Source organism: Nocardia sp. NPDC003999 (assembly GCF_053604885.1).
In genome coordinates, this window is the sequence record NZ_JBSGIB010000007.1 from 171,694 (window position 1) to 229,364 (window position 57,671).

General features: G+C 66.0%; 44 protein-coding genes and 3 pseudogenes (2 of these 47 only partly in view). 23 read left to right on the forward strand and 24 right to left on the reverse strand.

What is annotated here, in order from left to right:
* Positions 1–359, forward strand: partial view of a hypothetical protein gene (locus ACWESM_RS16895; RefSeq protein ID WP_452492486.1) — the 3' portion only. It extends 214 nt beyond the left edge of the window; only the last 359 of its 573 coding nucleotides appear in the window; the start codon falls outside the window, past its left edge; it ends in the stop codon at positions 357–359.
* 514 nt (positions 360–873) lie between these two features.
* Here ACWESM_RS16895 and ACWESM_RS16900 read toward each other — a convergent pair.
* Positions 874–1,329 carry a DUF6802 family protein gene (locus ACWESM_RS16900; protein ID WP_355078090.1) on the reverse strand — a complete coding sequence of 152 codons (456 nt, stop codon included), beginning with the start codon at positions 1,327–1,329 and terminating at the stop codon, positions 874–876.
* A gap of 363 nt (positions 1,330–1,692) precedes the next feature.
* Positions 1,693–2,334, reverse strand: a complete 642-nt coding sequence (locus ACWESM_RS16905) for a maleylpyruvate isomerase family mycothiol-dependent enzyme (RefSeq protein ID WP_452492488.1) — start codon at positions 2,332–2,334, stop codon at positions 1,693–1,695.
* 71 nt (positions 2,335–2,405) lie between these two features.
* Between ACWESM_RS16905 and ACWESM_RS16910 the strand changes: the two genes are divergently transcribed.
* Positions 2,406–3,332 (forward strand): MerR family transcriptional regulator, encoded by a 927-nt coding sequence (locus tag ACWESM_RS16910; protein ID WP_452492490.1) that lies wholly within the window; start codon positions 2,406–2,408, stop codon positions 3,330–3,332.
* Positions 3,333–3,869: 537 nt separating this feature from the next.
* Entirely contained in the window at positions 3,870–5,462 is a 1,593-nt protein-coding gene (locus ACWESM_RS16915; RefSeq protein WP_355078093.1) for an HD domain-containing phosphohydrolase, read from the forward strand.
* Positions 5,463–5,671: 209 nt separating this feature from the next.
* On the opposite strand, the gene ACWESM_RS16920 is transcribed toward ACWESM_RS16915, so the two are convergent.
* The 3 genes from ACWESM_RS16920 to ACWESM_RS16930 form a co-directional block, all read right to left on the reverse strand.
* Positions 5,672–7,450, reverse strand: a complete 1,779-nt coding sequence (locus tag ACWESM_RS16920) for an ATP-binding cassette domain-containing protein (RefSeq protein WP_452492492.1) — start codon at positions 7,448–7,450, stop codon at positions 5,672–5,674.
* Between the two features lie 293 nt (positions 7,451–7,743).
* A complete protein-coding gene (locus ACWESM_RS16925; protein ID WP_355078095.1) occupies positions 7,744–7,971 on the reverse strand; it encodes a hypothetical protein in 228 nt (75 codons plus the stop codon).
* 414 nt (positions 7,972–8,385) lie between these two features.
* Positions 8,386–8,583, reverse strand: coding sequence for a hypothetical protein (locus ACWESM_RS16930; protein WP_364425440.1), 198 nt, complete (start codon positions 8,581–8,583; stop codon positions 8,386–8,388).
* A 389-nt stretch (positions 8,584–8,972) separates the two neighbouring features.
* Here ACWESM_RS16930 and ACWESM_RS16935 point away from each other — a divergent pair, with 389 nt between their 5' ends.
* Positions 8,973–9,458, forward strand: a complete 486-nt coding sequence (locus ACWESM_RS16935) for a hypothetical protein (protein ID WP_355078097.1) — start codon at positions 8,973–8,975, stop codon at positions 9,456–9,458.
* Positions 9,459–9,477: 19 nt separating this feature from the next.
* Positions 9,478–9,807 (forward strand): annotated as a pseudogene (locus ACWESM_RS16940) (Mu transposase domain-containing protein); the annotation flags it as partial.
* Between the two features lie 5 nt (positions 9,808–9,812).
* Here ACWESM_RS16940 and ACWESM_RS16945 read toward each other — a convergent pair.
* A pseudogene (locus ACWESM_RS16945) lies at positions 9,813–9,941 on the reverse strand (ATP-binding protein); the annotation flags it as partial.
* Between the two features lie 131 nt (positions 9,942–10,072).
* Here ACWESM_RS16945 and ACWESM_RS16950 point away from each other — a divergent pair.
* Positions 10,073–10,633, forward strand: a complete 561-nt coding sequence (locus tag ACWESM_RS16950; RefSeq protein ID WP_452492495.1) for a TetR/AcrR family transcriptional regulator — start codon at positions 10,073–10,075, stop codon at positions 10,631–10,633.
* A 37-nt stretch (positions 10,634–10,670) separates the two neighbouring features.
* Here ACWESM_RS16950 and ACWESM_RS16955 read toward each other — a convergent pair whose 3' ends face one another.
* On the reverse strand, positions 10,671–11,792 hold the full coding sequence (locus ACWESM_RS16955; protein WP_452492497.1) for an alpha/beta hydrolase: 1,122 nt from the start codon (positions 11,790–11,792) through the stop codon (positions 10,671–10,673).
* Positions 11,793–12,609: 817 nt separating this feature from the next.
* Positions 12,610–13,083 (reverse strand): RDD family protein, encoded by a 474-nt coding sequence (locus ACWESM_RS16960; RefSeq protein ID WP_397079474.1) that lies wholly within the window; start codon positions 13,081–13,083, stop codon positions 12,610–12,612.
* Positions 13,084–13,674: 591 nt separating this feature from the next.
* Between ACWESM_RS16960 and ACWESM_RS16965 the strand changes: the two genes are divergently transcribed.
* Positions 13,675–14,268: an RDD family protein gene (locus tag ACWESM_RS16965; protein ID WP_452492499.1), complete on the forward strand. Its 594-nt coding sequence runs from the start codon at positions 13,675–13,677 to the stop codon at positions 14,266–14,268.
* A 139-nt stretch (positions 14,269–14,407) separates the two neighbouring features.
* On the opposite strand, the gene ACWESM_RS16970 is transcribed toward ACWESM_RS16965, so the two are convergent.
* The 5 genes from ACWESM_RS16970 to ACWESM_RS16990 form a co-directional block, all read right to left on the reverse strand.
* Positions 14,408–14,896, reverse strand: a complete 489-nt coding sequence (locus ACWESM_RS16970) for a hotdog fold domain-containing protein (protein ID WP_364425435.1) — start codon at positions 14,894–14,896, stop codon at positions 14,408–14,410.
* A 27-nt stretch (positions 14,897–14,923) separates the two neighbouring features.
* Positions 14,924–15,571, reverse strand: a complete 648-nt coding sequence (locus tag ACWESM_RS16975; RefSeq protein ID WP_364425433.1) for an enoyl-CoA hydratase/isomerase family protein — start codon at positions 15,569–15,571, stop codon at positions 14,924–14,926.
* Positions 15,572–15,582: 11 nt separating this feature from the next.
* Positions 15,583–16,200 carry a TetR/AcrR family transcriptional regulator gene (locus ACWESM_RS16980; RefSeq protein WP_364425431.1) on the reverse strand — a complete coding sequence of 206 codons (618 nt, stop codon included), beginning with the start codon at positions 16,198–16,200 and terminating at the stop codon, positions 15,583–15,585.
* 173 nt (positions 16,201–16,373) lie between these two features.
* Positions 16,374–16,883, reverse strand: coding sequence for a putative immunity protein (locus ACWESM_RS16985; protein WP_355078110.1), 510 nt, complete (start codon positions 16,881–16,883; stop codon positions 16,374–16,376).
* On the reverse strand, positions 16,880–17,416 hold the full coding sequence (locus ACWESM_RS16990) for a putative immunity protein (protein ID WP_364425715.1): 537 nt from the start codon (positions 17,414–17,416) through the stop codon (positions 16,880–16,882). Before ACWESM_RS16990 ends, ACWESM_RS16985 begins: the two co-directional genes overlap by 4 nt.
* Positions 17,417–17,981: 565 nt before the next feature.
* Here ACWESM_RS16990 and ACWESM_RS16995 point away from each other — a divergent pair.
* The 3 genes from ACWESM_RS16995 (at position 17,982) to ACWESM_RS17005 (ending at position 20,961) form a co-directional block, all read left to right on the forward strand.
* Positions 17,982–18,950 (forward strand): AraC family transcriptional regulator, encoded by a 969-nt coding sequence (locus ACWESM_RS16995; RefSeq protein WP_452492502.1) that lies wholly within the window; start codon positions 17,982–17,984, stop codon positions 18,948–18,950.
* A 146-nt stretch (positions 18,951–19,096) separates the two neighbouring features.
* Positions 19,097–19,477: a peptidase inhibitor family I36 protein gene (locus ACWESM_RS17000; protein WP_452492504.1), complete on the forward strand. Its 381-nt coding sequence runs from the start codon at positions 19,097–19,099 to the stop codon at positions 19,475–19,477.
* Positions 19,478–19,719: 242 nt separating this feature from the next.
* Complete coding sequence (locus ACWESM_RS17005; protein WP_452492506.1) at positions 19,720–20,961, forward strand: lipase family protein; 1,242 nt, start codon at positions 19,720–19,722, stop codon at positions 20,959–20,961.
* A gap of 584 nt (positions 20,962–21,545) precedes the next feature.
* Here ACWESM_RS17005 and ACWESM_RS17010 read toward each other — a convergent pair.
* Positions 21,546–22,430, reverse strand: coding sequence for a hypothetical protein (locus ACWESM_RS17010; protein ID WP_452492508.1), 885 nt, complete (start codon positions 22,428–22,430; stop codon positions 21,546–21,548).
* Positions 22,431–23,107: 677 nt separating this feature from the next.
* Between ACWESM_RS17010 and ACWESM_RS17015 the strand changes: the two genes are divergently transcribed.
* Complete coding sequence (locus ACWESM_RS17015; protein WP_452492510.1) at positions 23,108–24,427, forward strand: FAD-binding oxidoreductase; 1,320 nt, start codon at positions 23,108–23,110, stop codon at positions 24,425–24,427.
* An 89-nt stretch (positions 24,428–24,516) separates the two neighbouring features.
* Here ACWESM_RS17015 and ACWESM_RS17020 read toward each other — a convergent pair whose 3' ends face one another.
* Positions 24,517–33,012 (reverse strand): amino acid adenylation domain-containing protein, encoded by an 8,496-nt coding sequence (locus tag ACWESM_RS17020; protein ID WP_452492512.1) that lies wholly within the window; start codon positions 33,010–33,012, stop codon positions 24,517–24,519.
* A gap of 57 nt (positions 33,013–33,069) precedes the next feature.
* Complete coding sequence (locus tag ACWESM_RS17025) at positions 33,070–33,447, reverse strand: hypothetical protein (protein ID WP_364425418.1); 378 nt, start codon at positions 33,445–33,447, stop codon at positions 33,070–33,072.
* 325 nt (positions 33,448–33,772) lie between these two features.
* Here ACWESM_RS17025 and ACWESM_RS17030 point away from each other — a divergent pair, with 325 nt between their 5' ends.
* Positions 33,773–34,522, forward strand: a complete 750-nt coding sequence (locus ACWESM_RS17030; protein ID WP_397278303.1) for a TetR/AcrR family transcriptional regulator — start codon at positions 33,773–33,775, stop codon at positions 34,520–34,522.
* Positions 34,523–34,628: 106 nt separating this feature from the next.
* Here ACWESM_RS17030 and ACWESM_RS17035 read toward each other — a convergent pair whose 3' ends face one another.
* On the reverse strand, positions 34,629–35,714 hold the full coding sequence (locus tag ACWESM_RS17035) for a protein kinase family protein (RefSeq protein ID WP_452492514.1): 1,086 nt from the start codon (positions 35,712–35,714) through the stop codon (positions 34,629–34,631).
* A gap of 448 nt (positions 35,715–36,162) precedes the next feature.
* On the opposite strand from ACWESM_RS17035, the gene ACWESM_RS17040 reads away from it, so the two are divergent.
* The 3 genes from ACWESM_RS17040 (at position 36,163) to ACWESM_RS17050 (ending at position 40,000) form a co-directional block, all read left to right on the forward strand.
* Positions 36,163–37,335, forward strand: a complete 1,173-nt coding sequence (locus tag ACWESM_RS17040; RefSeq protein WP_452492516.1) for a hypothetical protein — start codon at positions 36,163–36,165, stop codon at positions 37,333–37,335.
* Between the two features lie 661 nt (positions 37,336–37,996).
* Entirely contained in the window at positions 37,997–38,380 is a 384-nt protein-coding gene (locus ACWESM_RS17045) for a GFA family protein (protein WP_397278309.1), read from the forward strand.
* 291 nt (positions 38,381–38,671) lie between these two features.
* Positions 38,672–40,000: a cytochrome P450 gene (locus tag ACWESM_RS17050; protein WP_355078127.1), complete on the forward strand. Its 1,329-nt coding sequence runs from the start codon at positions 38,672–38,674 to the stop codon at positions 39,998–40,000.
* 86 nt (positions 40,001–40,086) lie between these two features.
* Here the strand turns inward: ACWESM_RS17050 and ACWESM_RS17055 are convergent, their stop codons facing one another.
* On the reverse strand, positions 40,087–40,374 hold the full coding sequence (locus ACWESM_RS17055; RefSeq protein ID WP_364425407.1) for a hypothetical protein: 288 nt from the start codon (positions 40,372–40,374) through the stop codon (positions 40,087–40,089).
* A gap of 67 nt (positions 40,375–40,441) precedes the next feature.
* On the opposite strand from ACWESM_RS17055, the gene ACWESM_RS17060 reads away from it, so the two are divergent.
* Positions 40,442–42,451 carry a polyprenyl synthetase family protein gene (locus ACWESM_RS17060; RefSeq protein WP_452492518.1) on the forward strand — a complete coding sequence of 670 codons (2,010 nt, stop codon included), beginning with the start codon at positions 40,442–40,444 and terminating at the stop codon, positions 42,449–42,451.
* Between the two features lie 57 nt (positions 42,452–42,508).
* On the opposite strand, the gene ACWESM_RS17065 is transcribed toward ACWESM_RS17060, so the two are convergent.
* A complete protein-coding gene (locus ACWESM_RS17065; protein ID WP_364425403.1) occupies positions 42,509–43,327 on the reverse strand; it encodes a hypothetical protein in 819 nt (272 codons plus the stop codon).
* Positions 43,324–43,929 carry an ABC transporter ATP-binding protein gene (locus ACWESM_RS17070; protein ID WP_364425713.1) on the reverse strand — a complete coding sequence of 202 codons (606 nt, stop codon included), beginning with the start codon at positions 43,927–43,929 and terminating at the stop codon, positions 43,324–43,326. Before ACWESM_RS17070 ends, ACWESM_RS17065 begins: the two co-directional genes overlap by 4 nt.
* Positions 43,930–44,367: 438 nt before the next feature.
* Between ACWESM_RS17070 and ACWESM_RS17075 the strand changes: the two genes are divergently transcribed.
* Together ACWESM_RS17075 and fxsT are read left to right on the forward strand one after the other, a co-directional pair.
* Positions 44,368–44,814: a hypothetical protein gene (locus ACWESM_RS17075; RefSeq protein WP_356964133.1), complete on the forward strand. Its 447-nt coding sequence runs from the start codon at positions 44,368–44,370 to the stop codon at positions 44,812–44,814.
* Between the two features lie 101 nt (positions 44,815–44,915).
* Positions 44,916–47,849, forward strand: coding sequence for an FxSxx-COOH system tetratricopeptide repeat protein (fxsT, locus tag ACWESM_RS17080; RefSeq protein WP_452492519.1), 2,934 nt, complete (start codon positions 44,916–44,918; stop codon positions 47,847–47,849).
* Between the two features lie 546 nt (positions 47,850–48,395).
* On the opposite strand, the gene ACWESM_RS17085 is transcribed toward fxsT, so the two are convergent.
* The 3 genes from ACWESM_RS17085 to ACWESM_RS17095 all read right to left on the reverse strand — a co-directional run bounded on the left by ACWESM_RS17085 (position 48,396) and on the right by ACWESM_RS17095 (position 53,566).
* A complete protein-coding gene (locus ACWESM_RS17085) occupies positions 48,396–49,310 on the reverse strand; it encodes an SDR family NAD(P)-dependent oxidoreductase (RefSeq protein WP_412807617.1) in 915 nt (304 codons plus the stop codon).
* Positions 49,311–50,564: 1,254 nt separating this feature from the next.
* On the reverse strand, positions 50,565–52,646 hold the full coding sequence (locus tag ACWESM_RS17090) for a trypsin-like peptidase domain-containing protein (RefSeq protein ID WP_452492521.1): 2,082 nt from the start codon (positions 52,644–52,646) through the stop codon (positions 50,565–50,567).
* 158 nt (positions 52,647–52,804) lie between these two features.
* Complete coding sequence (locus tag ACWESM_RS17095) at positions 52,805–53,566, reverse strand: AfsR/SARP family transcriptional regulator (RefSeq protein ID WP_364425390.1); 762 nt, start codon at positions 53,564–53,566, stop codon at positions 52,805–52,807.
* A 370-nt stretch (positions 53,567–53,936) separates the two neighbouring features.
* Between ACWESM_RS17095 and ACWESM_RS17100 the strand changes: the two genes are divergently transcribed.
* The 4 genes and pseudogenes from ACWESM_RS17100 to ACWESM_RS17115 form a co-directional block, all read left to right on the forward strand.
* The gene (locus ACWESM_RS17100) at positions 53,937–54,383 is read left to right on the forward strand and encodes a DoxX family protein (protein WP_364425388.1); all 447 of its coding nucleotides are present in this window, start codon (positions 53,937–53,939) and stop codon (positions 54,381–54,383) included.
* Complete coding sequence (locus ACWESM_RS17105; protein WP_355078137.1) at positions 54,380–54,931, forward strand: dihydrofolate reductase family protein; 552 nt, start codon at positions 54,380–54,382, stop codon at positions 54,929–54,931. The genes ACWESM_RS17100 and ACWESM_RS17105 overlap by 4 nt, the downstream gene beginning before the upstream one ends.
* Before the next feature lie 261 nt (positions 54,932–55,192).
* The gene (locus ACWESM_RS17110; RefSeq protein WP_364425386.1) at positions 55,193–55,924 is read left to right on the forward strand and encodes a dienelactone hydrolase family protein; all 732 of its coding nucleotides are present in this window, start codon (positions 55,193–55,195) and stop codon (positions 55,922–55,924) included.
* 184 nt (positions 55,925–56,108) lie between these two features.
* A pseudogene (locus ACWESM_RS17115) lies at positions 56,109–56,207 on the forward strand (SGNH/GDSL hydrolase family protein); the annotation flags it as partial.
* 31 nt (positions 56,208–56,238) lie between these two features.
* On the opposite strand, the gene ACWESM_RS17120 reads toward ACWESM_RS17115, so the two are convergent.
* A complete protein-coding gene (locus ACWESM_RS17120; RefSeq protein ID WP_364425384.1) occupies positions 56,239–57,087 on the reverse strand; it encodes a helix-turn-helix transcriptional regulator in 849 nt (282 codons plus the stop codon).
* Between the two features lie 138 nt (positions 57,088–57,225).
* On the opposite strand from ACWESM_RS17120, the gene ACWESM_RS17125 reads away from it, so the two are divergent.
* Positions 57,226–57,671, forward strand: the 5' portion of a protein-coding gene (locus ACWESM_RS17125; RefSeq protein WP_364425382.1) for an NAD(P)H-dependent oxidoreductase. The gene runs 334 nt beyond the window's last position; the window shows 446 of its 780 coding nt (coding positions 1–446); its start codon is at positions 57,226–57,228; the stop codon falls past the right edge of the window.

A 57,671-nucleotide genomic window follows, 5' to 3' on the forward strand; every position in this document is an offset into this window, starting at 1 on the left:
CTGCAATCAATGCCACAACTCCGAAAACAACCGTGCTGTCACGGTCAACACAGTCCTTCTTCGGCCGCCTTGTCCTCGACACCGACGGAACCTGCACCTGGCCAACGTATTTCAGGCGCGGCGCAGTAGTGTCACGCTATAAACTCCCCGTCATGGTGAAGTATCTGATCAGTGGGGCGATGATCGCGGCCTTCTCCTTCGGCGCGGCTGGTTCGGCGGCGGCCGATGAAACCGTTGACTACTACCCCACTCACGGAGCCTGTGTCGCGAATGGGGTGGCTAAATTCGGTCAAGAAGAGCTGGGTAAGACCTGGTTCTGCCGTCAAACCGGCAGCCAGTTCGAACTGTTTCGCCGCTGAGGGGGATACGGTATCGGGGTGGTTCCGCGCCCGCGACGAGATCGATTCCGCCGCACCCGCCCGGAGGGCGATGGATCTCTCGGTGACCGACTACCAGCTGGTAGCTGTTTCAGACGCTGCAAAGTGCTGACGGGGGTGGCTATCCCGCCGAATCGACAACCATCCGCGTGGTGTCGTGCAACGAGTGTCGGCGCAGTTCCGACCTAGCCCGACCCGCGCTGCCGCACCCTCCCTCAACGGGATGGCTTGCCAACCGATCTCAAAAACTCCTCGTCCGCGAACCCCCGCGTCGCCACGAAACCCGAACTCCAGCACATCGACCGATCTCATCGGAAGTCCCGCCGAGCGCCGACCAAGCCCATCCGCAGCCCGAGCCGCTGCAAGATGTCTTCGTGGTCAAGCCATCGTCGTTCTTTCAGTCACAGCTTTCGCATCCAACCACTGCAGCTGCTGACTCATGAGGTTGGTTCCACGATGGCGATCTCGAACGTCAACTGTCCGAAGGCGGCGCCGCTCACATGCCCAGCCGCCCCTGATCCGTCCGAATCCACTCCGAGGTTCCGTCCGGGTGTCGATGGAACTCCCAGGCGGTATAGTCGCCGTCCTTCTCCACCACCTTGACGTGATCGGCGAAGCCGTCGTGATCGACGTCGGTCCACACCTGCATGGCATCGTCGCCGGTGATGGTCACGCTGTCGAGCAGACCGTCTTGGTCGATGTCCTGGGTGGGATGGTGCAGCTCGACGGCGCCGAGGCCGCCTAATTCGGAGTGCGCGTCGATATGCGGTAGATCCAGTCCCGGCAAATCACCCGACGTGACCATGGCCCCTGCTTTCTGGCGCCATGCCTTCGAAGAACTCGGCCAGCATCGGCCCAGAGTATCGAGGTCTTGCTCGCCATTCAACACCTGGTATGACTGATCGCCGAATTCCAAGCCAGCCCAGTTGCTGGCCGCGCTGTCGACCCACAACGGACTTCACACACCCACCGCCGATACCACCGAGCGGCGAGGCCTTCGACCGCGAACTGCTCTACCCGCCAGCGGTATTCGACACCTTCGGCCAATTGTTCCGACGGCTGCACGACGGCAGGGCGCCGAAGAGGAACGGACCAAAGACCCTGTACTCCCGGCCCCTGATCACCAGCCGGTGCTCGCGTCCTTCTGGACTGGTTCCCACCACTCGGCGAGGGCACGCGCCAGCCATTCACTGGCTGCGGTGCCCTCCCCGATGTCATGGTGCACAGCGTAAGTGCCATGCAGACGCGTTCGTATATTCCGACACTCTGCCCATGCGACGGGCGCGGAAAGACACGAGCTCCGAATTGTCGCCGGCTACCGAAGGTTCAGTCGCGGGACGCCCTCGCCCGTGAGGTGCTCCCGACCGGCGCGGCGACCGGTGATCAGTAGGAGCAGGGAAGCGGCCGGGCCTTCGACGAGGGGTCCGGTGCCGACGGTCCAGCCGGTGTCGGTGTCGACGAGGCGATACCGGGACAGCTCACGGGCTCGGAACCCATTCGTTTCCCAGATTCTTTCGAGAGCCGATCGCGCGGCATCGACGGGCATCGGCCGATTGAGGCCGAGGGGCACCGCGATGTCCTGGCCGTGGACCAGCAGGTCCATCAGTCGGTCGGCGGCGGTGGTGCCGATCGGCGTCGCACGCAGCGTCATCCCGTCGCGCAGCGCGGCGAGCAACTGGGTGGACGTGGCGCGGTCGGCGAGACGGATCGCGGTCTCCCGGATGGCGCGGTCGAAGTTTCCGCGGGCACGGAGCACGTTGACCAGAATCCAGGCGAGGCCAGGGTTCGCGGAGAGCACGAGGTGGGCGACGACATCACGGACCCGCCAGCCCTCGCACAGGGAACTGTGGTTCCAGTCGGACTCCGACAGAGTTTCCAGAAGCTCGACGAGGCTCGCCCGCTCGGCGGCGACCGCTCGCCACATCCGGTCGTTCGTCATCGTTGTGCTACCGGTCATCGGCTTGCTCCTTCTCAGCGGGGGTGTGCCAGTACGGTAGGAACTCCACCCGGGTGGAGGTTCCAGCAATCGTGACCGACGACACACGACATACCGGCTCGGTGAGCATCGGGGAGTTGTCGCGGCTGACCGGTGTGCCGGTCCGCACCATCCGCTTCTATTGCGATCACGGGATCTTGGATTCGCACCGCACATCCGGCGGACACCGGATCTTCGATTCCGGCATCGCAGTCGATCGGCTGCTGCTGGTGCGCCGGCTCCGTGCGCTCGGGGTGTCCTTGCCCGCGATAGCGGACGTTCTCGCCGGCACCGTCTCCCTTGCCGACGCGGTCGCCGCCGAACGTCGCGCGCTGGACACCGAACTGGCCGCGTTGGCATGGCGGCGTGCGTCGTTGCGGGCTGTCGAAGACGCCACGTCGGCCCAACGGGCCGCTCGCTTGGAAGTGCTGGCCGCAGTCCAGGACCGCCACCGCACACACGACACGATCGTGGCGTTCTGGCGACGCGTACTCGCACCCATCCCACCGGGGCTGTTCGACGAGTTCATCGCGATGAACGTGCCCGACCTACCGCACGACCCACCTGTCCTCCACATCGCCGCCTACGCCGAACTGGCATCTCTCCTCACCGTTCCCGCGCTCTACACCGAGATCTCACGCCAGTTCTGGCGATCGGACCGGACTACCATCCGCCACCAGCGCGAGCTCCTCACCGGCGTCGCTCAGGCATGCCAGGCCGCAGGCCACCGGCTGCTCACCGGTCAGCCGCCTCGGCCCGGCCCTGAGCTCGACCAGTTCGTCGACGCCCACGCCGCCGCCCGCGGCACCCGCGACACGCCACAGTTCCGCCAGGAACTACTCAGCGGCGCAACCGACGCCGATCACCGCGTCCTCCGCTATTGGCGCCTCACCGACCGGATCACCAACACCCCCACCGTCGGCGCCGCGCATCACTGGCTCTACCTCGCACTCACCCGATCCGTCGACTCACTCAGCTGACGACACGGCGCCCGGAGCGCCTTCCACGTCCGCGCATTGCCTCGACGCAACGCCGCCGTCTTCGCCCCCGTGGAACTCCGGCGACCCGACAGATGAGGGGCGACGCCGAGACGTGCGCGGACGCGGACTATCCCAGGGCGGGATACGGGACTTTCTCGCTAGAAGTGTTCCGGCGGTTTCCCTGGGAGTGTCTGATCTCCGGTCGATCTGATCTCGGTCTGACTGGCCGAGCCTGAGGGTCACCTGCTCCCCACCGCCCACACCCGCCATCCGGCTCCCAAAAGTGGCGGCGGCCGAAATCGTCGAAACGCTGCGCCAGTGGGGCGCCCACTCCCCGATCGTGGACGGGCAGCCGTAGAGGGCCTGGTAGAGGTCTGCTTTGTCGGATCGGGCAGCTGATTCACGACGTCGGCGTGTGTAAGGCACGTCCCTGAATCGGCATCGGATGGCTTGATCTTGCCGTGGGGCCCGCGGGCTGATCAGGCCGGTGTCTCGTGTTCCGCCGAGATGACCGTTGTTCGGGTGGACAATGGGAAGATGCACCCGCACGGGACGCTGCCCGGCTCGCGGAAGGGTCTGAGTAGAGCTGAACTGCTGGCCGCGATATCGCTTGCGATCGACCTCGGTCTGGGTCAGCCGATGGAACACATGCTTCGGTCGTCCTTGATCGCGACACGGATCGCCGAGCGGATGGGGCTCGACCTCCAACAGCGAGCGACCGTGTACTACGCCAATCTGGTCGGGTGGATCGGTTGTCACGCCGATTCCCACGAACTCTCCGCGCTCTTCGGCGACGACATCGCCTTCCGGGCCGACACCTACACGGTGGACATGACCGGCCTGCCGTTTCTGCGGCTGATGATGAGTCATGTTGGACGCGGATTGCCGGGCTGGGAGCGCGGCCTCCGTGCCACCACCTTTCTGGTCGCGGCTCGCGGCCAGGTCGCCACACTGATCCAGTCGCATTGCAGTTCCGCCCGGGTTCTCTCCGATCGGATGGGCTTGGACGGGCAGGTCGGAAAGGCGCTGGCCTATGTCTTCGAACGCTGGGACGGCCGGGGATTGCCCAACGGTTCTCGCGGCGAGGATATCCCGGTCGAGATCCACATCGCTCACGTCGCAGACGTGATCGAGGTACACCTGCGGACGGGTGGGCTCGAGCACGCGAAGGATGTGCTCCGTTCTCGGCGCGGCAGTCAGTTCAGTCCAGCCGTGGCGGCGGTGTTCGATCGTGACGCGGCGGCCATCGTGGACGGGTTACTCGAAATCGACGTATGGACCCACGCGTTGGCCCGAGCACCGGATCGTGACCGAACCCTGACCGCCGAGGAGAGCGACGAGTTACTCGAGGCTATGGCTGATTTCGTCGATCTCAAATCTCCTTTCACACTGGGGCATTCGCGTGGCGTCGCGAATCTGGTGGCCGCGTCAGCCCGACACCTGGGCATGTCGCCGTCGGACATCACGCTTCTCTACCGTGCCGGCCTAGTGCACGGCCTCGGCAAAATGGGAGTGTCCAATCAGATCTGGGAGAAGAAAGGGCCGCTCACTACGGCTGAATGGGAGCGGGTACGGATGTATCCAGATCTGACCGGCCGGATACTGAGCCGAGTTAACGGCTTGGAGTCGGTGGTGCCCGTCGCGATGAAGCACCGGGAACGGATCGACGGGTCCGGCTTCCCCCGGGGGATCGCCGGCGCGGAGTTGACCGCCCAGGACCGGCTGCTTGCCACGGCGGAGGCTTATCAGGGACTGCTGGAGCCGCGGCCCGACCGGCCGCCGCTCGATCCTCGCGACGCTGCCGATCAGTTACACAAGGAGGCACGTGCCGGACGCTTCGACGCCGAATCGGCTGCGGCCGTGCTTGCGGTGGCCGGTCCGCGGATATCGCGGCGGACGCCCTGGCCGGCCGGGCTGACCGACCGCGAGGTGCAGATTCTGCGACTCGTCGCACAGGGCCGCTCGAACCGAGAAATCGCCGCCGAACTGTTCATCGCCGAGAAAACGGCACGGAACCACGTCGAACGCGTCTACACCAAGCTCGGTGTCAACAACCGCACGCAGGCCAGTCTCGCCGCGATCGATCGGGGTCTGGCTGGCTTCCCGGTCAACGCGGCCGTGGGAGATTGAAGCAGTCGGACCGATCACCGGTTGGCCGAGCTGACAGCGCGCGTCCGGTTCGTGGCCCAGGCAGCGACTCGGTGCCGTTTCGGCCCTGCACTCGTACCGACGGGCCGGTCTGGACGTCAGACTGTGCACGCGGAAGTGCGGAACTGCCGCACGCCCGGGTCCCGCCGACATCTGTTCAGACATATGGCGGGACCGACTGCGCTGGGCCTTCATCGCCGGGACGTGCCGGGCCGGGATCGACGATCCAAGACCCATACCGTGGCCAGCATGAGGCCACCGGCAAACGAGGCGAGCGCGATGAGACTGGCGCCGGTGCCTCCGTGGAAGGTGTCACCGTAGGCGGACATGGCCGGCAGCGTGGCGGTGTACCGGTCGAGATCCAGGTCGCGACCCAGCGCTTCGAATGCGTGGCGGTTGGATAGGCCGAGACTCATCAGGCGTCCCGGGAAGGCCATCTCGTCAACGGGGACTATGGCGCCACCGAACAGAACCTGAGGGAAGCAGAGCATCGGCAGGGCGAGGGCGGCCTGCGCGGCGTTGGAGACCGCGGCCGAGGCGAGCAATCCGAGGGCCAATGCCGAGGCCGCCTCGATCACAATCGTCAGAAACAGGAAGGCGGACACGTCCCACCCAACGGCGGGGAGCCGACCGAGCGCCCGCAGCACACCGAGGAGCACCGCGCTCACTCCTGCCAGCACCGGAAGCAGCGATGTCACCTTGGATGTCACGTAGGCGCCGACGTTGAGTCCGGCCAGGCGCTCCCGCCGGAAGACGGCCATTTCCCCGACGATCTGGAGCAGGCCGTACGTAAGGCCGAAGAAGAAGCCTGCAAATGCGATCCAGAACACGATCTGGGCCGGGCCGAGGTCGGCTTCGCTATGCGGATCGAACGCGCCGCGCTTGAACAGTGTCGCCATCATCGCGGTGACCAGCACCGGTGACCCGAGCAGGACCGCCAGGGTCAGCCGGTTGCGAACGAGAACATCGACATTGCGTTGGGTAAGTAGCCACCATTGCCGGACCGGGCCCGTGCGCTTCACGTCTGAACTGGTGGCAGGTGCGGGCATTAGAGCCGAGCCGAGCCGGGCTTTCGACTGCCCACCGCTGTCCGCGAATCGCTTCGCCCAAATCTTGGGGGTGTGCTCACGAGCCAGCCGGTCGTACACCTCGGCGAGATCCTCCACGCCGAAGTAGCGCCGAGCCTCGGCCGGGCTGCCGGTGAAAGCCAGGTGGCCGTCGCGCGCCAGAAATACCACCCGGTCACACCGGTCGATGCCGGCCGGCTCATGCGTCGTGAGGACGACTGTGACTCCGCGCTCGCTGAGTCGGCGCAGCAGGCGCATCACGTCGGCGGCGGTCGATGGATCGAGTCCGGAGGTGGGTTCGTCGAGGAAGAAAAGGTGCGGCCGGGTCAGTAGCTCCACGGCGATACTGGCCCGCTTGCGCTGGCCGCCGGAGAGCGCACGGACCGGCACCTCGGCCCGATCAGCCAGGTCGAGATCATGCATAGTCTCTTCGACCACCTGGTCCGCCTCGGCCGCCGATGTGCCTGCGGGCAGCCGCAGCCGCGCTGCGTAGCGCAGCGTGCGGCGCAGGGGCATCTCGAGGTGGATGATGTCCTCTTGGGGCACGTAGCCGATACGGGAATCGGCGCTGACTCGGGCCCCGCGCACGACGCCGTCATGCCGAACCTCCCCGGCAGATGGTGGTCGAAGTCCCGCGAGGATCTCGAGCAATGTGCTCTTTCCTGCGCCACTGCCGCCGGCAATGGCGACCAATTCGCCTGGTTCGATCGACAACGACAGCTCCTGGAGAATTTGCCGCGTCCCGACCTTCCTGCTTACGTTGACCGCATCGACCCGCCCGCCGCCCGGCACGCCGAGTGCGTGATCTGAAGTACGCTTACCGCCTCGCTCGACGGTCGGTGGTTCGAATGTCGATTCGGTCGTGACCGGTGATCTCCGTGATTCCTGAACTTGCTTTGTCATGCCCTGATCATCGGTCCGCCGCCTCCGTGGTCGCATGAGGCGTTTGCCTCAAATACGCCCACCAAGAATCGATCACCCCACCGGGCAGCGGGCCCACGCGCTAGCCCGAGCGACAGGGTGTGCGGGGTGGCCGGGTCGGGCTGAGCGTGGTCAGCTGCCACAGCAGCAGTCTGGACCACCTCACGTGGCTGATACCCGACCTGACCGCCTGTACACGCTCCCAGCTGATCATCCGTCTCCAGCACCCGGCCGGGGTGAACGTCTGCTCGGGCGACGCTATCGGGCGCGGATATCTAGGCGCGCTGTTCGACGTCCAGGACGTACTCGAGGTCGCGGATGCGGTCGGCGGCTTCCGGCGAACAGCAGATGACGACGCGATCGGCGCCGCAGAGCTCGACGGGCTCGGCATCGACGGTCTGCAGCCAGTCGAAGAACACCCCTCGAACGCCGCCGTGTGGCGCACTCTCGTCGCGCAGGTATGGGTCGAGGCGAACGAGGTAGGTCCGGTCGCGCACCGCCATGACGCTCTCCTCCGATCGTCCGACAACAATCGACATGCAGCGTCCGGTTGTCCCTTCAGGTGACTCTCATCCGTCCGCTGTTCGCCGTTTTCGGTGTTCGAGTGTGATACCCAGTTCATGCGGCCGCACGCGATCGGCAACAGAATGCCCGGAGGCGGCCCAGTGCCAAGAGAACGGACGGTGGTTCAGTCTGGCTTGACGGCATCCCAGGGCACCCACTGTCGGACACCTCAGTCAAACCTGCCTGCACCGGTGGAGTGCATGTATTCGATCTGCACTGTTCGTCGACGGCGCGATCGAGGACGGCAGCGGCGCCGAGTTCGGCTCGACCGGGTAGCGACCTCTGCGGGTGCGTCACAGGTCGTTCTCACCCGGATCATGCCCCGGGCAGCGTCCTTGGGTGCCGAGTTTGTTTCAACGCACACCTACCGCACCCTGCTCGACCACCTCGTTACCGGTGCGCTCTCGTTCCTGCTGTCGGCCGGACATATCCGCTTCTCCCAGGCCGCCGAGGCGCGACGGCGCGTTGCCGAGGATCGCCCACTCGGCCGGGTCTTGCTTGATGTTGCGGCAGCTGGTCTGGTTCACCGATCGCGCGGCAGGACACGCCATGGAGCTTGCTCGGTGTCGGTTGTTGCCAGAGGTGGGCAGTGCAACCCGCTGGCGGGCCGCGGTGAGTGTTTACGCTGCAGCCAGCGGTCCGCAAACGAGGCGCCGAAGCGCTCGAAACCTTCCCGGGCCAGCCTATGAGAGCCCTGGCGGTGACCAGGAGAAAGAGGGTCTGAAGTGAATTTCTTGTCGATTCTGTCGCTGCTGCTCAGCGCCGGAAGCAGCGTACTGTCCCTCGGCAGCAGCGGGCTCTGACCGCAAGGATCCGACCTCGCTGAGGTACCCGCAGTGGGCGAAGCGATCCCGACCGGTATCCATGCCAGACGTTACAGTGACTCTACTGACGCGACGCCTGTTGTAACACCGACTGCCGGTGATCCGACAAACCGGACATGTCTCTCAATCGCAAACAGCCGCAACGGTTTTTGGCTCGCGCAGGTGTCACCGCAGCGTTGACCGCCGCCGGGATGGTCGGGTTCGCCGCGCCATCTCCCGCGGTACCGCATGACCCGGGCTTTCCGTTCTCGCCGACGCTGACGCGCCTGGTTCCGACCAGCTGCTCGGCGATCATCGACGCGGTCACCGTGCGACAGGAGAAGGCCGGCACATTCGGCGTGCGGGTGAACGTCACCCAGACCGGGGAAAACTGCTCGGACTGGAAGGTCGCTGTGCGCTTCAAGAATCTCGATACCGGGTACGCGGACGGGCAGCAGCACCGCGTCGTGAACGGTGTCGTTCAAGACACGGTGGACGGCGTCATCGTCGGTTTCGGCACCGCTCCGGGCGTCGGCCGGGTGGAGGCTCGAATCGTCGCGCTGGACTCGAACAACAGGGAGATGGAGCAGATCTCGGGTACGGCGACGTTCACACTGAACTGAGCGCAAGTGCCGTCTCCAGCGCCGGCATCGTCGCCTGGGGTGCCGGCCGGTGGACCGGTGGCCCGCGGACCGAGCGGCGATGCTCGAGCTGCCACCCGTGGATCCGGTGGTCGGCTGGCCGACCTCGACCCGGCGGCCGCGGGATCATTATGTGCGCCTGGACTCCAACGACTATTCGGTGCATCCGGCGGTGATCGGCCGCCACGTCGATGTTCGCACCGACCTGAGCGAGGTCGTGATCACCTGCGGCGGCGCCGAAGTCGGGCGCCACCACCGTTGCTGGGCTGCGCATCAGACGCTCAGCGATCCCGATCACGTGGCCGCGGCGAAAGACCTGCGGCGTTCCCGGCATCTGGCCTCGGATTCGAACGGGATATACCCCACCTCATCGATAACGAGCAGCGGAATCCGGCCCAGCTTAATCAGCTCTGCCTGCAGTTTTCCGGCCGAGTGAGCCTCGGCCAGCCGCGCAACCCATTCGCTGACCCCGAACGCGCGATATGCGGCATTTGAGGATGTTCGTCGGACCGCCTGCTTGACCGTTCGCCTGCCGGGGCCGTTCTTGGGGGCTGGTCAAGATAGCATCGGGGGCTGGCACTAGGTCAGGACTGGAGATGCCTCGCAACAGACGTCCGCAGGATCGGGAAGAGAAGCGCGCGGAGATCGTGGTGGCTGCTCGGCGGTTGTTCGTCGAGCAGGGATACGACGCGGCGTCGATGTCGCGGATCGCCCGCGACGCCGGAGTCGTGTCGAACACGCTGTACTGGTACTTCCAGGACAAGGACGCGGTGTTGATCGCGGTCCTGGACGCGGTCCTGGCCGACTCGATGGCCTCCTACAGCGAAATGCTCGGCTCGGGGCTGGCTGATCGGCTGTTGTGGCTGGTCGAGGAATTGGAGCAACTGGGCCGGTTGGTGAGCACGGTGCACACGCGCGCCAAGGAGTCCGCGTCCATTCACGAATGGCACGAGCAGTTCCACGCGCTGGCCGAAGGATTGTTCCGGACAGAGCTGATCGAGCTCGGCGTGCCCGCTGACGAACTGGATCCGCTGGTCGCGATCGGCGTCTTCGTTGTCGAAGGCTTGCTGACGCATCCGACGGAGCAGGCCCAGCGGCGCGCGGTGATCGAGACGTTGCTGAACAGCGCTCGCAGTCTCGCCGCAGCCGCCGACTGAGTGCCTGCTCTCCGCACGCCCACGAGCCAGGGGCGACCTACTGCGTGTTGTGTGCAGTGTTTTCGAATTGTGTTGCCAGGAAATAGATTTGGTCACGCACGGCGCGTTCGAAGTGCTCGCCCAGGTAGATGCCGAAGTGGTCGCAGGGGTAGTTCTGGACGTGCACGTGTGCCAGGCCCTGCGCGCGACGCTTCGTGGTCTTCGCGGGCGCGGCCGCGTCGTTGTCGCAGACACACAGCAGCGTCGGAGTGCTGAAGCGAGCCAGCGCGCGACCGGGCCGATCGAGCGGGAGGTGCAGCACCAGCCGTGCGGCCAGGGCGTTGGCGGCATCGAATTCACCGTCCGGGCCGCGCAGTACACCCCATATGCTGTCGCGACCGACACCGGTCACGGATTCTTCCCCACCGTCGATCTCGGTCAGCGCGATGTTCTTCGACACCTGAGCCCGCACCGACGGCAGCCGTTTCAACAACGCGCTGGTGCGCCGCGAGAGCCGGGTCCCCGCAGGCAGGAGTGCGGAAGCACCGGCGAGGGCGTCGGGTGAGGCCACGAACGCGGGCATCCAGGACGTCCCCGCCATCGGCAACAGGAGCGGCTTCGCGCCGAACCAGGAACCGACCGTGTCGAGGATGCCTGCCACTGTCAGCGCTACCACGCTCAGCGGGCCGGTCCGGATACGCGAGCGCAACGACGCCGGTCCATCGGTGAAGGGGCACTGGGCCACGACCGCCGCGATGCGGGTGTCTTCGGAGGCGACCTGAAGGACATGTCCGCCGCCGAAAGAGCTGCCCCACAACGCGATCCGGTCGACATCAACCTCCGACAGTGTGCGTACGAAGGCCAGGGCGGCATGCCAATCGGCGCGTTGGCGGCCGATATCGAGGAGTTGGCGCGGTGCTCCGCCGCTGGCCCCGAGGTGACGGTAGTCGAACACCAGCACCGACCACCCCGCGTCGGCGAACCGTTGCGCGTAGGCATCCAGGCGCATCTCCCGCACCGCCCCGAGCCCGTGTCCCATGATCACCATCGGGCGCGGACCGTTCAGGTCAGGCGCGGTGTACAACCAGGCCGCGCACTCGTCCTGGCCAGAGGCGAACGAAACCTCACGCCGCCGCACCGCTACCGCCTCGCGCCGATCGGCCGGCCCACTCATTTCCATGACTCGCGTCCTCCCGCTTCACCACCACTCTTCTTGGACGCCATCCAAGAAGCAGGTCGCAGCTACGGTAAGGACTTCTTGGGCGTCAGTCAAGAAGGTGGCGGGGTCACTGATCCACGTTGGCGGCAACTCAACCGCCCAATTGCGCTGTAATCCGCATTAGCCGGACGCCGTCGGATTCGGATGGGTCACCGTGGAGCCGGAAGAGATGGGTCACGGTTGGGCCGGAGTTGACAGTTCGGCGTTGGATTCACGCGCTGCGGCCCGCGGGATAGCCCGACCATCCACCTCCCGCCGAGTTCTGCCTCGGCGCCATCACCGAGAGGGGCCTCCGAGGTGGGCAAAATCGGGCGGCAGCCGTGACAATCGAGATCGGCCGACCGCCAGGCCGAGCAAAAGCCGGGCAGGCTGCTGATGGGGGCACGGGGATGGGAAGACGACGTGGTCGCCGCGGGTCGGATGCGGCGGCGTTGATGTTCATGGCCGCGGTCGCCGCGATGGTCGCTGCACCCAAGGTCGCGGACATCGCCGAACGGCAAGCTGTGGCACTCGCATCTGCGGGGGTGTGCGCGCCGGCCGTCGCCGGCTGCGCGGCTGCGCTGGCGGTATGGCATCGCCGCCGGGTACGTGCTCGTGATGACGCGCGGGTGCTGGCGGCGTTACGGCAGAACTCGCTGAGTCCCTTTGAGTTCGAGGAGGCGCTGGCGGCGTGTGTCGGAGGGACGGCTGCACCGATGTCCGGGTCTTCGGCGGATCCGGCCGATCCGGGCGCCGACGTGATCGCACCGTCCGGGCGAAGGCAACCAGCGCGCTCGCGTCAGCGCTTGACCACCTGCGTGCCACCCGCGAAGTTGTCGTGCCAGCCCTGCTTCGTCGAACTCGCGGTCACTGTGACAGCGATCGCGATGGCCGCGAAGAACCAGAAGATACCGCCGACCCACGGAATCAAATTGAACAGCATGTACGCGTTGCGTTTCGCCGATTCCACGACATTCGGCTTCGCCGCGCCACCGGCCCCGGTGACATGCAGTCCGAGGACCTTCTTGCCCGGCGTCGACCCGGTCACCACCTCGAAGAATACGAAGTACAGGAACCCGAATCCGGCGCCAGGAAGAATCGAAACCCATCCCGGCAGGTCGGATACCCGCTCGAGCACCCAGAACAGTAATCCGCCGATGATGCCGGCAATGATCCAGTCGATGAATCTGGCCGCGGCACGGCCTCCGATCCCGGCCGCAGCGACACCGACCACCTGCCCCGGATTCTGGCCGTACCCACCCGCAGTCATCATTCCTCCTCATATCGATCCCATGTCCGACCGAACACTCACCCGCCGGACTGGCGCGTCGCCCGAAAACCTGTCACTCAGGACATTGCACAGATCGCAGCGACCACTGTAGACCGAGAGTACCGACTCCAGTGCACTATCGCCCGTTCGCCGGACGTGAATTCATCTGCTGCGCAGCACTTCTGAAATTGGATACTGAGCCCGCCCAAGTCTCCTCGCCTCGGTGGCGGCGTTCAGGTTGCTCTTGTGACCTGCCGCCACGGCGATCCAGTTTCGGGCGATCCACGGCTACTGCTGTTTCGGAGCGGCTGCGCAGTGTCCGCCGCGCCTCGCGACCGAACGCGTCACCACCGGACAGACCCTGCTGGATCAGCCCTATACGCTTCGCCGACGGACAGCACGCCGTCCATGGCCGGATCGATCAGCGCATTGGATTCGATCGCCACTCGCGGCTGCCTTGACCGACCTTTCAACTCACGCTCCCTTTGTCAGTTGAGTAACGAAGCGCGGGGGCGCGGCGATTGCGACACAGTACCCAGAGCCGCTCTCGCCGAGGGCAACTCGCCATCGAAGAAAAGTCACAGATGAGGTCAGATGCCCTACGAATCCGCTCCGTTCTTCCGGCGTCTCGCCGCAAGGCTCCTCGACCTTGCTTTCTGCCTGCTACTCACATTCGTCGTCGCCGTACCCGTCGGAATTCTGTTGGTCCCGGTCGCCTTGCTGACGACCGAAGCCCATGAAGCGGTGGTCTACGGATCAGCGGCGTGGTTGTGCTACTTCATCGCCTACGTTGGATTGGAGGTCTTTCTGTTGATCCGACGCGACGGACAGACTCTCGGCAAAGGGCTTCTCGGACTTCGGGTAGTACCTTCTGGAGAGTGGGCTCGGCCAAGGCTGGAATTGCTGCCGGCAGCCTCGCGCATGCTGATCATCTTCCTGCCGTTCGTATTCATGTCCCTGTCGGGATCGAATCCGGAATCAGCCATACTCACTGGGATCGCCGTTGTCGGCTTCCTCGCGCTCATTGTGAGCTTCTTCCTCGCGGCGAATCCCGCGGGAAAACGCCTGACCCTGCACGATCTGGCAACTGGCAGCCGGGTGGTACGCGCGGCCAAGCGAAAGATCGACTGGAAGAACGACATCCCCATGGTACTGCCGGGCCGCGTGGACATGCGAAAGCGACCGTAGGCCAGTCCGTTTCGGCCTCGCAATCGCTGAACCGGAGCACAAGAAATTGTGCACTCCAACCGAAGCGGTCTCGAGGCGTCGTTTCTGGTCACCTGGTTCGCGCAGCGTGGTGCCAGGGGCTTGTGAGCCGGTGTGGGCGTCAGCGTTTCTTGGAAACGTGCATGGTGATCCGGGCGGTGACGAAGGCTTTGCCGTCGGCGTCGAGGATATCGACCGGGACGACGAGTTCGGTGGGTTCGTCGCCGAAGTCGGGAATGGGGTCGAGGGAGGCGACGGCGGTCACTGCGGTGGTTGCCTTGGACTTGTATTCCACGGTCATGCCGACCGGGATCCACCGGTGGGTGGCGGGGATGGTGGCGTCGGTCATCATGCCGCCGGCGAGCTCGGCCATGTTGCACGAGGCGATGGCGTGGTAGGTGCCGAGGTGGTTGTGGACGCTGCGCCGGTTGGGGGCGCTGACCCGGCACAGTCCGGGCCGCAGCTCTTGGAGAAGGGGGTGCACGCTGCGGAAATAGGGGGCTTTGAAGCAAAGCGCCTGGGTGAAGAACCAGTTGCCGAATGGCAAGCGCTGCAGTGTGTTCCAGAGCGCGAGATTGGTGCCGGCCGGCTTGTCCGTGGTGATTGTCATCGACGGTCTTCCTCGGTTCGAGCGGTGTCAGCGCAGTGCGGTGGTGACCGCGCTGTACATGGTGGTCTTGATGGCGGCGAGGGTGGCGGGGTCCTTGCCGAGAATGGGGGTGAGCCGGGTTGTGGAGGTGGTGAGGACCTCGGTATCGGCGGCGGTGGCGTCGACGAGCCCGGCAGCCAGGGCGTCCGGACCGTTGAAACGGTAACCGGTGGTCATCGCTGTCACGGCGGCCTGGGGGCCGAGCTTGGCCTGGATGAGCGCGGCCATGCCTGGAGTGAAGGGGATGTTGATGTCGACCTCGGGAAAGCAGTAGTAGCCGCGGTCTTCACGCATGACGCGGTAGTCGTGGGCGGTGGCCAGCATGGCGCCGGCGCCGAAGGCGTGGCCGTTCACCGCGGCGATGGTGGGCAGCGGGAAGGTGAGGATGCGGGCGAACAGTTCCTGGACGCGGCCGACGTACCATTCGGCGCGGTCGCCGTTGGCCATCAGCCAGTCCAGGTCGAGACCGTTGGAGTAGAACTTGCCGCTGCCGGTGGTGACCAGCCCTTGCGCGTCGCGCTCGATAGCGTCGAGGTGGGTGTTGACGGTGTCGAGCCAGTCCGGGGAGAAACGGTTTTCGTCGTCGCCGAGGTTCAGTACGGCGATCTTGTCCTGGTAGTGCAGGTTCGCGGTCATGGTGTTTCCTTTCACTTCGTTGTGGTGGGGTGCAGGGGTACGGCCAGTACCGCGCGGACCGCCGCGGCGAGGCGTTGGCGCACTGCGGTATCGGGGCTCCGGCGGCCGCGCAGCAGCAGCGCGGTGGGCAGTTCCACCACGCAATCACGGATGACGGCGACGGCCTCACGGTCGGCGCGGTCGAACACGCCGCGCGACAGATTTACGAACAGCTCGGTCAGGGTCTGATCGAGTCGGCGTAGTTGCTCGGCGATGTCGTCGGGGATCTCGCTGGAACCGAGGAGTTCCCGGCGGGGCACGGTCAGCAGGAAACGCCCCGAAACCGGCTGCTGCACCAAGAATTCGGCAGGGGCGTCGGCGGCCGCGACGACCGCCTCGACGGCACCCCCGTGCGCCAGTGCATGATCCGCGGCCTCACGCTGCAAAGTCAGAAACCGCTGCGCGGCGCGCAGCCAGACACGTCCCATCAGCCCGGCGCGGGAGCCGAAGGCGTGATAGATCGCGCCATTGGACACCGACGCGGCCTCCGAGAGCGCGCGGACGGTGACCGCAGCGGGTCCGGAGTCGACTGCCAACCGTTCTGCGGCATCCATGAGCTGATCCAGAGCGTGTACACGAGGACGGGGCATGGCCGGAGCATAACAGAGCATTCGCTCCGTAACTACGGACAGTCTGTCGATGTTGAATTTCCCAGCTGAGGTGGAAGCCCGCACGCACCGCGTTCGCGGTCCCTTCGAAGACCGGATCACCCTGACCGGAAACTGCCAGGACAGCGGTCGATACGGCGGAGATGCTGTGCGGCTCAGTCGGAGAAGACCGACCAGCAGATGCTGTTGCGCCGGGCCTGGTCTTCGAGGACCAGGGCGCGGATGGGGTCGGTGAGCTGGTCTCGCTGCCAGTCACGCTCGATCCGGCCCGCCTGGGGATTGCCGGGATGCGCGCTTCGAACGGCTTTGATCGCGTAGGCGGCGGCACCGAGGTCGTGTTCGGCGACGTGTCCAACGCATGCGGCTTGTCCGGCGGCGTAGGCGGCGAACCGGGCCGCGCCGGTCAGCGGGCGGGCGGCGCCCATCGCGTGTCCGCCTGCTGCCCGGGCTTGCATCATCGGCATGTCGCCTCGCGCCCACGCTCTGGCGGCGGCGATGGCGTCTCGTGGGCGTGGATCGTCGGGCTGTTCGTGCTCGAAATGGCCGAGAACGTGCTCGGCGCATGCCGCCGCCCACAGCGCGAGCAGCTGATGGTCGGCATCGGTCAGGCGGCCACCCCGACGGATCGTCACCATCCGGGGATCTCGGACCTTGGGCAGGATCATCGCCGCTCCGCCCCTCGCTCGTGCCGCGGTGACGGGGTGCGCTCATCTCGCAGGCGGTTGTCGAGCTGGTGCACGAGCTGGCTGACCCGGTTCGTGCCGGCGCCGATCCTCGGATAACGACGGAGGACGTCGATCACCAGTGGCGCCGCGAGGTCGACGATGCGCTCGACCGAGTCGCCGTATTCGTCGCTGGGGCGCAGCTCGAATACTCGGATGGTGTGCGCAGACGCGCGCAGGATGTGGTTGACCTGAGCGGCATCCGCCAGCGGATGCAGATACGCCGATGCGGCGGCATCGCCCGCGGCCATCGCGGCGTGAAACGGCACGGGCGCCGCCGCTTCTCGCCCAGCACGGTGGGCGGCAGGTGCCGTCACCCGCTGGGCGCGAGAGCGGCGGCCTCCGTGGACAAACGCGGCTGCGGCGGCGAGCGCGTCGCGGGGTCTGCTGTCATCGGGGTGACATGCCTCGAACAGCGGAAGTACCTGCTCTGCCGAGGACATGGCAAAAGCCGTCACTGCCCTGATCTCGTCCATGGTCAACGCGAAGTCTGGGGTGCGTTGCTTGCGCCGGAGGGGAGGCTCTGACCGGAGGTTCACACCCTCCGATCGTAACCTTGAACGTTCGATTGAACGTTGTGGTCACCTAACCAGGGGATGCGACCGTAAACCCTCAAAGCGATGCCACGTCAGCCGCGAAGGACCGGACCGCCGAAACGAGTATCCCCACACCTGAGACGGGCCCACCCGTCCAGCGCCGCTTCCACGCCATCGGACCATTGACCCCTGGTCGGAGGTGTCTACGGTCAGCTTCACGTTCGGGTTGAGGACGCGCAGGAGCGCTTCGAATCGCCGCCCAGGGAAGGCTTGGACGATTTCTCGATGATCACGACCGAGGCCCGTCGGCTGATCTGTGGCTTGGACGTTGCGACGAGCCCGGCTGGCGATCATCTTGGTGGCATCGGTCGATCTACCCAAGATCTCGCCGATTTCCTGGAGTGTGAAACCGACTGCGTGCCCGCAGGTTTCGGCGGACAATACCTTAGATATCCACTGATCCAGGCCCGTTCGCGCGGTGCCTGCTGCTTGGAGGGCAGTCGGGATGTTCGTAGAACCGCTGTCGAGGCATCGCTATTTTCGGACCGCCGACCCCGAAGTGGCCCGGGCGGGGATGAGCGGCATTCTGCGTGAGCACCGGCTCGATCCGAGCGCCTCCACCATGGAGGCCAGCTGCAATGTCGTCCGGTACGGCGATGTCGGCCTGGCCTACAAGCATTACGGGGTTCAAGTTCGGATCCGGACCGAGCCCATCGAAACCTTCCGCCTGGTTCAGATACCGCTGGCCGGGTGGGCCCGGGTGCTCAACGGGACCGCGGATATCGCCTCCGACCCTGCGGTGGCCTCGGTTCCGGACCCGGACGCGCCCCTGGACATGAACTGGCACGAGAGCAGCAGGCAACTGCTCGTCCGATTCGACCGTGCCGCGTTGGGCGACCATTTGCGGCGGATGCTGGGCCGGCCGCCGGATCGTCCGCTGCGGATGGCCGTCGCCATGCAATTGCGGTCACCGGCCGCCCGGACCTGGTTCGAATCGCTGCGCATGCTGCAGGCCGACGCCGAAGGCCCCGGCCTGTTCCTGGATTCGCGGCTGCGGCCGCAGATCGAGCAGCTGATGATGTCCCAACTCCTGCTGGCCCAGCCGAACAGCTACACCGAGCTCCTGCTCGACGACGCACCCGGAAAGTCGACGCCGCGTCCCATCCGCCTGGCCGAACAACTCATCACCGACCATGCGCACGAAATGCTCACCATCACCGACATCGCAGAGGCAGTGGGACTTTCGGTGCGGAGCCTGCAAGAGGGCTTCCGGCGATACCTCGACACCACACCGACGGCGCGATTGCGTGAAGCCCGGCTGGTGGGCGTGCACATCGCGCTGGCCGCCGCGGACCCCACCATGACCACGGTCGCGGCGGTGGCCGCGGACTGGGGGTTCTGGCATCTGGGCCGTTTTTCAGCCCTGTACCGACGGCGATGGGGTGTGCCGCCGTCGGTGACGCTGCGCGCCTGAAACGCCGCGCCGCGCCGAACCCGCCGCGCAGCCCGGATAGAACTCGCGCGAGGTGGATAGTCGCGGGCGGTCCGGTCCACCCATCATGAGTGCGGCGCATTTCCGCCGCACCGATACTCGATCCCATCGGCTTCGAAGGGTCAATCATGTTCTCACTCACATTGTTTCGTCGTCTCAGCGTCGCGGCGGCGGCTACCCTCGCGGTCGCTGGATACGGCGCGGCCCTCACGCCGGCACCGGCGTCGGCGGCTTACGACTGCCCGGGCGGACTGTTCTGCGGCTACGACCACCGCAACGGCACCGGCATGTTCGTGCAGGTCGACAGCAACTGCCTGCTGCACGACATCGGCAACGAAGGAAATGGAGATCGTCTGAGCTCGTACTGGAACCGCACCGGGAAGACGGTCGGCGTCTACAACTGGACCGGTCAGGAGTGGCAACTGCTCGTCTCGGTCCCCGACAACAGCAAGGGCAATGTGCCCGCCGACGGTGACAACAAGGCCGATGCCCTGTGGGTCTGCGGCTGAGTTGAAATTTACAATAATCGGTAAACCCTCTCGGCGCGCAGCCGGGAGGTTTACCGACCGTCCGCGGGCGACGACGTCAGGTCGCGGACAGGCAGATTATTCGCCCGCAGGTGTGGTGGATCGTCTAGACTCCTATACACAGCTACCGGTTCGGGATGTTCTGTCCCGACTCGGCGTGTGAATTCGCGTCACCGCTTTCTCCTCTCTGTTTCGGATGAAACTCATACGGTAAGGAGCGGTACATGACTGCACAATCCACGACGATCAATGAGCCGTCTCTGCAAGACAAGATCACATACCAGCTGTGCGAGTACGCGAATCTGGTCAACAGCATCAGCAAAGAAGACGGCGACCTGGAGGACACCCTCTCTCAGAAGATCCAGCAGTATCTCGACACCAACCGGGACGTCATCGGAGGGTGGGAGATCGTCTGGGGTCCGGGAGTCGCGCTGTTCGACACCGACTTGTACGCGGTCAACGCCCTGTACATGGTGCGAAGCACAGAGGATCGCTCCCGGTACGTGATCGCGATGGCCGGCAGCACCGACGCACTGGTGTTCGACTGGCTCGTCGAGGACTCCTTCATTCTCCAGACGCCGTGGTTCGCGAATAATGCCGCCTGGCACACGATCGGCACTGCTATCGGGGTGAAAACCCTCCTCAATATCAAACCCTCAGGCCAGCGTCCCGGCGCCGGCCACACGTTGCCCGAGTTCCTGAGTTCGCTCGGCGACAAGGCGATCGACCTGACCGTCACCGGCCACAGCCTCGGCGGTGCCCTGTCACTCACGCTGGCGCTGTTCCTGCGCGACACCCAATGGCTTTGGGACAATTCCGAAAAAGCCAGGATCAGCGTGCTCTCGACCGCCGGACCGAGTTTCTGCAACCAGGAATTCGTCAACTACACCACCCAACGCCTGCAACGAGTACGGCGCTACGCCAACGACCTCGACATCGTCCCGCACATGTGGAACCCGCCCGATATCGATGGCGCCAAGGCTCTCTACTCCAAGAACAATCAGCCTGCTCCCGGTGGTATGCAGGTTCTGTTCGAGGTGCTCGAGATACAGGCATCCGTATCAGGCCAATACGCACACTTCGACCCCGCCAGCGGCGTGTTCCACGGCACGTTCAACGATAAGATCAATCAAACGCAAGGCTCGACGCCGGATGATTTGTACTTTGCGCAGGTCGGGTACCAGCACATAGGCGGCTACCATGAGTTCTTCGAAATCGGAGGCGTGCAGTGGCCGCAGGGCGTCGTAGCCCTCCCGCCGGTCGGCACCGACGCCGTGATGCACCGGGTCTCGGCCTTGGCCGGTCTACCGCTCGGCGACGGTGCCGGAAAGGTACTGGCGAACCATCGGCCGGCGACCGTCCCGCTCAACGGACAGCCCGTGGAGCTGCCCACCGACCACGAGAGCCCCAAAGCCAAGAACTTCGTGGACCGCGTCACCGCCGAGTTCAACCCCACCTCCGCATGAACTGATGTCCCGTGCCCCGCTCGGTGGCACCCGAACTTCGATCCGGTACAGCGCGAAAGGGCTTCAGCGGGACAAGACGTGGCGGTCGATTCCGGCAGGCAGTCTCGGCGACTACAGGTAAGTCGACGAAGTCCGGCGTCGGCAGTCGGCCGCCACGACTAGCCTGTGTCTCCCCATGATTCGAGCCATTCGACGATGAGGGCCAGGACGAATCCGTATGCGATTGGCGACCTGGTCGCGGCATTGGGGAATCACAGTTCGAATGTGTTCGCGGTACAAGAGAGTTCGATCCGACGCTGCGGCATCGCATATGCGGCCGAGGTCGGAATCCTGCCCGTCCCAGCAAGAGCACTCGCAGCCTGGGATCGCAGACCGGGCCTACTCCCTGGGACTGCCCGCGAGAAATCGGCGTCGAAAGCTGTGAACTCTTTTGAACCCGCAAACTCCTGCAAATTCTCCGCGTCTGAGAACGGATGTTCTCCAGACTGGAGGTGTTGGGTCTGGCGGCTGGCCGGCCGACACCACCCGCCAGGCCCAACCCCGCGACATCGGCTGCACGCCCTGGTCGAGCTCTCGCCGACATCTCAGTCTTTCGGCGCGGAGTTGATTGTGTCGCCGTACCAGCTCAGATCCGAATTCTCGGCGACCTCGAAGGCCTCGAAACGATCGTCGGCCACAACCGCGTCGATCAGAGCCCGTGAGCCGGCGACGATCGTGGAGTCGAAGTCGATCTCGCTGGCCACGACCCATGCGTGGTCGGCGGGCCAGAGCAGCTGGGGCGTCACTCCGGGGAAGTCGGTCGTCCATCCCAGACCCGCCGCATGCACCCAGCTGGGGTCGGCGAGTTCGGAGAGACTGGTGTCGAACAGTATGAAGTCGCGTCCCGGCCACCGCAGGAAAGGCCCGGTCCGGACCGCTCGTCTGACCTGTGGCGCGACAGAGGCTGCCAGCTCGGCGTCGATTCGAGCTCGCTCGCGCTCGAGGTTCTGCGGATCGCCATCGGTGGACGCGACAAACACCGTACCCGAGGATGTGTTCAGCTCGCCGAATCCATTCCACACTCCAGCCGTCACCTCTTCCGGTGCCTCGGTGGCTGCGCGAAGGTGGACTGTGAGCGCGGCCAGCAGGCTCGGGTCGAACCACCCCTCGACGGTCTGGCCGACTCTCCAGCCGTCATCGAACGACATCGCCGCTTCGTCCTCATCGTCGGTGAGGTTGCGCCACTGCACCAGCGGATGCATCACTCTGCCGTTGCGCACGGCGACCTCGGCCCAAGGCCACTTCACCTCCTCCACGATCTCGGGATTACCCCACTCGTCGGTGACCGTGACATCGCGGCGAGTCGCCTCGACCGGGTGCAGGATCCGCGCATAAGCCTCGAAACCGGTACCAGCGACGCCTCCGACCCCGTGTTCGCCGACGCGCGCCAGCAGCCACCCACCACGCTCGAAATCCGTTGTGAACTCCACCCAGCCAGCCTAATGAGCCACGCCTGTCGGGCAGCTCTGTCTCTGGACGCTGAGTAACACGCCAAGGGGACGCGCGTAACCGACACGGCCGTAGTCCGAATCTTAAGATCACCGAGATATCCATTGGGGCACCGTGAGCGGAGGAACGATGGGTGCCGGAACACAGCCACAGTCAGGGGAACAACCGCAGCCTGATCCACCGTCGGAACCGGACACATCATCGATGGCGCCTGCTGGCCACGGGCCCGAGCCAGAGGCGGATCCGAGGCCCGCGCCGGAGGTTGCGACCCGTGGCGGACGGTACGCGCTGATCACAGCACTGATAACGCCGATGATCTCGAGCTTTGCGTCTGCGGGTGCGGCAGTCTATGTGAGCATCAACGAGTCGAATCGAAGTAGCCAGCTGGCCGCATCCGAGGCGGCAAGGGAGAGCCGTTGGCGGGTAAGAGTTCCATGGGGAGCCCGGTATTGGCGTAGCCGATCGAGAGGACTTGGCCTTGAGTGATCTTTCTCGCCGTGACCTGCTCAGGACGTCGACGGCCGTCGGCGTAGGAGCAGTCGTTGTTTCGGGCCTCACAGGCGCAGACACGCCGGATATCGCGGACGCGAGCGTCCCCGAAAAAAGCCCGGGATGCCCGCCCGCGACGCTGACCGGCCACATCGTCCGACCCGGTGACGTGTCGTACACGGAGGCCCGACTCGGCTGGGATCAGCTCTTTTCGCACTATCCGCTGGTCATCGTCTTCGCGCAGGACACCCAGGACGTGGTGAACGCCCTGACGTGGGCGCGGCAGCACAACGTCGCGTTGCGGGTACGCAGCGGCCGCCACGCCCTCGAGGGCTGGTCGAACGTCGACAACGGCATCGTGATCGACGTCAGCCGGCTGAAGTCGGTCCGGATCGACCCTGGCGCTCGTATCGCGACGGTCGGCGCCGGGCTGAACCAGCTGGAAGCGGTGACGACGCTCGCGAAGCAGAATTTCGCGATCACAACCGGAAGCGAGGGCAGCGTAAGCGTGTGCGGTGCGACGCTCGGCGGTGGACTCGGGCCACTCAACCGCTGGCTCGGCATGGCCTGCGACAGCCTGATGGCGGCCGAGGTCGTCGTCGCGTCGGGTGACGACTGCGCCGAGGTGATCAACGCGGACTCGCAGCACCACTCGGACCTGCTCTGGGCGCTTCGCGGCGCGGGCAACGGCAACTTCGGGATCGTCACCCAACTCACCTACAAGGTGTATCCGCTCGAGCATCTCGCCTATGTGCAGGCGACGTGGGATGGACTCGGGGACCTGTACGGGGTCTTCGAGGCGTGGCAGCGTACGGTACCGTCCGCCGACAGCCGTCTGGGATCCGAGCTCGAGGTCCACAAGTCCCAGATCCTGCTGTCCGCGTGGCTCGTGGAGGGGGCGGCGGCACAGGCCACAGAGATGCTGGCCGCGATCCTGTCGGTCGGTAGCCCCGATGTCACGGTGCAGGTCGGTAACTGGGGCGATATTTTCGCGGGAGCCCAGGTCCCGCTCCCGCAAGAGCCCGCGAGCTGGAAGTTCTTCTCGCAGTTCGTCAAAGAGCCGTTCCCGAAGGAGGCGATCGACATCATCGGCGACTTCATGAGGAACGCTCCCACAGAGGACAGCAACTACTTCGTCGATGCCTTCGGTGGGGCGATCAAGACGGAACCCCCTGGCGGCACGGCGTTCGCGCATCGCGACGCTCTTTTCTACGGTGAGATCGGCGCAGCTTGGGGGACTCGTTCCACACAACCAGGCGTCAGCGACCCGCTGACCTCGCAGGCCCAGGCCTGGACCGCCGAGTTCAGCCAGGCGCTGCGGCCCTACGCGAACGGCGCCTACGTCAACGTACCGAACGTCGGAATGCAAGAGTGGGGAACCGCCTACTGGGGTGGACAGCACTTCGAGCGGCTGCGCGCGATCAAAGCGAAGTACGACCCCCACAACATTTTCCAGTACGAGCAGAGCATCCCGCCCGCATCACACTGATCGACAGTCAGTCATGACTGTTCCGCAGACCCGGACCGACCCAACCTATCTCCGCGAGCTGCCGTGACATGCCGGCCTGTCCTGAAGGTTCATCTTCGACCGGCCAAATGCTCGTCGAGTACGCGCGCGATGATCGGCAACACGTGTCGTGCGGTCAGTTCGTCATGGGTGACTCCGATATCGTGATCGACGATCTCGCCGGTCACGTAGGGCCGCCATCCACCGGGGCCCGAGTTGCCGGAAGCGTCGACGGTCGCACTGAAATACACTGCGTCCCCGCCGAATACGGGACGATGATATCCGGTTCTGATCTGTGCCACTATGTTGTACCACCGCGTCAGACGCTCGATTGTGCCCGCGTCGATCGGCGAAACACCGCCCAGTCGGGCACGAATCAGATCGGCGGCATCTTCCGCGGACGCATCGGCGGGCACACCACGAATACCCAACATCGGGCCGAAAGTACTGACGAAGCCGCCGGCGGAAAGCTGCTCGATGCTGTCACCATCGATGTCCGCGGAGTCCGTGTCGAGTAGCGCGAGAAGTCCTACATGCTCACCGGCGTTCCTCAACTTCGTGGCGATCGCGTGCGCGACGAGCCCGCCGAACGACCACCCGAGCAGGTGGTATGGACCCGTCGGCTGCAGAATCCGGATCTCGTGGATGTACCGATCGACCAACTCTTCGATCGATCGCGCTAGTGCTTCGCCGCCGCCCAGGCCCGGTGCTTGTAGCCCATAGATCGGCCTGCCCGGCGACAGCACATCCGCGAATCCCGAGTAGGGCCAGGCGACTCCGGAGGACGGAGACACGCAGAACAGCGCGGGTTCGCTGCCGCCGAGCCGGATCGGCCACACGACGTCGAGCATAGGTCCGGCGTCGACTGGAGGCAGCTCATCGGCCATGCGCCCGGCGGCCGCGGCCAATGCGGCGACGGTGCGGTGCTGGAACACCTGAAACGGCGTGCGGTGGACGCCCCGCCGCTCGGCCCTGGATACCAGCTGGAGAGCGAGGATACTGTCGCCGCCGAGAACGAAGAAGGAATCGTCGGCGCCGACTTTGTCGACACCGAGCAGCTCCGCGCAGATGTCGGCGAGAATTGCTTCGGTCGGTGTCGAGGGTGGCCGGTACCCGGCCTGCCCGTCCGCGAATTCAGGTGTGGGCAAGGCGGTCCGATCGAGCTTGCCGACCGCGTTGAGCGGAATCGTATCGAGCACGACGAACACGGAAGGGACCATGTACGCGGGCAGGGCAGCGGTCGCGACCATACGCAGATGCGCGACGTCGACCGTGACATCTTCGGCAGGCAGCACATACGACACCAGTACGGTTGCCCCTGTCGGCCCGGCGCGGCCTGTCGTCACCGCATACTCGACCTGTTCATCGCGGCACAGCACGGAATCGATCTCGCCGAGTTCGATCCGCAGGCCGTGGATCTTCACCTGAAAGTCGTTGCGGCCCAGAAACTCCAGCTCGTATGTATGGTCGGCCCCGATGACCCATCGCACCATGTCGCCGGTGCGGTACATCCGCTCCCCCGGCTGGCCGTAGGGATCGGCGACGAAGTGTGTCGCGGTCGCCTCGAAACGGCCGAAATAGCCGCGGGCGAGCGCGGGACCGGCCAGGTACAGTTCACCGGCGACGCCGACCGGCACCGGACGCAACCAGGTGTCGAGCACCATGGTCGCGGCGCCACGGATCGGCCCGCCGATGGTGATCGGCGCTGCCGCGGCGAGATCGCGGTGACAGGTCGCCCAAGTGCTGAACTCTGTCGGACCGTACAGGTTCACCATCCGACGCTCATTCGACCACCGCTCGATCAGTTCAGCCCTCGCGGGCTCGCCCCCCACAGCAAGCACCCGCAGCTGATCGAGTCCGCCAGGATCCATCGTGGCCAGTACCGACGGCGTGATCGACGCATGGGTGACCCGTTCGGCGCGCAGCAGTCGATCCAGCTCTCCGCCCGCACATACGTCAGGCGGCGCGATCACGAGTTCGCCGCCCGCGCCATGTGCTGTCAGCAGTTCGAAGATCGACGCGTCGAAGCTCGGTGACGCCACATGCAGGACGCCGACCGCCGGATCCAAGTCCAGTGACTCGGTCAAGTCGGCCACCAGATTCGCGAGCCCGCGATGGCTGACCAGCACAGCCTTGGGTTCGCCGGTGGAGCCCGAGGTGTAGATCAGGTACGCCGCGTGGTCGATGCGGATGGGACTCCCGCGCTCCGCGTCGGTGATCGGTGCTGCGGAGACCTTCTCGACCCGGCGGCGCGTAACGAGGTCATCGAGCAGCAGCCAGTCGATGGTTCCCGGTAGCGCCTCGCGGGTCACCGTCACGCCGATCTCCGCCTTCGAGTCGGCCAGGATGTGCTCGATCCGCTCGATCGGATAGCAAGGATCGAGCGACACGAACGCCGCGCCGGTCTTGGCAACTGCCCATACCGCCACCACCGATTCCAGCGATCGACCGAGAGCAAGCACGACGCACATTTCCGGCCGCGCGCCTCGGCGCAGCAGGACGCGGGCAAGACGATTCGACCAGGCGTCGAGCTCGCCATAGGACATCGTTGTCTCGCCCGCGCGAACAGCGATGGCACTGTGGTCGATCCGTGCTCCGGCACAGAGAATTTCGGGCAGTGTTCGCGGCGGCATCGACGCCGGTCCACGCACCGACAGCAGCGTGGCGCGCTCCGCGTCGTCGCAGCACTGTAGCTCGGACACCAGCGCCTGTGGGTTGCCTACGAGTTGAGTCAGGAACCGGATCAAGCGATCCAACAGTAGGCGCGCTGTTTCCGGCACGAACTGGTCGGCGTGGTACTTCACGCTGATGCGCAGCATGGCCTGCCCGTCGCTGCCGGGCAGCGGAACCACCATGAGATTCAACGGATACGGCGTGGCATCGGTGCCCTCGACGTCGACTACCCGCATGCCCGCGATGTCCGGCAGCGCCGACAACGCGCCTCGGTCGAGCGGATACGACTCGAAAACGGTGAGCGTATCGAACAATTCGGCCAAGCCCACCGTCTTGTGAATCGCAGCGAGCCCGACTTGCTGATGATCCATCAGCCGTGCCTGTTCACTCTGCATGCGAGCCAGTAGGTCGGCGACCCGCTCCGCGGGATCGAACCGTACACGCACCGGCAACGTATTGATGAAAAGACCGACCGATTCTTCGACACCGGCCAGCTCGGGTGGCCTGCCCGACACCGTCGCGCCGAATACCACGTCGGATCGGCCCGTCAGCACGGCCAGCAGCATCGCCCAACCCGCCTGCACTATCGTGTTCGCCGTGGTGCCCGAATCGCGCGCGGCCATTTGCAGACGTGCGACGATGTCCTGGGACAGGTCGGCGGACACCGTCCCGGTCCCTGTCGCCTCCGTGCCGGTCGATGTCGAGACCGCCCGTGTCGGGATGTCGATACCTGCCAAGTACTGTGCCCACGCGGCGGTCGACGCAGCATGATCCTGCTGGCGCAGCCAGGAGAGGAATTCGCGGTAAGAGTGCGCGGGCGGCAGCGCGGAGGTGTCGCCCGCAGTGGCATAGAGCGTGAGTAATTCCCGCACCAGCAGCGCAGTCGACCAGCCGTCCAGCACAAGGTGATGGTTGGTCAGCACGAACCGGTACTGCGCGGGAGCGGTACGCACGAGCGTGCAGCGCACGAGCGGCGGGCGGGTCAATTCGAACCGGCTGCCCGCGTCCAGGGCGATCACCCGGTCGAGTTCTCGCTGTCGTTGCTCGGCTTCCGCGATTCCGGTCAGGTCGATCTCCCGCCAGCAGATGTCGGCGTCGGTGGCGACGAGTTGGCGGGGCCCTTCATCGGTCTCTACGAACGCGACCCGCAGGATGTCGTGCCGTGCCACGAGCGTCTGCGCGGCAGAGCGTAGTCGCGCGGTGTCGACGGTACCCGTCAGCGTGAGTAGCGACTGCACCGTATAGACGTCGGCGCCTTCGGGATCGTACAGCGCATGGAAGAGCAGGCCATGCTGCAATGGTGACAGCGGCCAGACATCGGTGAGAGTCGGATAGGTGCGTTCCCAGGCGTCGATCTGTGCCTGCGTCACCGCGACGAGGTCGAAGTCGCAAGGAGTGTGTCCTCCGGCTCCTGGGCTGCCGCTGTGATCGGCCAGTGCCCGCAGCGCGGCAGCCCAGAGATCGGCGAACTCTTCGACGTCCACGGCCTCGAGCAGCCGAGCTGCGTATGCCCACGTCACTTCCAGCCCGGAGTCGGTCAGTGCGGCATTGATATCGACGACCGCGGCCAGCGGCGCTCGCTCGTCCCGCGTTGCCGCGAAGCGTTGCGGCAACCAGGCCCCGGCCTCGCTGTCGGTCGGCACCCGGCCCAGATAGTTGAAGCTGATCTGCGGGGTCGGCGCGTCCACGAGCGCATTCTTGGTGTCGGCGTTCAGATACCGGAGCATGCCGAAGCCGACACCCTTGTCGGGCACCGCGCGTAACTGTTGCTTCGTGGTCTTGATCGCGGCGCCCGCCGCGGGGCCACCGGTGAAAGCGTCTGCGAGGTCGACGCCCGTCAGATCGATGGCGATCGGATGGACCGTGGTGAACCAGCCCACGGTGCGCGCGACATCGGCGCCGGGCAGGACGGCCTCCGTGCGTCCGTGGCCCTCCATGCTGAGAAGCAATGACCTTCGATCACGCCAGCGGCATGCCGCCATCGCGAGCGCGGTCAGCAGCACATCGTCGGCACCGCAGTGGAAAAGGTCCGGCACCGTGGTGAGTACCGAGTTCGCGACATCCGGAACGACGATGGTCCGGAAAGTCCCCGCGGTGGCGGCGATGTCGAGGGCCGGGTCCCAAGCGCCCGTGCCGATCGGCGGATCGGGCGTCGCCAAAATGTTCTGCCAGACCGGCAGTTCGGCGCTGCGGCCTGCCGCATGGTCGACTTGTCCGTGCGCCCAACGCCGAAACGAGGTGCCGACCGGAGCCAGGGCGAGGCCCTCGGCCGCGGTCGCCAGATCCGGCAGCAGGGTGCGCCATGACACCGCGTCGATCACCAGGTGATGCAGCACGATCCAGCACAAGGAAGGAGCATCCGCTCGTTCGATCAGCACGAAGCGTGCGACGACTCCGGCCTCCGGATCGAGCAGGTCCGCGGCAGCTTGCAATTCGTCATCGAACGTCGGATCGCCATTGCGATCGGCGCTCACGACGTCCACCAAGGTGCCTGCCTCGACCGCACCGGCTGGTGCGACAACCCATTCCCAGCCGTGATCGGTGTTTCGCATCGAGGAGCGCAGTAGGTCGTGATGGTCGAGAATCACTTGCACGGCCTCGACCAATCGTGTGTGGTCCACGTCGGCCGGTAGACCGACCAAAACCGCCTGGCCGAGCCTGCGCCAGGTCTGTCCTTGGTCCAGCATCGCCTGCACGATCGGTGTGAGTTCGACGGCGCCGACGCCACCGCCGGGCAGCTCGCGTGCCACCGGAGTGCGCGCCTCGGTGGCCACCGCTGCGAGAGCGGCAACGGTCTTGCGCTCGAATACATCTCGTGCGCTGAAGCCGATCCCGGCGGACTTCGCCTTCGAGACCAGTTGAATGGCCGAGATGCTGTCGCCACCGAGTGCGAAGAAGCTCGCGTCGGCGCCCACCGAATCCAGCCCGAGAACCTCGGCGAACAGTGCGGCCAGTGCCTGCTCCCGTGGGGTCGAAGGTGGTCTGCCCACAGACGCGTCCGAGCCGAACTCTGGTTCTGGCAGTGCCGTGCGATCTACCTTGCCCAGCGGTGTCAGCGGAATACTGTCCAGTATTACCACCGCGGCGGGCACCATATAGGCCGGAAGCGCCTTGTCCGCAGCCGCTTTCAACGCGTCCACAGCGACTTCGGCACCCGGTTCGGGCAGCACGTACGACACCAGCGCGGTGGAACCCGAGTCGGTCTCCTTGCCGAGGGTGACCACGAAGTCGACGCCGGGGTGCTGTCGCAGAACGGCATCGATTTCGCCGAGCTCGATACGGAAGCCGCGCACCTTCACCTGGAAGTCGCTGCGACCCTGATGATCCAGCTCCAATCTCCCGGAACTCTCGGTCCAGCGAGCCAAGTCTCCGGTGCGGTACATCCGCTCTCCGCACGCGTAAGGGTTCGCTACGAATCGGCAGGCAGTGAGGCCTCTACGCTGATGATAGCCGCGCGCCACACCCGCCCCGGCGAGATAGAGCTCCCCGATCGTCCCGGGAGCCACCGGCCGCAACCAGGAATCGAGCACGACCGCTGAGAAACCGCGAGCCGGACTTCCGATCGTGACCGGCCCAGCGGGTCTCAACGCGTCGCTCAAGGTCGCCGTGACCGTGGTCTCGGTGGGCCCGTACCCATTGAGTACAGAACGACCGGACCACCTGGCCACCAACTCGCCTGGACAGCTCTCACCACCGACAACGACAGTGCGCACGCTGGGTAATGTCGCCGGGTCGAGGGATCCCACGACCGCCGGTGTGGCGTCCAGGTGGGACACACCTTCCGCGCGCAGAACCGCCGCCATCTCTTCACCGCCGTACGCCGATGGCGGAACAACGACGAGCGTCGCACCGGCGGCGAAGCTGACCAGGATCTCTTCGACCGAAATATCGAAGCTCGGCGAAACAACATGTGCCATCACGGAATCCGCGGCGACGCCGAAACCCTGCGCGGAGTTTGCGACCAGATTCGCCAAGCCACGGTGTGTGACCAGGACGCCTTTGGGCAATCCGGTCGACCCTGAGGTGTAGATCATGTAGGCGACCTGATCCAATAGCACCGCAGCGTGCCGCACCGTATCGTCGACCGCGGCCGCACTCTGCTCCGCGATGTCCCGGCCGGTCTCGTCCTCGTCGAGGATCAGCCAGTTCACCCGATTCGGAAGCAGACTTCGCGCGGTCGTTACGGTGAGGCCGATGCCGACGCCGCTGTCGTCGACCATATGCTCGATCCGGTCCGAAGGGTAGGTCGGGTCGATCGGCACGAATGCGGCGCCTGTCTTGGCCACGGCGAGCATCGCGAGCACGGAATCGATCGAGCGCGGAATCGAGATCGCCACACCGCGTTCCGGCCCGACACCGGCGGCGATCAGGATGCGTGCCAGCCGGTTGGTGTATTCGTCCACTTGGCGGTAGGTCAGCCGAGCTGACCCGCTATGGACAGCGATCGCTCCGGGGTCGATTCCCGCACCCGCGGCGAGAATTTCGGGCAACGTGCGCGGCGAGACGCTCGTCGGTCCGCGTGCCGGTGCGAGTTCGGCGAGCTCGTTATCAGGTACGACGGGAATCGTGGACAGTGCCGCGTCCGGTCCAGCGGTGAGGAACCTGCGCAGGAACCGCAGAAATCGGCTGTGGTGAGCGATCAATTCGGTATCGCTGTACAGGTTAGCGTTGCCCTGGAAGTCGATGTGGGTGCTCTCGCCCCCAACGCCCGGATACAGATTGACGTAGAGGTCGTCGATCAGCCCGGCCGTCAGCACATGCGCTCGTCCGGTGACCGCACCGAGTTGAACCCTGGTGTCCACCATCATCAAATTCACCGACGGACCGAAGGTCGCTACCTCGTCCATCGGCCAACCGAGGTCGCGGAAGATGTCCTCTTGGCGGTAGCGCTGCCGCCGCAGCGCGCCGGTCAGCTCAGCCTGTGCTGCCCGGATCAGTTCACCGACGGTCGTGGTCGGCCGCAAGCTCAGTCGCACCGGGACGACGTTGGCGATCATGCCGCCGGAGCGCCGCATCGTCGCCGTCGTGCGCGCAGAGACCGGCAGGCTCAAGACCACCTCTGGAGCACCGGTGATCGCAGCCAGATAGGCGCCGAAGGCCGCGACCACCGTAGGCGCCACACCGGACGACGCCGCCTTCGCGACCATCTCCAGCAACGCAGCCGTTTCCTGCGTCAGCGCCGCCTCCACACGTCTGGGATGCGCGTCCACTTCGGCGGTACGGCCCGCCAGACTCACCGGGTCGGCGATCCCGTCCAGGTGCCGAAGCCAATACTCCCGGTCGGCCGCGAAACGGTCGGAGCTGCGGTACGCCTGATCGGCATCGACGATCTTCCTCAGGTCCTCGGCCTGTGCGGCAGGGGGCGGCCTCCCCTCGATCGCCGCGGTGTAGAGCTCGCCGGTGCGGCGCGCCATGGCCGAGACCCCCATGCCGTCCAGCGCGATGTGGTGCATCCGCCAGTAGCAGAACCAGCGGTCGTCGGCGATCCGCAGCATGACGACACAGGCCAGCCGATCGTTCATCAGATCGAGGGGCGCCGAGTATTCGTGGCGCATCCAGGCATGAGCCGCGCCCGCGGGATCGCGCTCACCTCGGAAGTCGACAACGCGTGCACGATCGTCGAGCGTGGTGTCGACGCACTGGAACGGATAACCGTCGCTTTCTATCAGGCGCAGATACCCGGTGCCGAACTCGCGCCCGGCTCGGCGCGCTGCCGGGGCGAGTAGGTCGAGGTCGATCGATCCCGCCAGGTCGACGTACTGGGCAATAGAGATCGGGACATCGCCTGCGACGTGCTGGGCGAACCAAATTCCGCGTTGGGCCGCCGAAAGCGGGAAAACTCCGTCGGACAGCCTATTCCCGGTAGCGATCGGTCTAGCGGAAGACTGTTGCATGACAAGACCTTTATTCTGACCGGTGTAGCCACTCGGGCCATTCCTCACGATCAAGCACTACGGATGTCGTATTCCTTTTCTCTCAGTCTGAGCCAGGCTCAGTACGGCGTCCGCGCCGACACAGGTTCCGTCGACGCATCGGCCGCAGTCCGGGATGTAAGACGGCAGACGTCGACCGCTCGATTCGGAAGGCCATAGACGCCGCGACTTGCTGGATACCGCCAGATCGGCGGCAAATGTGAACAGCCCGCCGACTTCACGGTGCACTGGCGGACCACTGATGATCGACTCGTTACCCACGATGAAGCTCAACTCGGGCGAGTTGGCATCTGCCCCTGCCAGCCGGACCAGCGCGGTGGCATCGACCGCCGCGACTGGCTTCGCGAGCGGCGGCATGCTGAGGTTGTCGGCGAGCGACGCGGTCGGTGCGTGCATGTCGTATCCCAAGGCCACAGCCAGGAGGTCTGTTGTGCACCCCGACCATGGCCTCCAGCAGGGACTTCAACGATAACTCCGAAGCGAGGGCCGGTGCAGGCTTTCGGTCGGCGGAACTCACCACTTTCTCGACCTGCCTCGACGCCTGTACGGCGGTTCCGAGCCATCACGTGCTCAGCTGCCGATGACCGACGACCAAGTCCACGCGGTCACCCCGAGCTGGCCGCATCGACCGCCACGGCTCCATGCTCGCGGCTGTGGCCGGGCAGGTTGATCGGCACAATCCAGTAAACCCACAACGTGGGAAATATGCCAGAGTGAAGCCATGAACCCCGCACCCGCGACGCCACCGACCTCGACCCGCCAGGCCTCGGCCCGTCGCGGGCGTCCACCGAAGGCGCAGGGTCGGCTCTCCCGTGCGGCGATCCGAGAGGCAGCTCTGGCGGTGATCGACGCCGAAGGTGTCGGTGCGGTGAGCATGCGGTCGGTCAGCCGCTCGCTGGGTGTAGACGCCAAGAGCCTCTACCACTACGTGCGGGACAAGGACGACCTGCTCGACGCGGTCGCCGAATACCTGCTCGAGCAACTGCGTCCACCGGAGGAGACCGGCTCACTGGAAGATGACCTCCGAGCATGGGCGCATGAGTTCCGCAGGATCACCCTCGCCCACCCCCAAGCCGCCACTCTGGTCCTGACCCGCCAGCTCTCATCGGCCGCAGGCCTGGCTCCGGTCGAGGCCGCTCTCGCGGTACTGCGCCGCACCGGCTGCAGCCCCGAGGACGCCGTTCACTTGATGCGCGCCTTGCTGGCCACCTTGATCGGAACCTTGCTGCGCGAAGCCTCCGCCGGGCCCACCTACGGCACCGCGGACCCCGGCGAAATCGCCGAACGGCAGAGCACCCTCGAGTCATCCGGACTGCCCCAGGTCCGCCTTGCCGCTGCCCACCTCGCCCGCTTCGACCGCGACCGCGAGTTCGACTTCACCGTGGACCTGATCGTGGGTCTGGTCAGCGCACGCGTCGGTGGCGTCGGCGCGTCGGCAAACAGCCAGAACGACTCCGAATGGTCCGCATAGTTGGGAAAGAATCCACGCCTTGTCGATGAACGGGGCCGGAACACCCCATGTCCGTCATGTCGATCGGTGTTCGCCAACTACACGTTCGCTCCGAGGACACGGTGGGTCACCTAACGTCAGGGCTCCGAAAGGCCTGGCCGCCCAGCAGGCAGCGGATCTCCTGGTCCGGGTACGGGGTGCTCCGGCTCTCCTGCTGGAACGCGCGCATGAACGCGGACATCGCCGCGGCGATCGGCGCGTGCCGGGTGATGACCGTGGCGGCCTGCCCAGGGATGCCCTCCGGCGGCTTACCCTCGGCGAAGGCGCGCACCATCGCGGCGCGCGCCTCCCGGTCCTCCCGCCGGAGCCCGTACAGGGCCGTGACCAGCCAGTTCACCAGGTAGGTTGCGGTGTAGCCGCGGTCGTAGCTCTGGTGCTGGTCGAAGAACGCGGCCTCCTCCGGCGAGAGGTCGAACGCCGAGGAGAGCGAGAGGCCGTAGTCGCCGAAGTAGAGGCGTCGACCGTCGGTCAGGATGTTCCAGAAGTGCGCGTCGAGGTGCAGCAGCCCACGGCTGTTCATGAACGCGGTGCCGGCGGCCAGTTCCCGCTCGACCATGGCGCAGGCCCGGTCGGTGGCCTCGTCGCCCGCCTCGATCTGGGCGTTGAGCCACTCGTGCAGGTTCTGCGGGATGTATTCCAGGAACAGCGCGATGCTCGCCGAAGAGTTCTGGAGGGCCTCGATCCGGTGGCGTACCTGCGGTCGGCCGTCCCAGTAGGCGACGGCACGGTCGATGGCGGCGAGCTCCTCCGGCAGCGGCGTCGTGTCCGGCAGCACCCGCCAGTGGTACATCAGCGGGAAGCCCTCGTGTTCGGCGGCAAGCACCCAGTTCGTCGTCATGGTGTGCACGGCGAGTTCGCGCCAGGCTCCGAAGCCCGGCCCGCCGATGAGGCCGACGCCGTACTGGCAGAAGAGCGGCATGTCGAACAGGTTCGCCGTGGACCGGACGTGCTCCGGCTGCCGTTCCAGGTCGGTGAGGGGCACTCGCTTCATGAAGACCGGGGTTCCGGCGACCTCCAGCAGCGCCGACTTCCCGCCGATACCGGCGCCGATCGGCGTGGCCGTGTCCACGAGTTCGCGCAACGCGTGATCGCTGTGCAGCGCCAGGGCCGTGGAGACGGCGCTGTGGGCGTGCAGACGCGCTGGGCGCGCCATGTCGCGGGTCGTCGCCGCGCCGCGGGATATCGCTGCGCCCGGTGAGGAGGACGTCACTGCGTCAAGGGAGTTCGCTGCGGTCTCCACGTGGGCGCCGACCTCGATTCAGCCATGGCCACGCGGTCGTGCCGGCGGCCTCCGGAGCGGGCAGGAGGCCGGTCCGGAGGAGCACCCGACGGCGGTCCCGGCTTGTCCCCCCGAAACCGCACTCTACGTCACGACCTCCATGTAGGCGTCAAGCAACGGTCCGAGGCTACGGGGCCGCTGGCCTTCGACATGCCGCCGATCCGCAGCACGGCCACGGACCATACGGTTGTCCGACTGCACTCGGAGATACGCACAGCGCCCGTCGCGCCGCATGCCGCCGCGCTGGTCCGGCATGCAGACTCCCCCTGACCGGGAACGTCGCCCTCGGGCCGAGACGTGCCTCGCGTGCCAGGATGACGCGATGAGCACCGTTTTCAGGCGGCCGGTCAGCGAGGAAACCGTGATTCTGTTCATGGATTACGGGCAGTTCCGCATCGACGGTGGCGTCGAGAGCCCGGTCGAGGAACTCGAACTGCTCGACCGGGCGCTGGCGGCGCACCCGTTCGCCTCCGATGGGCTGGCGGTGGTGGTGTTGAGCCCGCACCAGAACAACTTCCATATGCCGGTAACGGTTCAGGTTTGGGACGAGCGGCCGCCCGGCGATCGCGCCGAGTGGCAGCAAGTGTGTGAGACCCGGTTGCGAGTCGGACCGGAGGGCACACTGTGCCTGTCGTCGCCCACCGACGGCGCGGTCGACTGCCCGGTTCCGGAGGGCCAGTACCTGATCGAGATCAGCGGCCGTGGATTCGTCAACTACGGCTGGCCCGGGTCGACCGAACCCGGCGATGTGTGGCGTATCCGGCTCTGGCCGGACGACGGCAGCGAACCGCTACCGGCCATGCAGTGGAACATGCCCGGATACGGTGTGCCCGAGAATGTCCCGCTACCCGAGGTCACCGCGTCGGTCGACGCGGAGGAATGGGTCGTCGTAGTCGACGACAAAGGCTCTCGCCGCCTGCACATCGACGAACTACCGGCGCAAGCGGCCGCTTTCCAGCGGCAGCGTTGGGGCGGGGAGCCGATACCCCGGCTGGAAGATCACCCGGGCGCGGAAGACCTGGCACGCCATGACCGCGCGATCGCCGAGGCGATCGCCACCATGGGTGATCCCGAGTTGCGGCGCCTGGCGCGCTGGTCGGCGGCCCAAGCCTGCGCGAAAGCAGGCCTCAGCGACCGGCCATGGGTGCGGCCCGCCTTGGCGGCGCTGCGGGACGGCCGACCGCTACCGCCCCCGTTCGACGACGTAGACGCGGCCATGACCCGACTGCACGATGAGGACTTCGGCCCGCCGGATGACGAACACGTCGGCGCAATGGAAGCAACGATGGTTCTCGGTTCGGCCGGTACGACGGCGAACCCCTTCGACCTGGGTCCGATCCACCGTCCGTCCTTCGCACTGCCCACCATCATCGACGCGAACCGACCCGACGCCCTCGATGCCGCGATGACGACCCTGTACGCCACGGGATTGGTCTTCGGCCCCGAGGTGGACACGCTGTTCACCGCGCTAAGAGCGGAATTCGAGACCGGGTGAGCCGAACGGCGAGGACGGATCCGTATGGTGGGATCCGCAGCAGTGACTGCTGTCGGATACACCGCTGGCACCAAACACACCCTGGCCTACCAACCGACCGACACCACATCGGCGAACGCAGTGGCCTGGGCAGAGATGCGCAACCGCGAGGACGGGACCTCGCCGGCGCGAGGGACGTTCGAGTACTGAGCCCGCTGGGCACGCCGCCCAACGAGGTCGCCGGCAACGAGCTCATGGCCAACACGACGGACACCGCGCCCCCTGGGCCCGGGGAGAACGTTGGGGGCACCGAATTCGAAGGGCGGACCCGCGACGCGAACGGCCAGTGGTACAACGACGGCTACCCCACCAGTCACGACCGCGACGCCAACCCGGCAACTGAGCCGCGGTCCGCGCCGAGCGCGGGACGGTGGGCCGTCCGGCCCGCAGTGTCGGACTCGGCATCGGCATCCGAACGTCTCTGCATGGCCGCCACCGGGGCACGCGACATCAGACTCTTTCAGTAGTCCGCGGTGTTCTGACACATGGCTCATGGCACAGCCGCAAGTCCCCGCTCGGCCCGCCGCGTTCCATTACGCTGACCGGGGCGGACGTCAAGGCTGTCACGCGTTGCGCGAATTAGCTGTATTCACAACTCTTTTCGGTAGAGAGGGGAAAGCCGATGTATGAGGGTGGCTGTCTGTGCGGGCAGATCCGGTTCCGCGCCTGTGCCGAGGCTGGATGGCCGCACCTGTGCTCGTGCCCGCACTGCCAGAAGCTGGCCGGCGGGCCGGTCACAGCCTGGATCGATTTCCCGCTCGAGAAGTTCGAATGGACCGGTGCGGGCGGTGAGCCGACCTGGTTCGCAACCTTCCCGACCACCAAACGCGGCTTCTGCCCCAATTGTGGCTCGCTCGTCGCCGCGATCGACGACGGCGGCACCGCCATGGGGATCACGATGATGGCCCTCGACGACCACAGCGCGCTCACCCCGGTACACCAGTCCTTCAAATCCCACGCCGTGCCGTGGCTGCCGGTGATCGAAACCGTCGACGGTGGTTCGTAGTCCTGGGCGCTCACCGCGCCGAGCAGGTTTTTGGGCTGGTCGTGGCGGCCGACGATGACGGCGACGGGGCCGGGGATCCAATCGGCGCCCCACCGAGGACCGACGCCCGGGCCCACGTCAGCGGGGCGCCGGGTGGCCTTCGCGCGGTGATGCACTGAACACTCGAGTACAAGATCCTTACCGGCACGTCGACGACTTCGCCTGTGCGAAGCGGTGATAGGCCCGGTATCTATTGCCACTGCGGGGATTTCATGTTTGCGAGTCGCCGAGCGACGGGTTAAGGATGGCTACATGTCGCATGCCACGCTGTCTCTGCGTGAACTCCCTAGGCTACGCACCCGCCACATCGCGCAGATCGGTGGACTGATGCGCCCCGGCACGCACCGTTCCCCCTTGCTGGAATTCGGCGAACGGTTCGTCGTCTCGCCGCCAGGATTTCCGACCATGCTGGTCACTTACGACATGGACGATGTGCGAGGACTGTTCGCCAACCACGACGACTTCTCGGTCGGGCAGGTGCTGAGCCGCTTCTCCAGCCACGACATGATGTTCGGCAAGCAGACGTTGATCTTCCTCGACGGTGACGAACATCGCCGCGAACGTAAGCTGTTCGCACCGCCGTTCCAGAGCAAGGCACTCCGGTCCTACGAGGACCTCATGGTGGAGGTGGTCCAGCGCGAACTGCCGAGCTGGCCTGTCGGTGAACCGTTCGAGTTTCTGAAGGTCGGCTACGACCTGGCCATCGGCGTGCTGCTCGGCGTCGTCTTCGGCGACGTGGCCGCGCCCCGCAAGGACCGGCTGAAACAGGCGGTGAGCCGGTGGTTCGGGGAAATAGAAAGTCGCGGTTTTCTCGCCGTCACCTTGCTCACCCCGCTGGTCGGCGGCTACACGTTGCCCTACCCACCGCTCAGCCGCCGCCAGGCCGAGGTCGACGCCCTCATCATCGAGGAAATCGCCGCGCGCCGGTCCACGCCCGGTGACAGAAACGGCCGGAAGGATGTGCTGTCGCGGTATGTCGGCACCGAACTGGATCAGCACGACGACGCCGCATTGGCCCGCAATATGCGTGGCATCCTGCTCGGCGCCTACGAGACCACCGCGATCACGCTCGGCTGGATCGCCGCCATGCTGGCCGTCCACCCGGCAGCCATGGCCGAGCTCGATGCAGCGGTCGACGCAGGCGACTCCGCCCGGCTCGACGCATACCTCGACGCCGTGGTCGCCGAAACAATGCGAATCCGCCCGGTGTCACCGTTCACCGGGCGGCGCGCACTGCGCGACACCGTGGTCAACGGAGTCCACGTCCCCAAGGGGGCCATCGTCATAGTCCCGATTCTCCTCATTCACGAATCACCACGGCATTACCCGGACCCGATGACCTTCCGCCCTGAACGCTTCCTCGACGAGCCGCCGAACGGCCGCACCTGGCTGACCTTCGGCGCCGGCGCGCATCGCTGTCTGGGTGCCCAATTCGCCTTGGCGGAAGCGCGCATCCTCTTCCGCACCATTCTCGAGCATCGTCGCATCGGTGCGGCCACCGGTCTCGTCGAGCCCCCACGTCGCTATCACACCGGCCTCAGCCCCGCCTACAACGCCCGGATAACCCTGCATCCCCGCTGATCAGACCTGCACCACGGCAGACTGATTCGCCGTCGCGGGAGTCTTCGAGCAACTGGAGTCGTGCAGGTGCCAGCACGGCCGCGCCATCACCAGAGCACGCTCAGCGGAGAGGCCCTGCTGGTGGTCGACGATCGCGAACGATCTGCGGGCCGAAAGACAGCGTAGAAGGTGAACGTCGCCTGCCAGCGCGCCGCGTGAACGTCGATCCAGGTACCGGCGGCGGTCTCGCGCAGCATGACCTCCTGGAACAACTCCCGCTGTAAATCGGGCATCGCTCGATGCGCGGCGCACCCTCCCGATGTCCGGTCGAGCTGCACCGCACTTGCGGATCGGGCCTCAATTTCGGCCGATACCAACATGTTCCGCAGCGACATGGTGTCTCATTGCCATTGATCGGCGGTGTTCTGGATGACCGATGCAACCAGTCAGGAGAGTGCCCGCGTGCCACGTGAAATCGATTCGGCTGTCTTCCCCCATCTGGATGCGGACCTGGACCGGGTCCGTGACGTTCTCGGACCCGTTCGGCTGGAGGGTAGGCCTGAACTGGCGGCGCTCACAGCGGAAGGCCCGGATACCTCGCGCCGCTTGGTCCGTCCCACATTGACCCTATTGTCGTACTACCTGCTCACCGATCCCGCGGCCCCGGCCGACGACCGGGCGGTGCGCGCCGCCGCTGCCGTCGAGTTGCTGCATCTGGGCTCGCTCTACCACGACGACGTCATCGATCACGCATACGAGCGTCGAGGCCGTCCCAGTGCCAATGTGGTGTGGGGTTCGCATATGGCCGTGTTGGGTGGGGACTCCGTGATGCTCACAAGTGTGCGCATGCTGGCCGAACTCGGCGGGCGGGAAGTCCTGGCGGGGGCAATCGCCGGTGAGCGGATGTGCGCGGGCATGGTGATCGAGGCCGCCGACCTCTACGTGGCCTCCCGCGGCGAGCAGTCCTACCTGGACGCGATCGACGGCAAGACGGCGGCGGTGCTCTCGCTGGCATGCCGGGTGGGCGCGATGCAGGCCGGCAGGCCCGACGATCAGCAACAGGCGTCGGCCCAGTTCGGCCGGTACTTCGGACTGGCCTACCAGCTGTATGACGACATCCTCGATTTGACCTCCACCGCCGAAGAACTGGGTAAGCCCGTCAACGCGGATCTGTCCGCGGGCATTTACACACTGCCCGTGATCCGCGCGGCCGCCCGCAACAGAAGCCTTGCTCGCTTGTTGCAGAGCAGAATGACGCTCGAGCAAGCCGCGCGCGCCCGCGAGATCGTCATCGCCTGCGGCGCCGTGGACGAAGCACAAGCGGTGGCTGATGAGTTCATGGACCGGGCCGCCGGTCAGCTCGCCACTCTGCCCGTCGATCCGGGCGCTCGCCACGCGATCACCGCCTACGCCCGGTCCATACTCGACCGGCGAACTCCTGGTCGCGCGGTCCCCCGGCGGTCGACGCAGCCGCCTCGAACCCGCGGCGATGGGCTTCCGGCGCAGCTCGGGCGATGGTTGCGGAACTGGCTGGTGGACACCGGCCTTGCCGTCTCCTCTACCGAGGCGGACTACCACCGGTGGACGGGGGCGATCCAGATCCCGGCGCAAACATTGGCCCCAGCGGCGAACGAGGCCCGGGAACAGACCGCCTACGGCATGGCCGTGCTGGTCCTCGCCTGGGATGACCTTTTCGAGGATCCACAGCTGAGGGACCCGGAAGCCGTGACCGCCTTGCGACGTGGCATGGTGGCGACGTTGCGCCAGGACCCGGAGAAACCGTGGCGGCCCGGCGCGATTCCGACGGCTTGGGCGAGCATATGGCCGCGCCTGCGCGAGGGCCGGACCATCCGCTGGCAGAAGCGGTTCCTCGACGGCATCGAGGAGTGGTTCGAAGCCGCCGAACGCGAAGCCCATCATCGCATCAGTGGCTACGTCCCTTCCACGGCCGACTACCTGCCGATGCGGATGTCGACCAGTGGGATCGAAACCGCCATCGCCTGCATGGAGGTGTACCACGACCGGGAACTGCCATCGACGCTGCGCGAACACCCCGTGATCCGCCGTCTCGAGGAACTCGCCTTTTGGGTCACCTTCGTGGAGAACGACCTGGTGGGACTGGATCAGGACGAGGCAGACCGAGTTCCCTACAACCTGGTGCGGGCGGTCTGTCACGAAACCGGCTGCACTCGCGACGAAGCCGTGGACCAAGTGCGGCGCCAAGTGGCGGATCAGCGCGCCCAGCTCGAGGCGATAATCCACTACGTCCCCGCGCTCCTGCGCGTTCTTCCCGGCTTGGCGGGGCAGGGGAAGGACTACGCGGAGATGTATGTGAACATTACGAGCGTGGGGCTCTGGGGGCGTGAAAGCAATCGGTATACGCAGACCTCCGCTGTCGCAGCGCCGGATCTCGAACGCTTGCGCCGTGAGGTCTACCTCCCGGCCGACGAACCGGCTCCTACGCTGTCGTAAGCCCCGCAGTCGGCAAGAGTCCCGCACCTCCACCGTGTGGTCGTGCGAGATGCATCCTCAGTGCATCACCGACTGTCCGGACCCCTTCGGGCTCCAGATGCGCATCCACATCGTAGGTCGAAGAGAGGAACGGGTGCGCCGATGGAAAGCGATCAGACCGACGAGGGCGCTCGCGATGAACCAGGCTAGTTGTACGGCGAATCCCGTCAATGGCGTGGCGTCGGAGAAACCGGCTGTGGTCGAAGCCTGCATGGCCCCATAGGAGGGCAGCCAGCGCACGAAATCGCTGTCCGCCCCAGCACTGGCGATGGGGTTCTGTACGGCCATGTCGAAGCAGCTGATCATCGCGATGGCGAACATCCCCTCCACCTCTCGGCGCAGCAGCGCGCCGAAAGCCACACCCAGCGCCCCGTATGTCATCGCCGCGCCGAAAAGCGCCGCGGCGAGCAGGACAGGCTGCCGCGGCGACCAGTAGCAGCAGATGACCGCCGTGGCGTACACGCAAACCACCACCGAGGCCACCACCAGGCAGGCGATCTTCGCCAAACCCGAAGAGACCCGGGGGTACCCCGCCATCGAGAGGCGCCGGTCGAATGCGCCGCTGCTGAAAGTGGCAGCGAACATCATGAACCCTATGATCAGCGAGACCGCCATCAGGGCGCCGCTGACCTGAGCGAGCTCGTTACCGTTGGCGCGCAGAACCAGACCGGTGTCTCGAAGCCGGAACGGCACCTCGAGGTCCGTGACGGCCACGCGGACCACGGTGATCAATATGGGAAGGAAGAAGGCCACCAACAGCATGGCGAAACGGTTACGCGCGTGCTCGATGAGACCGTAGCGCGTGGCGATCACGAACAAGCGCACACGATCACTCATCCGGCATTCTCCTGTCCGCCTCGTAAGACGCCGTCGCGCAACCGCCACACCTGGTCCAGCTTGTCGGTGTCGTGAGCCAGATGCGAGACCACCAAGACCGACCGGTCGGTGTCACGGAATTCCGCGACCAGATCCCAGAAACGCAGATACGTCTCCCAATCGAAACCCTGATACGGCTCATCCAGCAGCAAGACCTGTGGATCATGCATCACCGCCAGCGTCAGGTTGAGCTTTTGCCGCGTACCGCCGCTCAGCGTCCCGACCCGCTCACCGGCGTACTCCGCGAAACGCAAGATCTCCATGGTCTCCTCCGCGCGGCGCAGGTCCGGGATCGCATAGGCCTCGGCGAAGAAGTTCAGGTGCTGACGCACTGTGAAAGCGTCGTTCAGGATCACCTGCTGAGGGCAGTAACCGAACCGCCCACGGTGGCGGACCCTCCCCCGGTCCGGTCGCAGCTCTCCGGACAGAACCTTCAGCAGCGTCGACTTACCCGCCCCGTTCTCACCGACGATGCCCACCAGCGTCCCCGGAGGCAGCACTATGTCGACGCCACGCAGCACCGACCGTCTGCCGTACGCGTGGTGGACGTCCTCCACCTCCATCAACGCCCCCGATCCAGTGGCCCGACAGCGGCTCGAATGCTATCAATCGACAACGAAACCCGGTGCCGGAACGCCAATTTCGCGACACCGAACCGTCGCGCGGAAGGTGACTTTCTCCGGGCTGTGGTATCCGAGTCCGCATATCCGATCGGCGGCCGGGATGAGTTGCCGGGCAGCCCGACAAACCGGGCATGGCTCCCAATCGCAAACAGCCGCAACGGTTTTTGGCTCGTGCCGGTGTCACCGCAGCGTTGATCTCGGGTAGCGCGACGTTCACACTGAACTGAGCGCAAGTGCCGTCTCCAGTGATCGCTGGGAACGGCATGCTCAGCGGCCGGCCCCGGGCAGCACGCAGAATCATTCACGGAAAAGGTTGGCTTTGCCGCGATCGTGCACACTTGAGCTACTCGTCCGAGTCGCCACAGAGGGGGAATTCGAATGGACCCGGCCACCATAGTCGCCACCGCGGTCGCGGTCGGCGCCGCCGCCGGTCTCACCGATACTGCCAAGCAATCCGTGACCGACGCGTATGCGGCGTTGAAGGGTCTACTCACCCGCCGCTATCGCGATGTGGATCTAGCACAGGTGGAGGCGGACCCGGACGCCGCCGCCGAACGGGAAGCCCTCGCGGGCGCGCTGGAGGCGTACGGCGCCGCCGATGACCACGAATTACTCACCACAGCAACAGAACTCATTTCCGCGGCAGCGCGAGCGGACGTGGGAGCCGCCGGCGTCGACCTGGAGATGGTAGAGGCCGCCGCGTTGCGGATCAGCCGCGTCACGGCAACCGGCACCGGTGTGCGGGTGCACGGCGGACGATTCAGCGGGGATATCCACATCGAGGACATCGATGCGGGGGCCGGTGACTCGTCACACCCCGGCTGAGCGCGGCGGCCTCGACCGACGCCCCCGCGCTGACCACCCATATCGTCACTACGCTCTCCGACGTTCACGCCCGCGACATCTATCTCACAGCAGGCATTCGCGTGTCGTCTCCGGCTACGAGCGTGGTAGTCGTCGGCCGGATCCCCCGGCAGCCACCACGATTCGTCGTCCGCGACGAGCTGGCACGTCTGCGTCGAGCACTGGAGCGCCCTGCGGCGGCCGTCGTCGTCACCGGACTGCGCGGCGCGGGCAAGACCCACCTGGCGGCCGCTCACGCACGCTCACTGTTCGATTCCGGACAGGGTCTGGTGGGGTGGGTCAATGCCGAAACGCCGGACAGCACACTGTCCGGACTCGCCGATATCGCCCAGCGGCTGGGCGTCGCCGACCCCGACGGCGACTCGGCGGTGTCGGCCCGGCGGTTACGCGATCACCTCTCCGGAGACACCGTCGCGGCGCTATTGGTGTTCGACAACGCCACCGACGCCGACCACCTCCGGGAGCTGTTGCCGACCGGCGGCCGCACGCGCATCGTGATCACCAGCGTCGACCGGTCCTTCGCGGCCTTCGGCGAGGCGGTCGACGTCACCTGTTTCACTCGCCCTGAATCGGTGCGCTACCTCGCCGACTCGACCGGACTCGGCGACGACGGTGCCGATCAGGTCGCCGAGGACCTGGGTGACCTGCCGCTGGCACTGTCCGCCGCCGCCGCGACGATGGTCGGTCGCCGCCTCGGCTACGCGCAGTACCGGCAGCTGCTGCACGACAGCCCATTGCCGACCGTATTGCGGCGCACCGCCGGTCACGACTATCCCCGGTCGGTCGTCCAGGCGATCTCGTTGTGCATCGAAACCACCGAGGGCGTCACCGGCGATTACCAGCTCGCGGCCGACGTCGCCTGGCTTCTGGGTGCGATGGCCATGCTCTCGCCCGGTGGCGTGCACCGATCCCTGCTCGCCACCAGCCCCAGGCGAATCGACGAGGCACTGGAACGATGTGTGGCTGGTTCCCTGCTGTCCTGGTCGACTTCCGGCGAGGCGCTGATCATGCACCGGCTCGTGAGCCGCGTGCTGCGCGAACGCGGTTCGAATACGCAGTCCATCAGCTTGTTCCGGCGAGCGACCGCGGCACTTCGTAATCGGGCTCCTGCCGCGCGGTCCACGGTCGAACTCGTCCGGTCCGCACTCGCCATCATCATGCGAAATACGTTTCCGCCCTCGCAGGCGTGGGCGCGCCGGCAGGACGGCGCGCATCTCGTCGATCAGATCGACGCGCTGTGGGACACCGGAATGGTGCACAACAGCACGAGAAAACATGCCGCGGCAATGATCGCCGTTCGCAGATGGGCCGTCGAGCAGCTGACCGAGGCCGCCGACACCGCCAGAGCGCTGACCCTCGCGCAGGATGTCGTCATCTCCAGCGAGCAGATCCTCGGCGGCGAGCATCCCGATACGTTCACTGCCCGATATCTACTGGCCCGGGCCCACGCCGCCTGCGGCAGGCTCGATGAAGCAGCCGCCCGGCTCGAGGCGTACCTGACCGACGCCGGGCAGGTTCTCGGACTTGCCCATCCCGTCACGCTGGCCATGCGCTTTCAACTGGCGGACACGTACCTCCAGGCCGGGTTCCTGGACAAGTCCAGGGCCCTGCACACCGAGAACATCGCGCACAGCCAGCAGGTATTCGGTGCGGACGCGTACCAGACCCTCAACTTTCGCGGCGGGCTCGCTCAGGTCCACCTGTCGGCGGGTCACCTCGCGGACGCGATCGCCATCTTCGAGGATCTTCTGCCCGTCTACCTGAGGGTACTCGGTGCCGATCACGTCGATTCGTTCCTCTGCCTGCACAAACTCGCCCGCGCTTACGGGGCGGCAGGACGCACCGACGAGGCCGTCCCGCTGCTGCGGAAGAACCTCGACGACGCCATGCGGATCTTCGGAGGTGATCATCCCGTCACGCTGGCCTGCCGCAACAATCTCGCCGAGATCTACGAGGCCATCGGCAGAGCCGACGACGCCGTCCGTCTCGGCGAAGCAAACCTCGTCGAGCGGCTGCGGGTCCTCGGGCCGGAACACCCGGACACACTCATAACCCGCCACAACCTCGCCTGTGCCTTGCAGACGGCCGGGCGGCTCGCGGACGCCATCGCACTTTTCGAAGCGAATATCGCCGATTTTCCCCGGATACTCGGTTCCGACCACCCGATCACCCTGCTCACTCAGGGCGGGCTCGCCATCGCCTACAGCGCGTCCGGACGCTGGGACGAGTCGATCGCCATACAGGAAGCCTCCCTGCGTGATCGCCTCCGGATTCTCGGTCCCGACCATCCCGACACCCTGAAGGCGCGCAACAACCTCGCCGACGCCCTGGGAGTGCGGCAACCAGGACGGGCCATTCCATTGCTGGAGGCCAACGTCTCCGCCAGCGCGCGAGAACTCGGTCTCGACCACCCCGACACCTTGACCTACCGGTACAACCTCGCCGCCGCCTACCACGCGGCAGGCCGCATCGATGACGCCCTCACCAACCACCGAACCACCTTGACCGACCGACTGCGCGTCCTCGGACCAGACCACCACGCCACCCTCGCCTCTCGCGACAACCTCGCGGCCGCGTACCGCTCAGCCGGTCACCTCGACACCGCGATCGACTTGTTCAAGACGAATCTCGCCGAGTACCACCGCGCTCTTCCCGGCCATCCACGGCTCCGGAGCACCCGCAACGCGCTTGCCGACACCCTCCGAGCCGCAGGCCGATTCGAGGAAGCCATTCCCCTGTACGAGGCGAACATCGACCAGCAGGAGTTCGGCCCCGACGACTCCCTCACCGCGCGTTCGGTCAACGGACTCGCGCTCGCCTATCACGCGGCAGGCCGATTCGAGGAGGCCGTGCAACTCTTCGAGACAATGTTCGACCAGACGACGCGAGCCCTCGGCAGCGACCATCCACTGGCTGACGTGGTGCGCGACCATCTTGCCGCGGCCGAGCAGGTAGCCGAGACCCATCGGCGGCATCCTACGAACCCGCCGGCCTGAGCTTCGATTCAGCCACATCCCCCTGCGGCGCAGCAGCAGGTCAACCCAGGAAACGATGCAGTTCCAGGCTCACTCCGTCTGATCAGGCATCAAGTGGACGACGGAGCCTTGACCGCCCGCCCAGTTTCAACCCGCGGTAACGGTCACCGGCGTCCCGTGGCAGCTGCGCTCCTCACGCTCGCGTGACCTGTCGAAGATCGAACACTCCACCAGCGAAATTCGGCGAGGCATCACGCACGTCCATGACGAGGGGCGACCCCGCGATCACGCGCATCTGATCCCATTGCGATAGCCACGATCTCTCCACTACGCCACATTCCTGCAGCTAGTTGTGGCACTGTGCGAGTGTCGGATGAACGTCCTAACCTGTGATACGGCAAGCGATACCGGGACAACTTGTGCTGCAATCTGTCTCGTCGCCGCGTCGTTGGGGCAGCCCCTGGCCGCCCCCGCCGGCGCGGTGCAGCAGTGCAGGTACTGCTAGAGGTGCGTGGACAGGCCTGGGGAGGTTCTTCGTCGAACGACCTTCCGGCCGTGCGGTGACGATCAGACGGGGAAGGTGACTCCGGTCAGTTCCTCCGAGACCGTCCACAAGCGTTGCTGAATCGCCATGTCATGGGATCGGGCGCTCGATTCGACGATCTTCGGGTAGCCGCGGGTCTCCAGGAATCCGCCCGGCCCGTAGTACTGACCGCCCAGCACGCCGGGATCGGTGGCCGCGCGGAGGACCGGCAAGGCCCCCATCGCTGGGCTTTGCGTGACGATGGGCGCGATGACAGGCACGAGCGCACGCAGCGCAGTGGGCATGTTGCGCATGAGGTCGGTGTTCGCGGCACCGGGGTGTGCCGCGACCGCGATCGTTTTGCCGTTGCCGGACAGACGACGTTGCAGTTCGTAGGTGAACATCAGATTCGCCAGCTTGGACCGGCCGTAGGCCGCCACCCGGTTGTAGGACCGTTCGCCTTGCAGATCGTCGAAGTCGATTCGCGCCCGGATTCGATGCCCGACACTGCTGACCGTGACCACCCGCGAGCCCGGCACCGGCAGCATTCTGTCCAGCAGCAGCCCGGTGAGCGCGAAGTGTCCCAGATGATTGGTCCCGAATTGCAGCTCGAACCCGTCGCTGGTGGTCTGTCTCGGCGGGTACATCACCCCGGCGTTGTTGATCAAGAGGTCGATCGTGGCGTGAGCGGATTTCAGCTGTTCGGCAGCAGTGCGTACAGATGCCAGCGAGGTCAGGTCCAGCTGTTGGATGGTGGTGTCCGCGCCGGGAACGGCACCGGCGATACGGTCTGCGGCGTGTTTGCCCTTGTCGACATCCCGAACCGCCAACACCACCGACGCGCCGTGCGCCGCGAGCGCTCGGGCCGTCTCGAACCCCAGCCCGCTGTTGGCGCCTGTGACGACCGCTAGTCGTCCCTTTTGGGCTGGTATGTCTTGCTCGGTCCACCTGTTCGCCATTTTTCCTCCCAACGATCGGTCGGTCCGTCGCATTGTCCGACGAGCCCGGCGGGGGGCACACTCACACCGTCGCGCTCCCGCCGCGGTTGCGCAAGAGGGCGGCGAGACATCGATCGGGAGGTCCTTGCGTGGCCGACGACGGTCATGGTGTCGCGGGTGTGCGATGGCCTGAAAGGTCTGCCGGATGCGATCACCACCGTGTGGCAGCGCGGTCGTGCACAGCTGCGTGCGCAACAACATTCCGGTATACCCGCCAGTCTCGCGGCGGCCCGGGCCTGGCTCCGGTGCCCAGCGGTTTACCTATTGAGGGAGAATACGGACGTGAGCGACGCACCGGAACCCTTGCCAGGGCCCAGCCGGAAGGGGTACGACGAGCTGGAACGGTCGCGCGGAAACAGGAAGAAGGGATGAAGGCTGTGGAGACTCCCGGAGCGGGAGACGGCACGTCGAAAGTCACCCGACTACCACGTCGCCCGCGGCGCGTGGCAGAAGAGGCCGGCGAACGTCTCCCAAAGACTCGACGCTCGGACCGTGGCTCCGTCTATGATCCTGCACCGACCAAGCCCGTACTGCGATCGGAACTGCAGCGGGAGACAGGGTGGTGGCCGGTCGACCCCGGCGCGGCGCGGCACCCCGCTCCGAAGGATGATCCGGGCAGTGCCGAGCCTGATGCCAGTGTCATCGATCTCGACGCGTTGCGGCGGAAACGAGCTGGTGACGATGCTCCGGCCGCCGGTATTCGGCGCATGGTCAAACCGCGCCGAGTGGGAAAGAGTGCAAGCGAGAGAGCAGGCACCGAAGGTCAGCCCGATAGTGGTCGCAACGGTGACCCCGACCAGGTGGATGGACCTGCTGGGCCACGCTGAACTCTTCGCTAGGCCGTCGCCGCACCCAGCGCCCACACATATCCGTCGGCAATCCACATTGCGTTAACCGGTGCGGGAAGCTCATACCGTTGGGGACGACTCTGGCGGCACCGACAGCCATCCGCCACCGGTCCGCCGACATCGAACACGAATGTGAGCAGCCGGTAGAAATCCTGCTGGAATAAAGTTCCAGCAACTCCGCGAAGTATCCGCGCAGTCCTCAGGCACAAACTCGGTCATTGCCGACGACTGCGAACTCGCTCGCCACCGTTCCGCACCTGACGGCCAGGTTGAGCAAGTGACCGGGATGGCCCTGGCACCGCCGCTCTCACCGGCCGCGTCCGACGTGTCACGCGGGTGCCGGACCATCACGAACCACGGGCTACCGTCATGGTCCCGTCGTCGGCGCGACACCGTTGTGGATGGCTTGCGCGACAGCTGGATGGGCAAGGTACTCAGCGATGCTGTGGGCCCGTTCCTTGGGATTGTCGACGGGAATCTCCCGCAGCTGTCCCTTCCAGATATGGCGCAGCGGGCATCCGATGGTGATCGGATCCACCACGGACCAGGCATTCAGCCAGTCGCCGACACGCTCCGGCCGGTGCGGTCCTGGGACCAGGAGTTTGTTGTAAACCGCGTCCAGCCCCAGGGGACTGCCGAGAGTGAGCAGCACGGCGACGTCGAGCTGGGGCTGGAGCCGGGTGAGCAGATCCATCGCGACCACGGTGCCGAGGCTGTGGCTGACGAGGGTGAGCCGTCCCGATGCGGGAGCGGTCTCGAGGACACAGTCGAGTACCGCTTGCCGGATCTGCTCGTCGGCGAGGTACGAAGCGACGTCCCGGAAGACTTGGGCGATGATGAGCTCGTCCAGGTCGGTACGGGCGGCCAGCCAGCTGAGCTGCCGCTGCAGCCTGCTCGCGATCGCGCTGCCGATCGAACCGAGTCCTTCCGCTTCGACCCGGTCGGCCGGTTGCCCGTCCTCGGCGGGCATGCCCGCGTCCGCGGCCGCGTTCTGCAGGATCTGTTCGTACAGACGGCGAGCCTGCGGCGTCGTCGGCGCCATTGCCAGCGCATGATCGACGGCCATGGTCTCGGGCGCGAGTGCCGTTTCCTCCGTGGGCTGCAGCAGGGCTGCCAAACGGTCGCCGTAGAACGGGAAGAAGGCATCCGCGGGATCGAACGTGCTGAGCCCGGCGAGGGTGAGGCCCTTGTTGAGGCCGGCGGTCCACTCGCGGCGCAGAAGTTCGGGATCGCGACCATGCTGGCTGCGGCCGTGCAGGAACAGCAGGTGACGTGTGCCGCCGAAGGCGCCTGCTCGGGCGGTGACGCCGTGGCGGAGTTCCGTGCTTTCACGCGGCGCCGAAGCCGGACCTATCAGTTCGGTGCGGTCCTCGGCAGGTGCGAGGCGGGGGCGGATCGCCGATGGTCCGCCGACCGGCCCGGCGTTGGGACCGAGTTCGGCGAGAAACTCCTGGTCGCGCGCCGAGCGCTGCAGTCCGGCCAGGTGCGTGAGTATCGCACTGATGCGCACTCCCTCGTTGGCCCTCCAGGCAATCGCGTCGTCACCGTCGCCCTCGTGCCAGACTGTGCCGTCACGGCGCAGAATCCGCCCTTGCTCGTCGGTGCGCGGAACGCCGGAGTGGTGCAACGCGACGACCTCCCACTGGTCGTTGAAGACCGGCGAGCCGGAGTTCCCCGGTTCGGTGTCGGTCGAGTAATGCAGGAAGTCATCGAGCTGCAAGTCGAGCTGGTTGCGGCGGATGCCGATCTCCTTGAGCCTGCCCATCGGGTGCCCGACGATGTTCATCGCCTCACCGATGACGATCTTTCCCTGGTCCATGATCAGCCGGTTCCACCAGCCGACGGCGTCGCCGAGCGGCTTGCCGTCGGCGCCGGGACGAACCGGCACCAAAGTGAAATCCAGGTGCTCATCGGTGACGAAGAAGTCGGGGTCGAGACGGAATCGCGCAGGAAGGCGAGGGTCGTTGTCGATCGTCGTCTCGGCGCCGAACTCGATCACGACCTGCCGGGCGGTGTCCTGGTCGGGAAGTACGTGATTGTTGGTCAGCAGCAGCCGGGGCGACACCAGGAACCCGGTGCCCAGCGGTACTTCTCGGCCGTTGCGGCTCAGCGAGATCCGCGCGACCGACGCCGCCGTGCGAGCACCGCGGGAAAGGAAGTTGGCCGGTTGGAGTTCGTTGCTGGCGCCGATGATCCGCTCGAGCGTCGTGACCCGGTCGGAGGGCTCGATCCGGCCGACTTCGATCATGGCCTCGACCGGCATCTCGCCGCTGGTCGCGAGCCGCTGCGCCCGAGCGCAGATCTGTTCCGGAGAGTCGACAACCGGACTGTCCTTCATTTTGCGACGTTGCTTGATGTCTTCGCGCTTGGTCTCGGTCGCGACGTAACGTTCTGCGGCGGCCCCGATCTGCTTCAACCACGCCGCTTGGACTTGTTCACGAGAATTCATGGTGCAACCGCCTGGAAACAGAGGTTGATGTGGTCATGTCCGCTACTGGCGGAGTGTTCCTCAGGCGCGTCACACCACCGTCACCTCAGCGTTTCGCCCAGCGCGGCAGTGCCCGACAGTGTTCGTCGTCTATCGTCACCGCGCCCGTGCGACTCGTGTCAGCGATTCCGGAGCGACTCGACCGCCGGGGCGTCGCACTTCTGGACGCGGAGGAGGAGTTCGTCGAATTCCGGCGACGGCCCGGTGTCGAACTCGGCCCACAGCAGGTCTCGGTATCGCCGGTATTCCCGAAGGGCGTCGATCTTGTTGCCCTGCGCGAGATGGATTCGCATCAGAATCCTGCGGGAGCTTTCCCGGAGCGGCTCCGCCGCCGCCACCGCCGACGCGGCCATCAGGGCGGCGCCGACCTGCCGACGCTCCAGCAAGGCTTCGGCCGCCGCTTCCAGCGCCGCGACCCAGGCCAATCGGTACCGTTCCCGGTCGACGACCACCCACTCCTCGTCCCAGTCCGCCAGCAGCGCTGCGCGATCCAGCAGCAGCGGGACGCGCGCGAGATCCTCCGAGCACGGCTGGTGAACCAGTTTCTGCGCCAATTCGGTCAGATACGCCAGATCGACGACCACGTCCGGATGGAGGCGAAGACGGTCGCCGTTGATCTCCACGACCGCGTCCTGGATACGGCGCAAGCGCCACAGGGCGGTTCGCAAACGCTGCGCCGCGCAGTGATCAGCGCACTCCGGCCACAGCGCGCCGGCGAGGCGGCCACGAGAGACCGGCCGGTTCAGCAGTGCCAGATAGGTCAGCACCCGCTCCGCCGCGTGCGGAATGGAAAGTCGGCGGTCGCCGCTGTGCAGGGCGAATTCTTCGACCAACGTGAGCTGGAAACACGTCGCATGCGTGGCATTATGGATGAGCACCATTTCACTACTCGATCGCGGCGTCGGTCTTCATTTCGCAGGCGTACGTCGACCGGTCGATCTCGGCTATCGCACACCGGCCATCATGCCCAGGTCACGAACTGTCGGCACGAGTAGCCGACTACGCGATCGCGAGACAACGAACGTCGACGAATGACTCTCGTCGCCACGCCCAGAACGAACCGCCGCGTAGCGGACTACTCGCATGCGGTATCAACGGAGTGAGACCCACGATCTCGCACTATCGAAGCAAAACTCCTCCACGTAAAGCGGTCCGGAGAATCTTCGTGGACAGCGATGAGTTCTCCGACGGTGCTCCGTCCTATCCGGTGAACGCGCTGCCAACGCGGCGCACCAACCAGAAGGACCAGGAATGACCACCGCCAACCCCACCACCAACTTCTCCAGCGACGTCACCGACCGTCCCGGCAAGGTCCGCAACCGCGTCCTGTGGGCCCTGCAGATCCTGCTCGGCCTGTTCTTCATCATCGCCTCCGGCGGGCCGAAACTCGTTATGCCGAGCGCCCTGACGGACAACGCCCCCGAGAATCTGACCATCCCCCTCGGGTTGCTCGTCTTCATCGGAGTTGCGGAGGTGGCGGGCGGTATCGGCCTGATGGTGCCACGGCTCAGTGCCCTGGCTGCCGCAGGTCTGTCCGTTCTCACCGTGCTCGCCGCAGCGACGCAGGCTTTCATCGCCGACAAGCCCTTGATGGGAATCTTCCCTTTGGTGCTTGCCGCGATCTTCGCCTGGATCGCCTACGAGCGCCGCGCCACCATCACGGATCTGCGCAACTCGCTGTCGTCTACCCCGTCATGAGGAAACTGATCTACGGGTTCAGCGTGTCCCTGGACGGCTACATCAACGACCGCGACGGCAGCATCGACTGGACCAACCCTGACGAGGAGCTACACCAGTTTCACAACGACCGTTACCGCGAAATCGAGGTCTCGCTGCACGGCCGTCGCCTGTACGAGCTGATGGCCGAGTACTGGCCGCATGTGCCCGCGGACGCGCCGCGCATCGAGCGGGAGTTCAGCAGGCTCTGGACGGAGAAGCCGAAGGTCGTCTTTTCCCGGACGCTCACCGAGGTCCACTGGAACAGCACGTTGATCAGCGAGAACGCGGTCGAGGAGGTCCGCAGGCTCAAGGCGGGAGGCGATGGCGTCATGGAGATCGGTGGCGCGAGCCTCGCGGCTTCGCTGATACCACACGGGCTGATCGACGAGTATCAACTGTTCGTCTTGCCCGTGGTGCTCGGCGGCGGCACACCGCTGTTCCCATCGTTGGACAAGCGCATCCAGCTCCGATTGGTCGAGACGAGGCACTTCGACACCGCAGTGATGCTGCGCTATCTCGCCGACTGAGCTCCGTTCGACCGCAGCACCCTCGTCACCAGACACGGCGGACACCGTAAGCGAGCGGCTCCGCGGCACCGGCCCCGGAGCCTCCGCAAAACCTGTTGGTCGACCGCGGCGACCACTGCTAGCCTTCCGGAAGCCGTGCAAGTGAACGAGGAGGTGGTACCCGTGAACACAGTATCTACATGGGTGCTCCCCTCTGGGGTCACGGTCGGGCGATAGATCGTCCGGGAGCGCCGTTCAAGAGCACTCCCGAAAGGCACCACCGTGCAATTCATTTCTGAACAGCGCCTCGACGACGATATCCTCGAGCGCGAATTCACCCTTGGCGAGATCCCCGGCGTCCTGTGGACGCCCGGATCAGCATCCGCGCCGGCACCGCTGATCCTGATCGGCCACCCAGGCGGACTGGACAAGATGTACCCCCGACTGATTGCCCGGGCCCGGCACTCCGTGGCGGAGGGCTTCGCCGCAGCCACCATCGAGCTCCCCGGCAGCGGTGACCGGCCCCGTTCGGCTGCCGCCGAGCAGGTCCGCGCCGACCTGCACCGGGTGCTACGGGCTGGCGAGCCGGTCACCGACGACATCGTCGACCGGCTCGTCCTCCCGCTGGTCGACCAGGCGGTCCCAGAATGGCGGGCCGCCCTGGACGCCCTTCTCGCGCTGCCCGAGATCGGCGGGCCGGTCGGGTATTCGGGCGGGGTGATCTCCATCGGCACCCGGCTGGCGGCGGTCGAGCAGCGCATCGTGGCCGCCGTTCTGTTCGCCGGAAGTTTCGTGCCGCGCGCCATATTCGAGGAGGCCCGGCAGGTCACTATTCCACTGCATGTCCTGCTGCAGTGGGACGACGAGAGAAACGACCGGCAGATGGCCCTGGACCTGTTCGACGCCTTCGGCTCCAAGGAGAAGACGCTGCACGCCAACATGGGCGGGCACACCGGCGTCCCGCAGTTCGCGGGAGAGGAGGCAAACCGGTTCTTCGCCCGGCACTTGAAGTGAAGCCGGCCCGACAGGCCGACATGGAGGCGGATAGCGGCCGACTCGTCGAATCCGCGCATTCTCGGGTTATGGGGGTGACGGCTGCTTCAGACTGAAGTGTTGGGCCCGGCGATGATCAAGTGCATCTCCGGGCCCGACTCAGCTCCCCACTCGCCTCCCGAAACTTCCTCGGATAGCACCCTGAGCTTCCGTGGCGCCGCAGTACGAGGCGCTCACTCCCGACACCACGCTCGTCACCGTGGGGATCGGCGGCAACGACATCGGACTGGTCCAACTCGCAGCCAGCTAAGGTGTTTCCGGGGGCCGGCGTTGAGTTACTCGCGAACCTGAGCGTTCATCGTGGGTTGCGTGTCACCGCTGTCCGCGTCCAGCCCCGCGAGCAGACGCAGCCCGTCCTCGGCGGGGCTGCCGGGGAGCGCGGACAGCACCAGCAGCTCCATGCCCGTTTCGTCCGGTAGTGCGAAGTTCTCCTGATGCAGTTCCAGCAATCCGACCAGCGGGTGTCGGTACGCCTTGCGTCCATGCGTGCGGGCGCGCACGTCTGCGCGGGCCCAGAGGCGGCGGAAGCGCTCACTGCCCATCGCCAGCTCACCGATAAGCGAGGCCAGGCGGGGGTCCTCGGGGTATTTGCCTGCGGCCAGGCGCAGGTGCCCGACCACGTCGAGGGTGCAATTCTCCCAGTCGGCGTAGAGGCCGCGCTCGGCCTCCTCGAGGAAGATGTGCCGGGCGGTGTTCAGGCCCGGCATCGGTCGGCCGTAGAGAAGGCCGGCGAGCCGATTTCCGGCGAGCACGTCCATGCGGTGGTCCATGATCAGCGCGGGTGCGTCGGCGACCAGGTCGAGGACGCGTAGCAGCTCCGGTCGGACCCGCCCGCTCGGCGCCTTCGCGCGGCGGCGGCGCTGCCGGGCGAGCCGGTAGAGGTGCCCGCGTTCGGTCTCATCGAGGCCCAGGACGCGAGCGAGCGCGTCGAGGACCTGCTCGGAAGGCTGGGTCGCGCGGCCCTGCTCCAGGCGCACGTAATAGTCGACGCTGACCCCGGACAGGTGCGCGACCTCCTCGCGGCGAAGCCCTTCGACCCGGCGGCGCCTGTCGATGGGAATGCCGGCGGTCGCCGGGTCGACCCGGGAACGCCGGGTCCGCAGGTAGCCCGCAAGATCGTCCACGTCCCCAGTATGGCCGCGGTGGTGCTCGCGAAGGTGGTCCTGCCGTTACCAGGAAGTCCCGTCCGACGGAAGAAGCGTCACTGAACACCAGGCGCAGCGGTGCTCAGGATCGAAGGCACCTGATCCGAAGGAGTTCCCATGAAGGCGCTGATCGTCTACGCCCACCCCGAGCCGAAGTCGCTCAACAGCTCGCTGAAGGACCTCGCTGTGTCCACATTGGAGACAGCCGGGCACGAGGTACGAGTGAGCGATCTGTACGCGATGAACTGGAAGGCGGTCGTGGACGCCGCAGACTACGGGCCCCACGCCTCGAGTCCGCTGAAGGTCGCCCTGGACTCCGGCCGGGCCTTCGACGCCGGGACGCTTACCCCGGACGTCGCGGCCGAGCAGGAGAAACTGCTGTGGGCCGACATGATCATTTTCCAATTCCCGCTGTGGTGGTACTCGATGCCCGCGATCCTCAAAGGCTGGGTAGACCGCGTGTTCACCTACCACTTCGCATACGGCGTCGGCGAGCACAACGACACGAAGTACGGTGAGCGCTTCGGCGAAGGCACACTCGCGGGCAGGAAAGCTCTGCTGTC

What these genes read in the sequence shown, in the direction of transcription:
- ACWESM_RS16905 (WP_452492488.1), bottom strand. Translation starts at nt 2,334, where the DNA reads ATGACCGGTAGCACAACGATGACGAACGACCGGATGTGGCGAGCGGTC.
- ACWESM_RS16915 (WP_355078093.1), top strand. Translation starts at nt 3,870, where the DNA reads ATGCACCCGCACGGGACGCTGCCCGGCTCGCGGAAGGGTCTGAGTAGA.
- ACWESM_RS16920 (WP_452492492.1), bottom strand. Translation starts at nt 7,450, where the DNA reads ATGACAAAGCAAGTTCAGGAATCACGGAGATCACCGGTCACGACCGAA.
- ACWESM_RS16925 (WP_355078095.1), bottom strand. Translation starts at nt 7,971, where the DNA reads ATGGCGGTGCGCGACCGGACCTACCTCGTTCGCCTCGACCCATACCTG.
- ACWESM_RS16930 (WP_364425440.1), bottom strand. Translation starts at nt 8,583, where the DNA reads ATGGCGTGTCCTGCCGCGCGATCGGTGAACCAGACCAGCTGCCGCAAC.
- ACWESM_RS16935 (WP_355078097.1), top strand. Translation starts at nt 8,973, where the DNA reads ATGTCTCTCAATCGCAAACAGCCGCAACGGTTTTTGGCTCGCGCAGGT.
- ACWESM_RS16950 (WP_452492495.1), top strand. Translation starts at nt 10,073, where the DNA reads ATGCCTCGCAACAGACGTCCGCAGGATCGGGAAGAGAAGCGCGCGGAG.
- ACWESM_RS16955 (WP_452492497.1), bottom strand. Translation starts at nt 11,792, where the DNA reads ATGGAAATGAGTGGGCCGGCCGATCGGCGCGAGGCGGTAGCGGTGCGG.
- ACWESM_RS16960 (WP_397079474.1), bottom strand. Translation starts at nt 13,083, where the DNA reads ATGATGACTGCGGGTGGGTACGGCCAGAATCCGGGGCAGGTGGTCGGT.
- ACWESM_RS16965 (WP_452492499.1), top strand. Translation starts at nt 13,675, where the DNA reads ATGCCCTACGAATCCGCTCCGTTCTTCCGGCGTCTCGCCGCAAGGCTC.
- ACWESM_RS16970 (WP_364425435.1), bottom strand. Translation starts at nt 14,896, where the DNA reads ATGACAATCACCACGGACAAGCCGGCCGGCACCAATCTCGCGCTCTGG.
- ACWESM_RS16975 (WP_364425433.1), bottom strand. Translation starts at nt 15,571, where the DNA reads ATGACCGCGAACCTGCACTACCAGGACAAGATCGCCGTACTGAACCTC.
- ACWESM_RS16980 (WP_364425431.1), bottom strand. Translation starts at nt 16,200, where the DNA reads ATGCCCCGTCCTCGTGTACACGCTCTGGATCAGCTCATGGATGCCGCA.
- ACWESM_RS16985 (WP_355078110.1), bottom strand. Translation starts at nt 16,883, where the DNA reads ATGATCCTGCCCAAGGTCCGAGATCCCCGGATGGTGACGATCCGTCGG.
- ACWESM_RS16990 (WP_364425715.1), bottom strand. Translation starts at nt 17,416, where the DNA reads ATGGACGAGATCAGGGCAGTGACGGCTTTTGCCATGTCCTCGGCAGAG.
- ACWESM_RS16995 (WP_452492502.1), top strand. Translation starts at nt 17,982, where the DNA reads ATGTTCGTAGAACCGCTGTCGAGGCATCGCTATTTTCGGACCGCCGAC.
- ACWESM_RS17000 (WP_452492504.1), top strand. Translation starts at nt 19,097, where the DNA reads ATGTTCTCACTCACATTGTTTCGTCGTCTCAGCGTCGCGGCGGCGGCT.
- ACWESM_RS17005 (WP_452492506.1), top strand. Translation starts at nt 19,720, where the DNA reads ATGACTGCACAATCCACGACGATCAATGAGCCGTCTCTGCAAGACAAG.
- ACWESM_RS17020 (WP_452492512.1), bottom strand. Translation starts at nt 33,012, where the DNA reads ATGCAACAGTCTTCCGCTAGACCGATCGCTACCGGGAATAGGCTGTCC.
- ACWESM_RS17025 (WP_364425418.1), bottom strand. Translation starts at nt 33,447, where the DNA reads ATGCACGCACCGACCGCGTCGCTCGCCGACAACCTCAGCATGCCGCCG.
- ACWESM_RS17030 (WP_397278303.1), top strand. Translation starts at nt 33,773, where the DNA reads ATGAACCCCGCACCCGCGACGCCACCGACCTCGACCCGCCAGGCCTCG.
- ACWESM_RS17035 (WP_452492514.1), bottom strand. Translation starts at nt 35,714, where the DNA reads ATGGCGCGCCCAGCGCGTCTGCACGCCCACAGCGCCGTCTCCACGGCC.
- ACWESM_RS17040 (WP_452492516.1), top strand. Translation starts at nt 36,163, where the DNA reads ATGAGCACCGTTTTCAGGCGGCCGGTCAGCGAGGAAACCGTGATTCTG.
- ACWESM_RS17045 (WP_397278309.1), top strand. Translation starts at nt 37,997, where the DNA reads ATGTATGAGGGTGGCTGTCTGTGCGGGCAGATCCGGTTCCGCGCCTGT.
- ACWESM_RS17050 (WP_355078127.1), top strand. Translation starts at nt 38,672, where the DNA reads ATGTCGCATGCCACGCTGTCTCTGCGTGAACTCCCTAGGCTACGCACC.
- ACWESM_RS17055 (WP_364425407.1), bottom strand. Translation starts at nt 40,374, where the DNA reads ATGTCGCTGCGGAACATGTTGGTATCGGCCGAAATTGAGGCCCGATCC.
- ACWESM_RS17065 (WP_364425403.1), bottom strand. Translation starts at nt 43,327, where the DNA reads ATGAGTGATCGTGTGCGCTTGTTCGTGATCGCCACGCGCTACGGTCTC.
- ACWESM_RS17070 (WP_364425713.1), bottom strand. Translation starts at nt 43,929, where the DNA reads ATGGAGGTGGAGGACGTCCACCACGCGTACGGCAGACGGTCGGTGCTG.
- ACWESM_RS17075 (WP_356964133.1), top strand. Translation starts at nt 44,368, where the DNA reads ATGGACCCGGCCACCATAGTCGCCACCGCGGTCGCGGTCGGCGCCGCC.
- ACWESM_RS17085 (WP_412807617.1), bottom strand. Translation starts at nt 49,310, where the DNA reads ATGGCGAACAGGTGGACCGAGCAAGACATACCAGCCCAAAAGGGACGA.
- ACWESM_RS17090 (WP_452492521.1), bottom strand. Translation starts at nt 52,646, where the DNA reads ATGAATTCTCGTGAACAAGTCCAAGCGGCGTGGTTGAAGCAGATCGGG.
- ACWESM_RS17095 (WP_364425390.1), bottom strand. Translation starts at nt 53,566, where the DNA reads ATGGTGCTCATCCATAATGCCACGCATGCGACGTGTTTCCAGCTCACG.
- ACWESM_RS17100 (WP_364425388.1), top strand. Translation starts at nt 53,937, where the DNA reads ATGACCACCGCCAACCCCACCACCAACTTCTCCAGCGACGTCACCGAC.
- ACWESM_RS17105 (WP_355078137.1), top strand. Translation starts at nt 54,380, where the DNA reads ATGAGGAAACTGATCTACGGGTTCAGCGTGTCCCTGGACGGCTACATC.